Here is a 57,671-nt window from a genome sequence, read left to right on the forward strand (position 1 = left end):
CTTCAAAATCTTGATGATCTGTGTTTCGCTAAACTTACTTTTTTTCATTACCCTAAATTATAAAACTACATTAATAATCGTAGCTGTTTTAAGGGAAGATTACAGGATCACCTTATTATAAGTCCCGAAGGCTTTTCCAGTTTTGCGGAAATGGGATTGATATAACTTATCATTCATTATATTTATTGAAGAAGTGTTAAGTTTGTTTTTTAATAGTGTTTACACTATTTGTTTACACCTTATATGAACAACAGGGTGTAATATATTGTAAATTAGTATATTATATTATTAATAAAGGCAGTAATAGCACTGATGGGGTGCTGGAGGTCGTCGGTTCAAATCCGGCCATCCCGACTAAGAAAAAGCCTTTAACAAAGTGTTAAGGGCTTTTTTGTTTTTGGAGAGAAATGGAAGATAGGTGGTTTTTCCGGGGTTTTTGGTAGATGGTTGACCCCTTGGTTGACCCCCGTTTTACAACCTTAAATGCGTGTCAGTATCGCCATAAATCAAGTTTTACTAAAATAAAAAAATACTTTTACTTCTATTGAGTTGATATATGGATTATTCCATGTCTGGACTAAGGAATATGGAGGAATAGAGGGAAATTGATAGAAGAGTACTTTAAATAAATTCTTTATAAACCGCTATATTAGATTATAGAACTGAGCAATATGAAATTACCATTGTTAATTATATCATTTATCTACTTGTTTTTACAGTCATGCTCTAACGACTTAGATCATAAAGAAAATAGTAAGGTTACCATAGAAGAGGAATTTAATAAAGTTCAGATAGTAGACCAATTCAGTAATCCGTTATCAAAGGATACTGCGTTTTTTATGACTATAGCAGAGTTTTTCCCTTTATATATTGGACAAAAGATTGAACAAATAAATTTGGTTTATAAACCCGATGAGATAAGTAGTAATAGAATAGAAGAATGGGATTTACTTAAACGTCCTAAACAAGATTCAATAATACTTTATATTGATAGCTCTAGATATGTGGGCGTACCAATGAGCATTTGGGAGTACCACGGAACCCCAGAATATAGACCTTCTAAAATAGGGTATCCAGTGTTTATAAAAAACGTATCAAATGAAGCCTTAGAATTAGGTTTTGGTAATATGTTACCTTTATTAATTGAAGCTAAGGATAGACAGGGCAATTGGAACCCCATTCAAAAGCTTTTCCGATATGACTGTGGTACCGGTTTAACTGTTTTTTATCTTAAACCTGAACAAATTGCTATTACAAGTATGAAAGTATTCCAAGGTAATTTCAGGACTCATTTGCGACTTGTCTACGGATATAAAAATGATCTAAAGATTTATTCAAATGAGATAGTCGGAGCTATTAATGAAACCCAATTTAACGAGGACAAGATGGGCTTATAGAGTAGATATGTCCAACATACTTCCTCATTTTTTAACTACTCTTATAAAGATGTGATATATGGAATTTGTTATAAAATAGAAGAAATTAAGATGGATTGATCATAAATAAAACAGTATCCGCATTAAAGAGTTTTAGATAAATAATAAAGATTTGAAAACGAATGAGAATTTGGTCTGTACATCCAAAATATTTAGATACAAAGGGATTGGTGGCTTTGTGGAGAGAAACTCTTCTGGCTAAGCATGTGCTTGAAGGGAAAACAAAAGGTTATCGTAATCACCCCCAATTGGACAGGTTTAAGCAAACAGATTATCCTCAGCAGAGAATAAACCAATATCTGGTAACTGTTTATGAAGAGGCTCTGGAGAGAGGATATAATTTTGATAAAGAAAAGATTAATTGGCATTTTGAAACATCAGTTATGCCGGTAACCTGTGGGCAAGTTAAATATGAAATAACCCATTTGCTTAATAAGCTTAAAGTGCGTGACCCCGAAAAGTTTGCAATGTTACAAGAACAAACTATTGTAGAACCTCACCCTATGTTTGAAATTATTGAGGGGGCTGTAGAAGCCTGGGAGATTATCTGAGTTTTTTCGATTAAATACAGTAACGGTTAACAAAGAGATCAGAATGGAGAATTTTATCAATCTAAACCTAACAAATATAGATCAGGAGCATATTTGTTGTGCTATTTCAGATAAAAAATGCAATGAGGGGTATCAACTCAAAAAAGAATGGTTAAAGAAAGAATTGGATAATGGTTATGTTTTTCGAAAACTGGATGCACGAGCAAAAGTGTTTATAGAATACGGCGATGCAGAAAAGGGCTGGGCACCTGTTTTGGCACCCAATTACCTGTTAATAAATTGTTTTTGGGTTTCGGGGCAATATAAAAATAAGGGATATGGAAAGCAATTATTGCAGTATGCTATAGACGATGCAAAAAGTAATCATAAAAGTGGATTGGTGACTGTGGTAGGTACACGTAAATTTCATTTTATGAGTGATACCAAATGGTTATTAAAACAGGGATTTGTTACTGTTGAAACCACAGATTCGGGTTTTAGTTTATTGGCCTATAAATTTGATAAACAAGCTACAGATCCTGTGTTTAATAAAAGTGTAAAATCAGGGGAGTGTGATGAGAAAAAAGGTATTACGGTTTACTATTCAAACCGTTGTCCTTTTGCAGAGTTTCACGTAAATACTTCGATGGTTGAAACTGCTGCCAAAAGAAAATTACCTCTCACCCTCATTAAACTGGACAATATGGAACAGGCGCAAAATGCACCAAGTCCGGCAACTATTTTTAGCCTATTTTTTAATGGTAAATTTATAACAACAGATCTAAGTGCCTGTATGGATAGCAGGTTTGATAAGATAATTAAAAGTGGGATTTAAGTTATATGGGTAGTTTGAATAACTGCAATCATAAAAAAAGCCCCTTACGGGGCTTCTTGAATAATAGAACGTGTTAATAAATTTAAGCTAATTTAACATTAACGGCGTTTAAGCCTTTTCTGCCATTTTCTATATTATAAACCACTTCGTCATTCTCACGAATTTCAACTTCAAGACCAGATGCGTGAACAAAAATGTCCTCTCCTCCGTTTGAAGGGGTGATAAATCCGAAACCTTTTGTTTCATTAAAGAATTTTACTTTACCTTCTTCCATTTTACTACTTGCTTTTTTTATTATGTTTATTTAAGTTTTTTAACATTAATGGCAATTTGCCCTTTTGGTGATGATTCTTTTTTAAAGACTACTCTGTCATTTTCTCTTATGTTCTCCATCAAGTTATTGTTATGCACAAAGATGCTGGTACCGGTTTCATCTTCTGTAATAAAACCATAACCTTTGTCTTTGAAAAAAAGAGAAATTATTCCAGTACTCTCTGTATTTTCATCTGTTGCCGGTGTCCGGGTATTGTTTATATATGCTTCAGTATTTCTGTTGCTTTCTTTTCTTTGTTGCTTATCAGGTGGTACATTCGTTATATTTCCGTATTCATCTACATAAGCTATCATCTCTTCTAAAGTTTTGCCTTTATTGTTATTGGTTTTGCGCTCTTCCTTTTTCTCGGCTTTTTCCATCTTTTTCTTCGCCCGCTTTTTTTCTTTTTCCTTTTTTGCAAAAGTTTCTGCCATGATATGTATTTAGAGGTTCATCAATAACCAATCTGCTTAAACGTTGTATAGTCTGTGTTTTGTAAAGAACCTAACCTCCAGCGTTTTCTTAAAAAGACTGATCTTTTAAAATTATTTGTTACGAATCTGGTAACGTAAATGAAAGATATAACATTTATAAATTTCAATTATTTAAACCACAAGATCCATAAACTAAGTTTTTATTATAAAATGAGGACTGAAAAGGCGAAGACTGAAAAAGAGAGAATTTATATTCTAAACTAGAACAGAAAAGGCGAAGGCAGAAACCCGTTAATAATATTTACGCAAATATAAGTTAATAATTTTTATTTATCACATTTATAATGATTTATTTTATTGCTGTAGGAATAAAAACCTTATATTGAACAATTGTTTTCTATTTTATTTGCAGGGTTTAAAGCAGATAAAAAAAAATTACTCCTCATTTCCTTAGCCACAAAGGATAGATTAGGTTTGATTTTACCTTGTTTTTTGTTCCTTCTCGTTAATAAAGTCTTGTGCTATCCGCTTAACCTCGCTCTAGATTTCCATTAAGGCTTCCCGTTTAATTCGGGACAAATGAATAGCACTTATATTTAGCAAATCGGCAATATAATTCTGTTTAATAGAAACATCAATTTTGGGATACCTCCTTTTAAGTAATATATAGCGCTGTTTGGCTACATCTTTTCCGGTTATAGCCAGTTGCTGTTTATAGAAGTCTTTTTCGGAAAGCAGTAATCTAAATATCAGTTGTGTAAAATCATTACAATGGTGTTGAAGCGCATTCCAATCATAATAAGACAAGCTGATTACTTCTGCATCTGTGATACATTCAATACCATATTCAGAAGGTTTTTGATTCAAAAAGCTTTCAGAAACGTATACATAATAATCAGGGCCAATGATATCTATTGTTTTAAATTCAGGAGAGCCATTGAAAACTCTGAAATATCCATTATTTACAAAGATTAAATTCCTGCATATTTCTCCCGGATTTAACAAAATGGAATTTTTAGCAATCGATTTTGGTTCAATCCTATGCATTAGAGAATTTTCAATAGCAGGCGGAAGATAACCAAACTTCTTTAGGTAATTTACATAATGTTTATGCATATCTATGTATTTATTAATATACGTAATGAAATGAGTGATGCAAGGGTTTATATCTTGCGGTTAATTGTAAGGAGATATACAATATTAATTATTTGTTTTTATGAAATGAAATTTTTTAATTATTTATTTTTTTAAACAATACAGAAATTTAAGCAATAAGCTGTATGGGCTACCCAAAATTTTGAGTTCTATAAATTACTGACAAATTATTTTTCAAAACTGATGACCGTAACATTTGAAAACCGAAAGATTTATTATCTTTTTTTAGCTTCTTTAAGCAGAATAGAGGAGTTGTTGAACACCATATTATGCGTACAGGTTGAAGCTCGTGGCGATCTGCCACGGAAAAACAGAGTGCTGGATTTTAAAGAAAAATGGCTGGATAAACAGGACGTGTTACAACTTCTGAAAATTTCTGAACGTACCTTATACAACCTTCGGAAAAGCAATAAACTGCCCGAAAAAATGATTGGTGGTAAAATGTATTTCAATATGCAAGATGTAGAGAAATTGATGACATAGGGAGGGACGAGTTGAAAACAGATGGTTTTAAATAAGAAATCTTACTAGCCTTCTATAGAGCTTCTTCGGGAAATAGGGGGTATTTCTCGAAGAAGTCCCGAAGCAGTCTCGAAGAAAAATACTGAAAAGTGGCAAAACATAGCAAAATCAGGCAGGTAGTGGCATACTCCGGCAAGTATGGCTCTCCAGCTTTTTTTTGAGTTTTTGAGCTTCTACATTTGCCTTCAGACAAAAGACAGGTAGCGCTATCACAGAAGCTTTTGCAATGGTTTAACCCTTAAAAAAATTAAAAATTATGGGAAAATACACACAAGGCATTCTCGGTGCCTTTTCAGGAAAAGTAGGAACTGTGGTAGGTGCATCCTGGCGTGGAATAAAGTACATGCGTAGCCTGGCAGCTAAAAGAGGAAATGCCAATGCAACCAGGAAACAACTGGAACAACAAGCCCGTTTCTCTTTAATTACCGGTTTTCTTAAACCCGTAAAGCCTTTGCTGGAAGTGGGTTTTAAAAACTATGCTGTTGGTAAAACAGGTTATAATAGTGCATCCAGTTATAACCTTAAGAATGCATTGGTAGGAGAAACACCAAATCTGGAAATAGATTACAGTATGGTGCTGATTAGCCGGGGCGATTTAGTGGGTTCTAAATCTATGGTTGTACAATCAAGTGCAGCAGCAAAGTTAAATATGAGTTGGGATGATAACTCCGGTAAAGGAAAAGCTAAACCAACAGATCAATTGATGTTTGCCGTTTTTGTACCGGCACTGGCAGATGTTGTTTATGCTATAGGTGAAGCCGAAAGGCAAGACGAATCTTTAGTGTTCGATCTTCCGGCAGAGTATAGCGGCGAAACGGTAGAGGTATATGTGAGTTGGGTATCTGCCGATGGCAAGGAAATAGCAACCAGTCTTTATGCAGGAAGTGTATTGATTGTATAATTTCTTCATTTAAGAGAACAGAGGGATTAATTCCCTCTGTTTACTTTTAGTGAATATTTGAGTACAACTTTATCATGATCTCATAATAATTAGATTACCGAATTTTCTGAAGTAAATTGTAAGAGAGAACCCGAGCTTTAATAGCCAGAAGTTGATAAACAAAAAAAATATAAAAAATTTAGTTTTTGATGTAAGGTTTCCAAAAGGAAATTGTTATATTAATAATGACCATGTTATATGCTTTTAAACTGTTTGTTAACTTTTGTAATAAACGCATCTGAGGGTAACGGTAAAATATAATAATTGATGCTTTGGAGCTTAATGGAATACCTTGTATAGTTCTGGCAATTCAATTTTTAATTTTATTAAGTCCCCGTCTTACAATTGTATAAGTATGATAGATAATTTGCCCATTGGGAATTTTTCGTCTTTAGAAGAAGCCTTCAAACTTTATAACAGACCACTCCTTTTTTTTGCCAGAAAGATGATAAAAGACCCGGAAGCTTCCGAAGAGATTGTTTCGGATAGTTTTGTGAAACTTTGGCAGTATCGTAATAATATACAGACCGATGAAAACCTGAAGGCCTTTCTCTATATAGTTACCAAAAACGCCTGTCGCAATTATTTGAAATCTTCTTATAATCAACAAAATTTCGAATATGATATAGACGAAGGGTTGATTGTTTCTGAACCGGATATTTATGTGAAGATGTTAAATGCAGAGTTAATGAGTGTTATTCATCGCGAAGTATCCAAACTTCCCAAGAAACAACAATTTGTATTTAAAATGAGCTATCTGGAGGGCTTAACTACAGAAGAAATCTGTGACAAACTGAATATCTCCGAATCTGCCGTTTTTGCTAATAAATCAAGAGCATTGGAAACATTACGTAAAACGTTTATAGATAAAGATATGTTGTTGATGCTTATAGTGTTAGAAGCTCTGACCAAATAATTTGAAAATAATTATACATTTTATGTAAGGTTTTTGTCGGCTTCCTGTTTCTATACTTAAAAGGGTATAAAAAAATGAAGAAGACGAATTATTTAGTGTCACTACTTCGCAAATATATTTATAAGCAATTGTCTGACAGTGAGAGTAAGGAGCTTACTGATTGGGCAAATACTAATACTGAATATAAAGAATACCTTAATAATCTAAACCAAAATATAAAAACAGATTATGAAGACTATGAAAGGTTTTATAATGAAGATAAGACCATATCAAAGAGAATGCTTACCTCCATTAAATATAAAACGGGAATAAAAAGTGGGTATTTTAGGTTGAGATATTTTTTGGCTGCAGCTTCGGCTATTATAATTTTAAGTCTTGGAATTTATTTGGGCCTAAACTTTAAAAATCATAATAACCATACGAATAATGAGAAAGTAGCTGTATCTGGAGGGGATAATGTTATCCTTCGTTTGTCTGATGGGAGCTTAATTAATTTAGGCGAATCTTCTAGTGGGATAACCACAAAAGACGGAGAAGTGAGCTATATAGGATCAAAACAATCACTTTTACAGTTAGATAAGGCTCAGAGTTTGGAGATTATAGTTCCTGCCCGCAGTCAATATCAAGTGGTACTGTCTGATGGTACAAAAGTATGGCTTAATGCCGGATCTTCTTTTAAATACCCTGGTTTGTTTAATGGAGATATCAGAAAAGTAGAACTTTTGGGTGAAGCCTATTTTGAGGTAGCTAAAGATAGAAATAAGCCTTTTATAGTTGTATCTGATGGCCAAGAAGTAAAAGTGACTGGCACATCTTTTAATGTCTTGGCTTATCCGGGAGAAAATGAGACCAAAACAACATTGGTTGAGGGCGAAGTATACGTTTATACATCTGCAAATTCAAAAGGAAAGAACAACAACCAACAGCAAATCAGGCTGTCGCCTGGAGAAGAGGCTGTCTATAGCCAGGGAGGATTTAAAAAACATGTAGCAGATATTGTGCTATGGCAACCGCCTGGAAAGAGGGAAATTTCTATTTTAAAAACACCCCTTTTGATGATATGATCAGGCAAATTGCCCGCTGGTATGATCTTGATATAGTTTATCAATCAAAAATACCGGAAGAATTATTTACTGGCGAAATGAATCGAAAGGTAGATACCGATGTAGTTCTGGATTTTCTTAAAGGCTCTGGAATTAAAGCAGAGCTGAGAGGAAAGACTCTTTTAATAGAATAAAAAACTAAACACTAAACTAATCTTAACCTAAAAATGATATGAGACTGAAAGAGAAAACTTAATACACCCGTGAAAAGCAATGGGAAGAAATGTTCGTACCATATCTTCCCATAAAAAAGCTTGGAAAAACTATCGTTAAAATAAGTTGTAAACTTCCAAACCTGCACAATTATACATAAATCCAATGGCAATAACAATCTCTGTAAGGTTGTGTTGTAGCTGTCTTTTTGTGTGGGTTATTAAAGTAATATTAATGACAGAAATTTTTAAAAATCTCATTCCATTTCATCAGGAATGTATTAAAAAAGTAACACTGGTTATGAAAATAACTGCTCTATTTTTATTTATAAGCTGCTTGCATTTAAGTGCAAAATCTTTATCTCAGACAGTTAATTTACAGGCAAAAAACAAATCTTTAACCGAAGTATTATCGGTAATAAAAAAACAAACAGGCTTTCTGGTTATCTATAATAACCGGTATGTAAAAGATGTAGGAAACGTATCTGTAACGGCAAAGAATATGCCCTTGGAGAGTTTTCTGAATGAAGTGCTGAAGAATACAGGGTTGACTTATGTTATTAATCAGAAATCGATATTAATCAAAAAAGTCGCGGAAAATAAGAAGGCACAGAATACTGATAAATCAATAGAAATTTTTAACCAGCAGAAAACGATTACAGGAAAAGTTACTGATGAAAAAGGTGAGCCTTTACCCGGAGTAAGTGTAAAAGTGAAAAACACGCAGACGAATACAGTTTCGGATGTAAATGGTAATTATAAAATCAATGTTCTAAATCGGAATTCGGTGTTGGTTTTTAATTACTTGGGGTTTGCTATGCAGGAAAAAGCTATTGGAGATAATAATGTGCTTAATATTAGTTTGGTACAAGAAGCTTCTAAATTAAATGAAGTAGTTGTAATTGGCTATGGTGAGGTAAAAAGAGGAGATCTTACAGGATCTGTAAGTGAGGTTAAAGTCGAAGATATAAGGAAAGCTCCGGTAGCAACATATGAACAGGCTTTAGCAGGACGAATTGCAGGTGTTCAGGTCTCTAGTGGAGAAGATCAACCTGGAAATACTATGGATGTGGTTATTCGGGGAGGAAATTCTTTGACTCAGAGTAATGCTCCATTATATGTTATCGATGGTTTTCCGATGGAAGATGCTAATGCTGCAGCAATTAACCCTTCAGATATAAAGTCAATTACAGTTTTAAAAGATGCTTCGTCTACGGCTATTTATGGAGCAAGAGGGGCTAATGGGGTAATTGTTATTGAAACAAATAGTGGGAGTGATAGCAGAACACGTATTACCTACAATAACTTTGTGGGGTTTCAGGAAGTGACTAAACGTATGCAATTGATGAATGCATATGAATTTGTTAAGTATCAAAATGAATTTGATCCTCAGTATGCAAATAGAGCATTTTTTGCTAATGGAAAAACATTAGATGATTATAGGAACGAACCGGTGATTGATTGGCAAGGCCTTCTTTTTAGAAGAGGACATGTTCAGAACCATAATATTAGTGTTAGTGGAGGGAATAGGATAACTGATTTTACTGTTTCAGGTTCAACTTTGAGAAATGATGGTTCTGTAATTAATACAGGGTTTAAGAGAAATACAGGAAGAGCTTATTTAAAGCATAATATCAGCCCAAAACTAAATTTTAACATCACAGTTAGTTATACAGAGGATGAATCTTTTGGGGATCAGGCGTCTACGGCAAGTACTTCAACACAATCTTATGCCAGTTATCTTATGTATAGAGTATGGGGATTTAGGCCTGTAGCAACGAAAGGAATGGAACATTTGGTGGATGGGCTAATGGATGAGGATGCGAATGATACTAGAGTTAATCCTTATATAGATTATTCAAATACTTTAAGAGTTAATAAAAATCAAACTGTTTTTGCTAATACAAATATTAGCTATAAAATAACTAAAGAATTAGAACTCAGAATCAGAGGGGGGGTAAATAACAGAACCTTAGAAGAATCATCATTTTATAACAGTGCCACAGCTAGAGGAAGTACTTTAGTCCCTGGTAATACAAAAGGTGTTAACGGAGGGGTAATTTATAGAAAGTGGCGAAGCTGGTTAAATGAAAATACTTTAACCTATAGTAAGAAAATTGCTAATAATAATCTGACGGCACTTGTAGGCTTTACAATGCAGGAGAACTCCCAAAGCCGGTACGGGATGACAGCAGAACAAGTTCCTAATGAAAGTCTGGGATTATCTGGTTTAGATCAGGGAATTCCGGGAGCAGTAAGTGCTTATACGGGTAAAAATGTTTTAATGTCATACTTAGGTAGGTTAAACTATAATATTAAGAGTAAATATTTGTTTACTGCAACGTATAGAACAGATGGTTCTAGTAAGTTTAGAGAGGGGAATAAATGGGCAGGATTCCCTTCTGCGGCATTTGCATGGAAGTTAAGGAATGAAAGATTTATGAGAAATCTATATTTTATTAATGATGCTAAATTAAGAACAAGTTATGGCGTAACGGGAAATAATAGAATTGGAGATTATCAAAGATTTTCAGAAATGAATATGCCTTTTTCTGCATATTATTCTTTTAATAATTCAACTCCATCGCCTGGAACCAGAATTTATTCTTATGGTAACGAGGATTTAAAATGGGAATCTACTAAGCAGCTAGATGTTGGTTTAGATCTTGCCTTATTCAAAAATAAAGTGAGTTTTACCGCTGATTTTTATAGGAAAGTTACAGAAGATCTTCTGCTTATGGCTAATGTTCCGAATAGTAGTGGTTTTACATCTATTTATAAAAATGTCGGCGATCTGTCAAATACTGGGATAGAGTTTAGCCTTGGTTTAAATCTGTTAAAGAAAAAGGACTTTTCATGGGATACTGACTTTAACATAAGTTTTAACAAAAATAAAATATTGTCTCTGGCAGAGGATCAAAGCAGGATTTTAACACCTATAAACTGGGGGAATTATAGTAGTGTAAACTTATATCTGGCGCAAGTAGGTGAACCTTCGGCGCAGTTCTATGGATTAATATGGGACGGAGTGTATGGTTATGATGATTTTAATATTGTGGGAGGGGATTATGTACTTAAAGATGAAGTCTCTACCAATGGTATGGCGAGATCTGTCATTCAGCCGGGAGATATTAAATATGTGGATGTAAACGGTGATGGAATAATAAATAACTACGATAATGTAGTTATAGGCAGGACACTTCCTGTTCATTTTGGCGGGTTAAATAATAACTTTTCATATAAAAATCTTTCGTTAAATGTGTTTTTTCAATGGTCTTATGGTAATGATATCATGAATGCTAACCGCATGTATTTTGAAGGAAATGTGGATGCCAGATCAGCATTAAATCAATACGCGAGTTATGCAGACAGATGGAGCCCTGATAATACTGGAAGTAACTTGTTTAGAACCAAAGGACAGGGGCCTGCCGGGTTTTATAGCAGCAGAACTGTTGAAGACGGATCATATCTGCGTTTAAAAACGGTGAATTTATCGTATAGTTTACCTCAGAAATTAACGAAGAAAATAAGTTCAGACAATATCACAGTTTTTGTGTCTGCACAAAATTTATATACATGGACTAATTATTCAGGTATGGACCCTGAAGTATCAGTTAGAAATTCAGCCTTAACACCCGGGTTTGATTACTCTGCATATCCAAGAGGAAGAACATATACTATGGGGCTTAAAGCAACTTTTTAAAGAATCAAAAAATGAAAGCAATAAAGTACTATCACTATATATTGGCATTGTTACTTATGTCATGTAATAAGTTAGAACTTCAACCAGAAGACTTTGTTAGTCCTGATGAATATTATAACAATAAAAAAGAACTTGAAATGGCTTTAAATGCTGTTTATGCTACATTTCAAACAAATGGTTCTTACGGCTCTTATTTAGCTAGGTTCGGATTTGATGCAGATGAAGGTTATAACGGAGTAGAGTTGAATTCGGTTTCCAACTATGCGGTTTCAGCGGCTGATGTTAAAATTCTAAGTTTTTGGCGAGATTACTATGGTGGTATTAAGTTGGCTAACACACTGCTTAAATATATAGACAAACCTACAGATATATCGGATAAAGAAAGGGATAGAATCAGAGGTGAAGCTTTGTTTTTAAGAGCCTACTTCTATTTTATGCTGGTAACTAATTTTTCAGATGTCCCATTAATTTTAGAACCCATGACTTCAGCTAAAATAGAAGAGCTTCAAATATCAAGGACACCAGCTAAGCTTGTTTATGAGCAGATTATAAAGGATATGACAACTGCCGCAGATTTAGTTTTAGATATTACAGAAACTAAAGGAGGTGGACGAGTGAACAAATCTGCTGTTTATGGAATATTAGCAAGAGTATGCCTGCATATGGCAGGTAATCCGTTAAAAGATTATTCCAAGTACCAGGAAGCGGCAAATTGGTGTAAAAAGGTTATAGACTTAAATATTCATAAATTAAACCCCGACTATAAACAAGTATTTATCAATTATATGCAAGATAAATATGATATAGAAGAAAGTCTGTGGGAGGTTGAGTTTTATGGGAATGGTTTAGGTATTTATGCTTCATCAGCAGGATATGTAGGTTCGAATAATGGTATTAGAAATTATGATGATTTTGAACTCGGATACACATTTACATATCTCAACACCACAGCATATACCTATAACGTATATAGCACTAATAATGACTTACGACGAACATGGAATGTTGCCTCGTTTTATTATGAAGGTAATCCGGCAGTAGAGAAAAACTGGACTACTACACGTATTTTCGATAGGTATCCGGGTAAGTTTAGAAGGGCTTATGAAATTTTGTTGCCTAAGCACAGAAGCAGAACACCTACAAATTATCCTCTGTTAAGATATTCTGACGTACTCCTGATGTATGCGGAAGCATTGAATGAAATTAATCAGATGCCAACTCCGGCAGCTTACGATGCAGTTAATAGGGTGCGCAGAAGAGGGTATGGAAAAGATCAAACTATAGCAGACGGAACCATTGATCTGACAGGATATAACTATTCGAGTTTCCTTAGTGAGATCAAAAAAGAAAGAACCAGGGAATTAGCTTTTGAAAATCTTAGAAAGGGAGATTTGGTCAGATGGGGAGATTTTTTAACAAGAATGAAATCTTGCTTAAACGACGCTTATGCAGCGCCTATTCAGACATGGATGGTAGAGAGAGCTATTACCTATTATAATAATGCTACTGAAAGAGATGTATTGTGGCCAATACCAAGCTCTGAACTTGATGTTAACCAAAAGCTTACCCAAAATTTAGGATGGTAATTTATAAAATTATGAAAAGGATATTTTATTTATTTCTTCTTCCTCTATCCATGTGTTTTTCATGCAAGAAGGAAAAAAAGATCGAAAAGTTAAATTTTGATGTAACAACAGAAAAAGATACATATACTGTTGGGGAAAATATTACATTCTTTTTCTTGGGATCACCAGATATTATTTCAATGTATTCAGGTGAAGCTGGGAAGAATTTCGATAAAGGTGATTATGCAATAGCAGTGAAGGGCGTTTCCGATAAAACACCAAGTTATTCCTATACATTTTCTAAACCGGGAATATATCATGTGGTCTTTAAAGCAAAAAACCAGAATATACATGGTAGTACAGAGGCTGTTAGAGAAATTAAATTGAAAATTGTTGGAGCATCTATCCCTGGAATTGTAGCTGCTGTGGATTATGAAGAAAACAGCGGCGGTGTGGTTAATGAACAATTAGATGCGGATGGAAACCAAACAGTAGACAATCTTTCAACAGGAGATTATCTGCTCTATACTACTACACTAGCTGAAAAAGGAAAAATTTTGCTGGAATTTTTAACAAAGGCTGATGAAAACTCAGTACTGAAAGTTTCATTATTAAGAGATCAGACACAGCTGTATGAAACCAATATAACTGTCAATAAATCTGACCACGATTATATTATGGCTTCGGGTGTACAATCTTCTCCGATTATTGATATTGGTGAAGTTATAATCAAAATAAAAGTAGTCAGTGGTAAGTTATCTTTAAAATACTTAAATGTTTCACTTTTAGAAGGATTTACTCTGCCCGGCCGGATACCTGCGATTGAATATGTTTCTAACCAGGGGGGCAGATTTGAGAATAGTGCGCTTGTTGATGGAGGGGTATTTTTAGGGGGGATAAGTAACAACGACTATTTTATGTATGATGTAAATGTGCTGGAAGAAGGCGAGTATAAAATAGATTACAGGATCACTGCCGCAAGGGTATGCACATTTGAAGTATCCGCTATTGAGCTATCAGGAGCAATCAATATACTTGAAAAAATTAATTTTCCAAGTACTGGAGGATGGAGCAATTGGGCTACTTTGTCTGGAAGTACGTTCTATTTAACCAAAGGCAGAAAAAGAATAAAAATAACCACCATAGCCAATGGGATGAGCTTAAGCTGGTTTCAGTTTTTAAGAGTTCAATAATTTATATATGAAGCACTTCTTTATGTGGCTGGTAGCAGGTATTATACTGCTTGCCAATAGCCAGCTTATTGCGCAAAATAACGGTAATAAAGTAAATATACCGGGAAAAATAGAAGCATCAAATTACAGCGATTCAGAGGGAGGAAGGTTAGAAGATAATACTGACAAGGAAAGTTTTAATAAGCATTTTTTAGGAGGTCTGAGAAAAGGATACCATTTCCTATATAATGTCAATATCAAAAAAGAGGGACAGTATGTGATCGATTATAGAATTACGGGAAGCAGAAAGTCGGCAATAAAGGTCAGCTTAATCGATCGTAGCGGGAAAGAACAGTTGATAGAAAACGCAGAATTCCCATCAACAGGAGGGTGGAGGCATTGGAGCACCTTTTCGGGCAAAGAAATCAATTTGAAAAAAGGCACTTATAAATTAAGGATAAGCATCATCAGTGATGGACTGAATATTAACTGGCTAAATATAAAACCCCTTAAACCTATAAAATCTATATCAATCCCGGGAAGAGTCTATGCGTCAGATTATATTGATGCTAAGGGAGGTAGGCTTGAAGAAGCTACCGACGAGAAAGGAAACCAGTATTTAGGCGGGATAAAAAAAGGCAACTATTTTACCTATGCAATCCATGTTAAAAATGATGGAAAATATGTATTTAACTATCGTACGACAGGTAACAGAAGGGCGGTATTAAATCTTAGCATTATAGGAAAGCAAGGCGCAGAACAGAAACTGGAAACTATGCCGTTGCCTTCAACAGAAGGATGGAAAAATTGGAACACCTTTCAGGGAACTATTATACAGTTGAAAAAGGGTGAATATAAATTAAAAGTATCTGTTGTTGATGATGGATTTAGTTTGAATTGGTTAGATATAAGGCCGCTTGAACCATACATCATTCCGGGGAGAATCAAGTTCACTAATTATTCTGAGGGTGTAGGAGGAAAGTATGAAAACAATTCTGATATCGATGAAGGGCAACAACTTGCAGGACTTAGAGCTAAAAATTACTTCATATACGATGTAAAAGTAATCAATTCAGGTACTTATCAGTTAGATGTTCGTTTAACGTCTCAGGCTGTCGGAAAGATAAAAATATCATTATCAGAAGATAAGCAGAATTTCTATGAAGCAGGTATCATTGAACTGTATTCTCCTCTAGGTTGGAAAAACTGGGATACATTAATCGCAGGCAAAGTAGCATTGAACAAAAAAATAAAGCAGATTAAAATAGAAATGCTCCAGGATGGCTTTATGTTAAACTGGATAGAATTTAAACCCATCAAAAATTAAAATATGAAGATGAATCAGTATTTTTTTTCTTATGTAAGTATTATCCTCATTTTGCTGGCTTGTAAAAAAAGCGATATAACAAAAGCAGAAGAACGGAAAGCCGATACAGTTCCATACAGATCTACAACATTGATTAGCGGAAAGCCTTTGGAAATTGGTACAGCAGATGGAGTAGGCAGGTTCTCGTTACAATCTATTGCTGTTTATAACATGGGTGTAGCGAATGTAGATAACGATAGCTATCCAGATATATTTTTGTGCTCAGACCAATGGCACCCAGGAACTTATTTATATCTCTTTAAGGGTTTTACGTCCAATAATGAACCGGTATTCTCGGAACCTATAAAAATAACTTTACCATTTCAGGATAACGGTAGAAACAAACTAAGGATATATCAAAATAAGAGTGGGAATATTCTTGGTTTTTGGCTTGAGGGAAGAGTCTTGAAATATGCAGAGTTTGATAAGAATAGCTACAGTTTTGGAACTGTTAAGTCAATGAATGTAAATAATCTACCCAGAAATCCATGGTTAGGATATATGGGAGTAAATCAGACAGATGACGGAGAATATGTTTTTTTCTTCTGCATAAAAGAAGATGGTGTGTTTGATGGGCCAATGCGCGGACCAGATGCTACCAAATACACAGCAGAAGGTTTTTGGCCTTACGATTTGCCTATGGTAGGCATTTACGCGGGTATTACAAGAGACCTGAACCAGACAGGAGTTAATGCCAGTCCAATGACCGGCTTAGACCAAACGTACTACGCATTCGAAAGTTTTGATGTATATAATTCAGGTAAAAGAAAATATGTAATTGCCGGAGCTTATTTAGGTAATATTCATGCTTACCCGTATTCAGACAATAATGGAGCTATAAAACTAGAATCAAAAAAATATCTTGTCAGAAGTAATGGAGATATGCATCGGAATCCTGCATTACATGCTTTCGGTTCTTATTTCAAAGCAGGAAATAAAGAAGGGATGATTGTAACCAGTGAAGGTGGAATATTTTATTACGAAAATACAAAGACTATAGATGAGAAAGGCAATCTTGTGTTCAAAGACCCGGTGCATGTCATGCAGACTAACTCAGAACTGTATGGTGGTTCGCTGGTAGTTCCTGAATTGGTAGACTGGGACGGCGATGGCAAACTGGATATTATCTCAGGTACTTCAACCGGAGAAATTTATTTCTTTAAGAACAGGGGAACAAATACCAATCCGGCATTTTTTAATCCGGAACCGTTAAAAGTAGGCGGAGAAATCATTAAAATACAGGGCGGATATAGAGAAAGCATTCAGGGACCCATAGAAACAAGATGGGGATATACATCGCCTACGGTTGTAGACTGGAATCAGGACGGTTTGCCGGATATATTAATGGGAGATGTGAGAGGGAAATTCACGGTGTATCTGAATAATGGAACTAAAACTAATCCTTCTTTAAGTGCCGAAAGGGGGCTTTATATAAAAGGCATGGATATGCATGGATCGTGGAGAGTAAAACCCGGTATAGCAAAAGTTGGAGACAGAATGATGTACGTATGTCTGGATAAAGAAGATGAACTCCACCTTTATTGGAGAATTGATAATTATAATTTGGAAGATGGCGGTAAGCTAAAGTTAACAACCGGTGAAGTCATAGAATCTAATTATGAAGTGGCGGGAGCTGTTGGCAGGTCTAAAATTACTGTTACAGATTGGGATGGAGATGGCATTTTAGATTTATTAATAGGTATTCCAAAATGGGCTTCTATTCCAAATAAAACCAATGGTATCCCTTATTTTCTTCCAAAAAGTGGAGCTACAGTTGTTTTTCTGAAGAATGCGGGAACCAATCAGGCACCTGTTTATGAGTATCCTAAAGTTTTAAAGCATAATGGTGAAAATATATTACTGGGAGGTCATGAATGTGGTCCTGCCATAGGCAATTTAGGGGGTGGACCAGCATTGATAATTGGTGTGGAGCAAGGACAGTATATTTATTATGATAAACAGAAACTAACATGGTAATAATTGAAAATTAGAAAACAAATCTGTCAAATCCGGTCTAATACAAACCGGATTTGTTGCCGGATTTATAATGTATAGACTTAAATAGAATTCATTATGAAAAAAACATTACTTTTTTGGGGCTTAGGTTTATTACTAAGTGACCTTACCTACGGGCAAATTTTTCAACAAAATTTCAGTACATCGCCTATGGTCTCAAGCTATTTTAATGCTACAGCTCCTGGCCAAAATCAATTCAATAGAATTGAAAATTTGACACATCAGCCATCTTCTATTGTTGATGAAAAATTGAGGTTTGAGAAAAAAAGTACAGGGAATTCTTCTGCCAATTTTACCAGATATACCGCGTTTAGTACCAATCCAACTTTTTTGCAAATAAAGTTCAAATATCAGCTTGTGGCAAATGGAAGTACCAGTACCTCTTCCCAATCTAAGTTTTTTGTTGGAGATGATTTTCCAACAAACGGAGCCGACCCAGAACTAAATTACAGCAATTCAATTCATAGTTTTTTTGAATTTTTCTATAGTGGTGTTAATGGAGGTTTTAAAGTGGGAAATGGAACAGCTTTATCTAATCAATATACAGGTCAACAGGAAATTACTTTTGTGATTAACAATACAGGTACTACAATAGGTTATGCCGGACCAAATGGTCAGCAACAAACTATCTTAAACGATACCTGGGATTTATGGGTAGGAACTGACAAAGCATTGGCAGGAGTGGCGGCCAAGAGCCCATCTGCATCAATCAACAAATTCATGTTCTTTGCCCGTTATAATGGTTTAACAGCAACTTATGAATTTGATGATTTTGAAATTCATGATAATACAACATTAACCCTTCCTGTAACATTTAAATCTTTTACAGCTAATAAAACTTCGAATGCTACAGTTGCATTGAAATGGGAAACAATAGAAGAAAAGAATAACTCTCATTTTGAGATTTATAAATCTACTGATGGTGAAAATTTTAGTTTCCTTCAATCCATATCAGCTAAAGGAAATGATTTTAAAGGAATTACTGCCTATGCTATAGAAGATTTGAACCCAGTTACAGGTGATAATTACTATAAATTAGTCCAGATAGACAAAGACGGAACGAAATCCGAATATCCAAATGTTATTTCTGCCAGAATTGCAGTCTTAGAACCTCAAGTTAAAATATTTACAAAAGGAGAAACACTAGAGTTGGACATTGTTCCGCTTAAAGAAGGTTTAAATGAACTTGTAATATCTGATATTTCCGGCAGGGCAGTATACGTGAAAAATGTGTATTTAAGTATGGGGAGCAATAGATTAGAAATTAATAAAGGTTTATCATCAGGCGTTTATATAGTGTCTTTAAAATCCAGTGATAAAAACTTAAGATTTAAGTTTTCTAAATAGTTTATAAGGGGCTGTTCTTCTCTTTAAGGATTATGATAACCTTTGAGACAGCCTCTTTTTTATGTTTTAATATGAGATAATGTTTAAGTTCAATTCAAGCTATTTATGTTCGCTTTCAATAAAAATATTTTTTCAGTTTTTATTAATAAGCTTCATTTCTACGGTTTTTGCAGGAAATAAAAAAAGGAAAATACCTGGTGAAATTATCGCCCATCAGGCGGTAGAAACCAATCAATTTATCGGATCTCCAGGTTTATGTGTTTTACCTAATGGTTCTTTATTAGTAACACATGATTTATTTGGTAAAGGGTCGACAGAATTTATTTCAGCACAAACAAATGTTTATCTATCTGATAACAAAGGAAAAAATTGGCATCAAATAGCTATGATTGACGGACAATTTTGGTCTAAACCATTTTATTATAACGATAAACTTTACCTTATAGGTACAGATAAACATCATGGGAATCTCATTATCAGAGAATCTGTAGACAGTGGTCATACCTGGTCAAATCCGGTTAATTCTCAGTCGGGTCTTATTTCGAAGGGCGAATTTCACTGCGCTCCTACACCGGTAATCGAACATCAGGGATACTTATGGAAAGCAATGGAAAGGGCTGATGGCGAAATTAAGCGTTGGGGTAAAAGGTATAGTACATTTATGCTTTCAATAAAAGTAGGAGATAATCCTTTGGATGCTAAAAATTGGCGAATGACAAATCACTTGCCATATGATTCAACATATTTGAAAGGAAAATTTGGAGCGTGGTTAGAAGGAAATGCTGTGGTTGGCAAGAATGGAGCTATTTATAATATACTTAGGGTTCATACACCTGCCGATATTTATGAGGAACATGCTGCAATTGTTGAAATAGCAGATAATGGAGCAACCTCAGTATTTGATGAAGTTAATGGATTTATAAAATTTCCCGGAGGTAGTAAAAAATTCTCTGTTAAATATGACACAAATTCCAAAAAATACCTGGCCATAGTAAATTATGTACCTAAAGAATTTAGAGGTGAAATACAATTAGACAGGGTACGAAATACACAGGCTTTAATCTCCTCAACTGATTTAAAGAATTGGACCGTTCATAAAATCCTATTGCATCATCCAGATAGAATTAGACATGGATTTAACTACATAGATTGGGAGATTGTAGGAAATGATATTATTTATCTGTCCAGAACAGCTTATGATACAGAATCAGAGCAGGCTCAAAACTATCACGATGCAAATTTTTTGACTTTTCACAGGCTCAAAACCTATCGTAAATCACTAAGAAAAAATATAGAAGAATTCAATAATTACAATACTTCAGATAAGAGATGAGAAAACTGATAATTACAACTTTGCTTTTAAACTTTTTTTTAATTAGTTATGAAACATTTGCAACAGATATTATACCTAAACCATTGTATGCTAAAAATACATCAGGTTTTTTTTCAATAAATGAAAAAACGATAATCTATATTAGCAACGAACCTAAAGATTTTGAAAATATTGCAATCCAGCTATCTGATGAAATCTTTAAAATAAAAGGGTTTAAACCCAATATAAAAATATATGACGGGAAAAATCTGAAAAAGAATCATATTTTATTAGAAAAAGATCAAAAAGCAGATACTTTAGGTGGCGAAGGCTATGGATTAAAAGTTAAACCTGAAGGAGTCGTTATCTCAGCGTCACAAGCGCATGGTGTTTTTTATGGAGTTCAATCGTTAGTTCAGCTTATAAGGAACAGTTCTGAGGGCAAAATATTGGGTGTAGAAATATATGATAAGCCAAGGTTTGCATGGAGAGGGATGATGTTGGATGTTGGACGTTATTTTTATTCTACAGAGTTTATTAAAAAACTGATAGATAATCTGGCAGTATATAAAATAAATACCTTTCACTGGCATTTAACAGAAGATCAGGGGTGGAGGATTGAAATTAAAAAATATCCAGAATTGGTTAAAAAAGCGGCATGGCGATCTGAAACATTGTTTGGTATAGGCCTAGATAAAAACTGGATAGATAAAAATCCTCACGGAGGCTATTATACACAGGAAGAGATAAAAGATGTTGTCAGATATGCACAATCTAAATTTATAGCGATCGTACCTGAAATTGAAATGCCAGGACATTCCAGTGCAGTTTTAGCAGCAATGCCTCAACTTTCATGTATCGGGGGGCCGTTTCAGGTACCCGGTAAATTTGGAGTACTTAAGGAAGTCTATTGCGCAGGAAACGAAGAAACTTTCAGGTTTTTGGAAGATGTACTGACAGAAGTAGCGGAGTTATTTCCCGGAAGCATTATACATATTGGAGGTGATGAATGTCCTAAGGACAGATGGAAAGTTTGTCCAAAATGTCAGGAGAGAATTAAAAAAGAAGGGTTAAAAGATGAACATGAGCTGCAAAGCTATTTTATAAAAAGAATAGAGCAATTTTTGCTTACAAAAAATAAAAACATTATTGGCTGGGATGAAATTCTGGAAGGAGGATTGGCTCCAAATGCGATGGTTATGTCTTGGCGAGGGACAAAAGGGGGAATTGCTGCTGCTAAAATGAAGCATGATGTTGTAATGAGCCCCAATACACATCTGTATTTTGATTATTATCAGGGTGAACCGGATTTAGAACAGCCATATGGTAGAGTTAGGGCCTTACCCTTGCCAATTCAAAAAGTATATGATTATGAGCCTATTCCGTTGGAATTGGACAAGGAAGAAGCAAAATATGTGAAAGGCCTACAGGCTAATGTTTGGACAGAATTACTGCATACGCAAGAGGCCGTGGAATATATGATATTCCCAAGAATCACAGCCGTTGCTGAAGTAGGGTGGACATCCGCGAGTTCTAAAAACTGGAGTGATTTTGCAAGAAGGTTAGAAAATGAATGGTCATTTTATGAAAAAGAAGATGTTAATTATGCCAGAACTATAGACAATGTTTGGTTTAGTTCAAGTATTGATACTTTGAACTCAAAAGCTACGGTTACATTGACTTCTTACAGGCATGGAACAGAAATAAGATATACGCTTGATGGAACCCACCCTACATATGATAATTCAATTTTATATACAAAACCCTTTGTGGTGGATATGCCCTTGTCTGTAAAAGCAGCCATTTTTATAAGTAAAAAAAGGGTCGGTAAGGTAGTCAGAAGAACTATAGCCGTAGTAAAATAGGATATAAGAAACAAATCTATGTACCATAAAACAAATAAAAATGAATAAAATTATTGCATTTGTATTTGTGCTAATTCCGGTAATTGTAAAATCTCAGATTAATTTACCGTCATTTTTCACAGATAATATGATTCTCCAAAGAAACTCAGAAGTTAATTTTTGGGGATGGGGGAACAGAGGAGGAGAAGTTACCGTTATACCTTCCTGGTCTAACGAAGTGATAAAAGTAAAATCTACCGCACATGGTCGTTTTAATGCAAAACTGAAAACTCCAGAAGCAGGAGGTCCTTATGAAATTACCATCACGTTTGGGCAGTATAAAAAAGTGATCAAAAATATTCTTATAGGAGAAGTTTGGTTATGTTCTGGTCAGTCAAATATGCAATTAAATTCAAATGACAAATTGAAAGAGATGATAGATGAATTGCCTGATGCGATGAATCCGCAGATAAGACTATTGCAGGTTAGTCATATAGCTTCTTTAAATCAACAAGATAATATTTTTGATTCTTGGAAAGAATGTAATTCCGAGACCGCAAAGGGATTTAGTGCTATAGCCTATTTTATAGCTAAACAATTAAATGGAGAACTAAATGTACCCGTAGGCGTTATCAATTCAAGTTGGGGAGGTACTACTGCAGAGGTTTGGACACCAGAAAGTATAATTAATGCAGATGAAGAATTATCGAAAAACGCTAAGAAGTATAAACCGGGTATAGCCAGACCGCATGAAGCTGGGGCTCTTTGGAATTCAATGATAAGACCTTTTGTAGGATACAATATTGCCGGAGCATTTTGGTATCAGGGAGAGGCTAATATATCACAGTATAGTTCATACCATAAATTATTTTCAGCACTGATTAAATCCTGGCGAAATGCCTGGGGATATGAATTCCCATTTTATTATGTCCAAATAGCACCTTATGATTACAAATCTAAACCGGAAGAACAAAGAGGAGCATTATTAAGAGAACAACAAACACAAACATTAAGTTTGCCTAAAACAGGGATGGTGGTAGTTACAGATTTGGTGCCAGATATAAAAGATATACACCCTACCCGAAAAAAAGATGTAGCTCAAAGACTTGCCAGTATAGCTTTGACAGAAGTTTATCATAAAGATGCTGTAGATTATAAATCACCTGTCTATAAAATTCATAAGGTAGAGGGAAATAAAATAGTTATAGACTTTGACTATGTACAAGGTAAATTGCAAGTAAAAGGTAAAGAGATTACAGATCTTTTCATTGCAGATGATTCCAAAAACTTTGTACCGGCCAGTTACAAGATTGATAAAAATAAACTGGTAGTGTTTAACAAAGACGTGAAAAAACCTGTAGCAGTAAGATTTGGATTTACTGATATATCTATACCCAATCTTTATAATGATAAGGGACTACCAGTTTCTCCGTTCAGAACAGATCATTGGTAGTTATCATCGTAATACATACATGCATTTAATAAATATTATCTTTATTTTTATATCCCTTCTTTGTTGTTTTATAATAATTAGCAACAGGACTAGTCATTTTGCCATATTATAGGAAATAATCATAATTGAGCCATCTTGGGAGAAAGTAGGTGGTCAATGTAGAACTAAATTGACCACACTATTTTTCTACGTATCTTTATAACAATAAAACTGTGTCAATTTTATAAAATAAGCAGAGAAAGGAGCTATCTATGACTAGCAAAACAGCTGAAAAAGATACCTCATATCTTCCGGTAGCGTGGGAGTACCGTGAAACTATTGAAGAGCAGATTAGTAAAAAAAGCGAGGGAAAGATATTTTATTTTGGAGAGGGAAATCAGATAGAAGAAACGCAGGGACCGGTGGTGGGAATGAGAGAGGAAAAGAATGCCGGTGTATTTATTATTACAGCTAATGGTTGCGCGGTAAGAATAGACCGGATTATTACCTTATTTGGTAAAGTTGGTGCAGCTTATGACGAATATGACGCCTATGCTAATGCTTGTATGGACTGTAACGGCGGTTATACTAAAGAAGAATTGGAAGAGGACTAATTCCGTATTTGTTATTCAATGGATATAGAAAATTCTAAAGCCTATAATTTATATAAGAAAATGGGGTTTGAAGAGTTGGGTGACGTTATAAATGGAACTACTATCTTTATGAAATTACCGGAAATTCATCATTACGGGTAATGGTAAACTTCCGGTTTTTAGATAGTAGACAAGACAGCTTTTTCCGGTTTAATTATATCTTTTTATTTTTAATATGTTTCGGATATCCTCAGGAATATTGGTTAACAGATTATATCCTGTTACATTTTCTATATCCTTAACAGTGACAATATAATTCCTCCAGTCACTGTTGATATTTTGGATGTTGGGTGTATTAACAGCGATAATGATGGTATTAGCATCAATACGGGAAAGATCGTTGTTGCCCTCGGGAATAGCAATTACTATTTTCCATATATTAGAAGGAACGGTTACCCGTCCGTTATCAATAGCATCTGAATATCCCGAACTGCCAGTACCTCCCTTACCATAAGAACCCATAATAATATAACATTCATAGCCTATAGAAGCATATTTATCACGGATAAAATTCTCCATATTTTCCCATGTCCCCTGGTTGTTTTTTGGAGATTGGGGGATAATATTAGTCATCAGGAAAGTAGCGTTATTGGCATTTGGATCTGTTGTTCTGTCACCCGATGGACAATTATGTCCTCTGTCGAAACCAGAATATTGGTAGCTGGTTTGGCTAACCTGATAAAAACCAATAGGGAGTTTACTATCAGCTCTAAAATTATCTTTTCTGCTCCCCGAGCTATAATCACTATAGCTTAGATGCCAGCTAACCCAATTTGGAGTTCCTCGGGTAGCACTATAAGACTCAGCATAATACTTCTGGTCTATAAAGTATTTCTCTTTAAAAAGTATGCAGGGTTGTGCATCATCGGGTATACCCAGAAGAATATTTGAATTATCAGTAAAAGAAGGATTAAAATTACCACACTCGTTGCCGTTATTATTGCCTGGGATTTCAACTTCAATTTCCTGACCGGGCGGTGGTGTAGGTTTTTGGGGTTCCTCATACGATTTTTTACAGGCTACAATCTGTACTGTAAATATTGTGATCCAAAAATATCTAAAAATTAGTTTATGCATCATAGCTGCTTTACTGTTCTATTGGTTTTACAAGAGTGATATAAACAGGAAAGTGATCACTAAAACCACCCACGTATCTATCAAAATCAAAGGTTCTTTTCGGATACCCTTTATATTTTCCCGAATTTTGTATCATTTCTTCTCTTTTATAAATACCAGTCTGATAGAAATAGTATTTATCGGAAGATTTGTTGGTTACGTTTTCAGAAACAATAATCTGATCAAACAAAGCCCAGGCATCTTGATAGGCTATTGTTCCGGTACCTTTTTTATAGATATCTTCCCATGGATTATATAATTTTCCTTTTATGGCACCCGTTGGTGTAGACGAGGTTTTTAAAACTTTTACAACACTGGGATCGGTAGGGTTGTCGTTTAAATCACCCATGACCAGAATGTTTGCTTTAGTATTGACTTTTAAAATAGCATCAATAGCAGTTCTGCACACCAGAGCGGCTGCGGCTCTTCTGTCAGCAGATGCAGAGGACCCACCATATCTGGAAGGCCAATGGTTAACAAATATATGGTACTCTTCGCCAAGTAACTTTCCTTTTACCCAAAGTACATCTCTTGTTTTTCCTTTATATCCATTAGCTGCAGCAGGCAGGTCAACATATAGTGCCGCACTGGTATCTACTTTAAAATATTTGGGATTATATAAAAAACCAACATCAACACCACGTGCATCCGGTGAATCGTAATGTACAATTTGATAATCCCTGTTTTTTAGATTTTCAGATCTGCAAAGATCAATAAGTACATTTTTATTTTCAATTTCAGAAACTCCAAGTATGGCAACGCCATCAGCAGATACGTTTTTGCCAATCTCAGAAATAACGGAAGAGAGTTTTTCAATCTTGTCTGTATAAACTTGTGAATTATATTTTTTCTTGGAAGCAGGCAGATACTCATAATCATTTATACCTGCCTGATGTATGGTGTCGTATAGGTTTTCCAGATTATAGAAGCCAATATTAACAACACTAAATTCTCTTTTTTGTGCATAAGCCTGAAAAAGAGCTAATGAAAACAGAATGGAGAAAAGGAATTTTTTATGCATTTCTTGTATAATAAAATGCAAATATGGAACTGTAATATAAGTTCTGTGTTAAGCCATTTTTAAGATAAATATATTTTTGTTTTTTCTGTTTTTGGATGTTAATGTAATCTTAATGAAGTGGTTATGTTAAGAAAATATAGTGCACTTACTTTTGAATCCGGTAAATACGCTGAAAAATATTTACCGGAATAATAGTAAAAAAGCAGGTTCAATTAACAAATTACACTTTAGAACTGAATGGCCAAACAATTACATCCTTTAATGGTAGCAGCAGTTATGCTGGCCCCATCATTGGTTTTTGCACAGTTGAAGACAGATACAACAGAGGTGCAGCAAATGAAAGAGGAACTCCGGAACAATATCCCTATTGTAGTTTTAGATGAAAACGATTCTGAAAATGCTACAGGAAGCGGGGGACAAAGTATATCTTCTGTTTTATATGGTGGCAGAGATCCCTATTTTTCAGGAGTTTTTAATTTTAATGTAGCTCGTTTTAAGATAAGAGGCTATGATAACTCTTATTCTGAAACTTATATTAATGGCGTATCCATGAAAAATTTAACCAATGGATATATGCCTTGGAATTTGTGGGGAGGACTCAATGATGTCATGAGAGGCAAAGTGGTGAGCTATGGTTTACGTCCCGTTGATTTTGCTTTTGGAGATATAGGTGGTGCTACAGCTATTGATATAAAAGCATCCAGTCAACGTCCGCAATGGAGCGCCAGCTACGCACATGCTAACAGAAATTATAATAGCAGGCTTATGTTGAGCTGGGCTTCTGGAATGAGTAAAAACGGATGGGCGTTTGCTTTCTCTGGTTCTTTTCGCTATGCAAAAGAAGGTTATATTGACGGAACTTATTACAATGGAGCATCTTATTATGCAGCTGTAGATAAGAAAATTAATGATAAGCATTTATTGTCTTTAGTTACTTTCGGGACACCTACGGTATCTGCCGGACAGGCAGCAGCAACTCAGGAAATGTACAGTCTGGCGGGTACAAATTACTATAATCCATCATGGGGATACCAAAATGGAGAGAAAAGAAGTGCTAATTTAACTACAACTTTTCAGCCCTACACCATACTTACACACGAATGGAAAATAAATCAACAGTCTGAACTAAATACCTCGGTAGGTTATTCTTTTGGAGAAAGATACCGAACTGCATTAGATTGGTACAATGCTGCGGATCCACGACCTGATTATTACCGTAATCTACCGAGTTATGCAACCAGTCAGGCAGCCAAAGATATTCTTACAGACTTATACAGCAATAATGAATCTTATAGGCAAATTAATTGGAACCGCTTGTATGATGTAAACAGGTCGAGCTTGATGGAGTTGAATAATAATGGGACGATAGTTTCGGGGCGCAGATCAAGATATATACTGGAAGACAGAGTAACAGCATCTAACAAACTTAACTTCAATTCGGTATATAATAATCAGCTTACCGATAAGATAAAACTTACCGGAGGATTGCTTTACAATACACAAAGAGACAGAAACTTTAAGCGTGTAAATGATCTTTTAGGGGGCGATTTTTATTTGAACATCAATCAATTTGCAGAAAGATCTTATCCTAATGATGATAATGTCAATCAAAACGATCTGGATAATCCAAACAGAGTACTTTATAAAGGTGATGAATTTGGATATGATTATTATTTGAATGTAAGAGAGGCTAAAGTTTTTGCTCAGGCAGAAGCAAAGACAGATTATTTAGACTATTTTTTAGCTGCATCTTTCTCTAATACATCCCTTTGGCGTGATGGGTTGGTGCGTAATGGATTGTACCCTATAAGTTCTTTCGGGAAATCCAGAGAATATACTTTCAATAATTATAATCTGAAAGGTGGTTTAACCTATAAACTGGATGGGCGTAACTATTTCTATGCAAATGCATCGGTGGGGAACAGAGCCCCTTTTGTAGAAAATGTTTTCATTTCGCCACGTAATAGAAATACATCTCAGGCAAATGTAACTTCAGAAGATGTTATAAGTGCAGAAGCGGGGTATATCTTAAACTGGGAAAAACTGAAGCTTAGGGCAAATGCTTATTACGCTTCTTTTAAAAATGGAATGGATGTGTTGAATTATTATGATGACAGCTACCAGAATTTTGTTAACTACGCACTTTCTAATATAGATAAAGAACATTATGGTGGTGAGTTAGGAATAGAAGTGCCTTTTTATAAAGGATTTAAATTTGTAGCGGCGGCCAATATTGGAAGGTACTATTATACATCAAGACAAAGGGCTATAGTTACGGTTGACAATAGTTCGGAAATATTAGCGGATGAAATTGTTTATTCCAAAAATTTTAATGTTGGACAAACACCACAAGAAGCCTATACCGCAGGTATAAATTATCAAGGGAGAAGAAACTGGTTTTTAAACCTGAATGTTAATTATTTTGACAGGTATTACATAGCTATTAATCCCATCAGAAGAACGGAAAGGGCATTAAATGGTGTGCAGGCTGGTTCGGAACTTTGGTATTCTATTCTGAATCAGGAGAAGCTCGAAAACCAATATACCATGGACTTATTTGGAGGTAAGAACTTTACTTTAAAATCCGGAAAAACACGTTTACCATTTTCGTTTATATTGGGTGTAAATAACCTGTTGAACAATAAACAATTAGTTTCTGGCGGATACGAACAATTACGTTTTGATTTTGCACAAAAAGATGCCAATAAATTCCCAGCAAAATACTATTACGCATACGGGATTAACTTTTTTACCAGTCTTACTTTAAGATTTTAATGAATTAACAACTTTTTACAATTAAAGAGATGAATATGAAATTAATGAAATTAGGTAGCATGATAATGCTATTATTTGTAGCCCTAACAGGCTGTAAAAAAACTTACGATGAGCCACCTTATCCAGAAGAACCACAGCTGGAAGCAAATATTACCATAGCTCAGCTATTAGCTAAATATCAGGGATCACCACTTGAAATTACAGAAGACCTGGTACTAAAAGCATTGGTGGTAGGAGACGATAAATCGGGAAATATTTTTAAAAAGATCTTTGTTCAGGATCAGACAGGTGGTTTAGATATAGAGATAGATGCCAATAATATCCACAATAATTACCCAACAGGAAGCTGGGTATACATTAAGGCTAAAGGACTAACTTTAGGAACTTATAATGGATTGTTAGAGTTGGGTTTGGGAATAAATACCAGTAACCAACCTGTGCGTATTCCGGGAGCGGTGATTGATAAATATTTGGTTAAAAGCTATGCTGTAGATGTGATGAAACCGGTTCAGCTTTCTATTAATCAGTTAGATAATCAATATCTAAGCATGCTGGTAGAGCTTAAAGATGTTCAGTTTGATGATAGTGAGTTGAGTAAAACTTATGCGAATGCTACCAATCCGGCATCTACACAAAATAGAATTGTTAAAGATTGTAACGGTAACCAGATTACTTTGCGGATGAGTGACTATGCAAATTTTGCAGGGGAAAAGGTTGCAAGAGGAAAAGGTTCTTTAGTAGGTATTTATACCATATTTGGAACAACTAAACAATTTATGGTAAGGGATCTGGAAGATATGAAAGACCTGACAGGTGACCGTTGTGATGGAAGTTCGGGAGGTGGTGATCAATCTGGGTCTGAAGAGCTGATTTCTATCAGTGAGTTGCGCTCTAAATTGGCGATAACCAGTCCTAATGATACTGAAGTTAAGTTACCTGCCAATACCAAAATAAAAGGGATAGTAGTTTCTTCAATAGCAAACGAAAGTCAATACAATTTAAGAGTACAGGAAAAAGGAGGAGCGGGTATTTTAGTTTATGTATCTAGCGGTGGATCAAATACATTTAATTTAGGTCAGGAAGTAGAAATCAATACCTCAGCTCAATCTTTGATTGTTTATAACGGAGATTTAGAATTAAAAGTGCCTTTGTCTAATATTAAAGCAGTAGGTACAGGAGCAATAACACCAAAAACAACTACTATTACAGAAATTAATTCTAATATTAATAACTGGACATCAACTGTTGTTAAATTGGAAAACCTTACCGTAACAAAAGGGGCTTCCAATTCAAGTGGTTTAAATTACACGCTTACCGCAACAGACGGGTCTATAGTAACTTTTGTAAGAACTACTTCGGGCATTACCATACCCGATAATTTAACATCAATTACAGGATATCTGTCTCTATATAATGGAACAAAGCAACTGACTGTACGTACAGCTGCTGATGTGGTAGCAGGAACAGGAAATCCTAATCCCGGAGGAGGAAATACGGCAACTTCACTTACAGAAGATTTTAGTACGTTAACTGCAGGTGGTAATACGGCCAGTACAGGCGATAATGCGCCTAGTGGAACAAAATGGAGTGGAAATGAAAATTTCCCAACTGTAGAGTCTGCCTATCCTGCAGGTGGAATGGTTAAATTGGGTACAGCTTCTTTAGTGGGGTCTATAACCAGTAAAAAACTAGATTTGAGTGGTAATGGCGGAAACTTTAAAGTAAAATTAGATGTAAAAGGATGGAGTGCAGCTTCGGGACAAATTGTTGTTAAAACAAGTTATGGACAAGAAAAAACGGTTTCTTTTACTGCTAAAATGGGCGATCCTTTAGAAACTTATACGCTTGACTTTACGGGGGGAACAAGTGAAACAACAGTAACTATATCAACTATCAGTACCAGCCTTAGAGCATTTATAGATAATGTGAGTATTGCTAAATAACAATCAACCCAAACATAAATAACCAATACAAAAAGTCTATCGGTAAAATATTGCTTTTCCGGTAGGCTTTTTTCTGTTTTTAATCATGTCCCAGAATTTATAGTTGGCCCACCAGAGAAAATATTACTTTTCTGATGGACTTTTCTTTTGATTCCGTAATTTCTCTATAAAGGCTGTTTGTCTGCTTAATTTTGTTTTTTCCTGTTTGGCAGTTAATAACCATATCAGATACTCCTTTTTACAGGTATAGCTCAACGTATTAAAAAACGATTTTTCTTCCGGAAAAGAATTGAGGAGATTATCCAGGTTTTCGGGCAGGGTAATTATTCTGTTCTTGACATCAATAAATTCACCCAACTCATTTTGAGCAATAGACTCGTTGCTTATGCCAGATTTTTTAACAGTATCAATAGGTTTGATTTGTAGTCCTGTCCAGTTCTTGTCAATAGCTATAGAGGCAACAGGTCGTAATTCATATTTCTCCAAATCTTTCCAGGATGACATCATTTCCAGATCACTTTTTATGTTAGATGTCTTTTTAGGGTAGCATATCCAGCATAAGCTACTGGTTGTGATAGCAATATGTAGCTGATTTAAGGATGAATATAATACGTTACTGTTTTCAACAAATAAAATAATTACGTCCTGATCTTTTGCCGTAGTTACCAGCTCAAAATCTTTATGAAGCCCATTCATGAAATCAATAAACTCAGAAGGGGCATTAGCTAAGTATACTTTTTGTCCCGACTTTATCTTTAGTTTCTTTATTAATGAAAGCTCCATTGTTGTTTTTTTACTGATTTAATTTCGAGAAAAAGTCCCATAAAACAATCCCTGTACTAATCACAATATTAAAAGAATGCTTAGTCCCAAACTGAGGGATTTCTATACAAGAGTCAATCTGTTGCATTACTTCTTCGCTAACACCATTTACTTCGTTGCCAAAGAACAGAGCAAATTTTTCGCCATGTTTCGGTTCAAAATCCAATAAGCTCACGCTATTCTCTGCCTGTTCAATAGCAATAATTTTATAACCTTTTTCCTTCAGATCCGATACCGCATCAGCAACTTTATCAAAATATTTCCAGTCTATAGATTGTGTGGCGCCCAAAGCTGTTTTTTCTATTTCGCGATGTGGCGGAGTAGCAGTAATTCCACACAAATACAAAGAATCTACAGCAAAACCATCAGCAGTTCTAAATGCAGATCCTACATTATGTAAACTTCTAACATTGTCTAAAACAACCACAACAGGCAGCTTATCCTGCTTTTTAAATTCTTCAACACTTGGGCGGTTGAGTTCATCTAATTTGAGCTTTCTCATGTTGCAAAGATAAATAGCTGAATGATGTATATGCTATAATATTTACTGATATTTGCCATTATGATAGAAAAGCTGAACCCTTACTTACAAAAATTAGGTATAGAAAAACTGAATAACATGCAATTGGAGGCATTACAGGTGGCAGAAAAGCATCCTGATATGCTCTTGCTGTCTCCAACAGGATCAGGGAAAACGCTAGCTTTTTTATTGCCACTTTTGTTAAACCTTAAGTTTGACCAGAAAGGAGTTCAGGCTGTGGTGGTGGTTCCGTCCAGAGAGCTGGCACTACAAATAGAACAAGTGTTTAGATCTTTGCAAACGGGACTGAAGGTAACTTGTTGTTACGGGGGACATTCTGTTAAAATAGAAGAAAGCAGTCTTTTGAATGATGCACCAGCATTGATTATAGCAACTCCCGGACGATTATCGCATCATCTTAGGAAAGGTAATTTTGATGTTTCTACTATTAACTATTTAATTTTAGACGAATTTGATAAATCTCTGGAGTTGGGTTTTGATGAGGATATCAGTTTTATTTTTGACGAACTGTTTAAGGTAAAAGGCGTGGTGTTAACATCTGCAACTCATTTTGAAGAATTACCTTCGTATGTTGCTGCACGTGATTTTTTTCAATTAAGCTTTTTACAGGAAGAGGTGCATAAACCTAAATTATCTGTAGAGGTTATACATACGCGGTCAAAAGATAAATTAAAACTGTTGCTTCACACACTTTGTAAATATCCTAATCAATCAACGTTGGTGTTTTGTAATTTTAGGGAAGCTACAGAGCATGTTTATGAATTGTTGAGACATAAGGGGATTTCGGCGGTTATTTATCATGGAGGGTTGGAGCAACAAGATAGAGAAAAGGCCCTGGTAAAATTCAGGAATGGCACAGCTTCCATTATTGTAAATACGGATCTGGCATCGCGGGGTTTAGATATTCCGGATGTGCAACATGTTATTCATTATCAATTGCCTTTAAATGAAGAGTCTTTTATCCACAGAAATGGAAGGACTGCCAGGATGAAAGCCGATGGTATGGTGCATTTGTTGCTCTCGGAAGAGGAGTATAAACCTGAATATATTACTGATTATACGGAAACAGATTTTATAAATGAAGATTTGCCTTTGCCTGAACCTACAGAATGGGTAACTTTTTATATTGCTGCCGGTAAAAAGGATAAAATTTCTAAGATGGATGTGGCAGGCTTATTCTATAAAAAAGCTTTTCTGGAGAAAGAGGATCTGGGAATGATTACCCTACAGGATAAAATGGCTTATGTGGCTGTTAAACGTAAAAAAGCAAGGGCAGCTTTAGATTTGTTGAAAAACGAAAAAATAAAAGGAAAGAAATATAGGATAGGTATAGATAATTAAAGCTATATCAAAAGGACCTTGCTATTGCGCAAGAAGCCGCATCATCGTCAATTTAAACGAGAATTGACGATGATGTGGTATTCAGGTAAGGAGATTGCTAAAATGGGGTGTTTACCCCCTTTCACTAGGTCAGAAGGGGGTGTGTCAAAAGAACTTTGTCCATCCCGAGCGCAGGCAGGCGATGGATCTCTTTCAGAATTACTTAGATAAGAAATTTCTCTTCATTATACTCATCGAAATGACAACGTTTTTATTTTTGATACAGCTATGATCCTCTTTTATTAAATGTCAGTCATCATCTATTTAACCTGAAAAGAATTTCTTTGTATAGTATGTGCACTGAAATAACCTAAGGCATCTCCACTGATATTTGAAACAGGATTACCCGCAGATACAGGTGGACCGCCACCTCCGGTTATCTGCACTAAAGAATAGAAGTATTTATAAACTTCCGGACTGATGCAAAGAAACTCTACGTCAATATTGTCGTCTACTTCAATTTTGGGGTCATCTGTATAAACCGTTCTGTTGACATAGCGGCCATTGTCAAATTTATCATTACTCACAAAAAAGCCTTTATAAGGTACTCCATTATTTTTGATAATATAACGGTAAGCGTTACCTTCTTCCGGTGGATCCTGATAGTGCAGTTTTAAGAAGTTTCTTTTCTCGTCAAACATAGAAACCTGGGTTACCGAAATAGAATCCAACACTACCTTTTCGGGCATTACACAACTAGCCTGATATGTTTTGTCGTTTATAGTTACGGCTAAATAGTACTTCTTGCCTGATAACCCTTTGAAAGAAGCAGAGTACAATCCGTTGCTTTCTTCTGTAAGATGATAAAGCTGACCGTTTTCTTCCTGGATCATAACTGTTGCCCCACTAATTTCTTTAATGGCAGATTCATTTTTAAACGGAACGGTTTCGCTTATTTTTACAAACTGTTTGCCCAGTTCATCCGTTACATTCCCTTCAATAACCAGTTTGGGTTGGTTTTGGTTAACATCAATATCAATTACCTCTTCGCATGATGACAGGAGGAGGGTAAGTACGGCTATAAAGCCTATATTTTTTACAGCATAAATTAGTTTCATGATTACTAAAATTTAAAGTTCCACGTTACAGAAGGTATAATACCAAAAAGAGTAGTTTTTACAGCTTCTGTTTTGGTAGGATCGTTTTCGTTTTCTCTGAAATCAATAGAATAGGCATTTTTTCTATTATAAACATTATAAAGTCCAAAAGACCAACTGGATTGGTATTTCCTGTTTGGATCGCCTTCCAGTGTAGCCGAAAGGTCCAGTCGGTGATAAGCTGGGGTACGGTAACCATTCCGTTGCGAATAATAGAACAGGGTGTTTCCGTCTATCTGGTACTTACCCTCGGGGTAAGATATAGCATTACCCGTATTGTACACAAATGCAGAAGAGAATACCCACCTTGCATTTGCTTTGTATATACCTACTACAGAGATGTCGTGTGTACGGTCTTGCTTGGCATTAAACCATTTTCCGTTGTCTATTCCGTCAAAACTTCTTTCTGTTTTAGAAAGCGTATACCCAACCCATCCGTTAAAATTGCCAAATTTCTTTTTGAAGAGAAGTTCTATACCGTAAGCTCTGCCATCGCCGTATAATAAATCGGCTTCAACATTTGAATTACCTCTTAAATCAGATCCGGTTTTATAATCAATCTGGTTTTGCATCCATTTGTAATAGACTTCGGCAGAGAATTCATAATTATCATTTTTAAAGTTATTGAAATATCCTAAAGCTACCTGATCTGCAATTTCAGGCTTGGTATTGTTACTGCTCATGATGTAAATATCTGTAGGCGACGTGGTAGTCGAATTAGACATCAGGTGCAGGTTTTGGGTGTTTCTGGTGTAAGAGGTCTTTAAAGATTTATTGTCTGCAAGTTGCAGGCTGGCAGATAATCTGGGTTCCAGATTGAGATAGGATTTTACTACTTGCCAATCTTTGTAATATTTGCTTTCTGTAATATCTCCATCCACATCATAGGTATTAAAAGTACCTGCTCCAATCATCGAAAAAGAGTTTAACCTTAATCCGTAGGCCACGTTGAAGATGTCCGAAACTTTCCAGTCATCGGTTACATAAACAGCTCCTTCAAAACCTTTTCTGTTCTCAATTTTAGATTCGTTGACGCTGGATAAACTGCTTGCGGTTATTTTTCCGGGGTCAATAGTGTGGTGAATAAGGTTTATGCCAAATTTAATATTGTGCTCGTTGGCAGCATATTGGAAATCTTGTTTCAGGTTGAAGTCTTTAATGGCAGAACTTACTTTAAAGTCGTTAGATTCCATTAAGCTTTCTATCCGGTAATCGTAGTTAGAATAGATTAATGAAGTATTTCCAAATAATCTGTTAGAAAATATTCTGTTCCATCTTACGGTAGCAGTAGTGTTTCCCCAATCAAAACCAAAGGCATTTTTTAGGTAAAGGCGGTCGCGTCCAAAATAACCGGATACAAAAATGGTGTTTTTATCGTCCAGAATAAAGTTGGTTTTAGCGTTAAAGTCATAAAAGTACAGCTTGTTACCTCTGATGCTGGAGTCGGGAGAAAAAGCCAGAAACATATCGGCGTAGGTTCTGCGTCCACTAAGCATGAAAGAGCTTTTTCCTTTAGAGATAGGTCCTTCTACCTTTAGTTTGGACGATATCAGACCAATACCACCTTCAATACCAAAATCGTTTTTGTTACCGTCGTTCATCCTGATATCCAGGACCGAAGCAAGCTTGCCACCATATTGTGCCGGCATACCGCCTTTAAATACGGTTACATCTTTTATGGCGTCTGAATTAAAGGTAGAGAAAAAACCTAGCAGATGCGAGGCATTGTAAACCGGAGCTTCGTCCAATAATACAAGATTATGGTCTACTGAACCTCCTCTGACATGGAACCCTGAGCTTCCCTCGCCAGAAGAACTAATACCTGGTAGTAGTTGGATGGTTTTTAAAACATCTCTTTCACCAAAAAGAACGGGTATGTTTTTAATGTCCCTGACGTTCAGTTTTTCTACACCCATTTGTGGGCTGGTTACATTTTCGTTTCGTCTTTCTGCATGTACTACAACCTCTTGTAAAGTAGTAGAGGTTTGCATCTGATAGTCCTTTTTAAGGTTTGTAGCCAGTTTTATTTCTTCATTGATAGTTTGATAACCTACATAACTTATACTTACCCTATAATTTCCTTTGGGTAAGGTAATGGAATAGAATCCATAAGCATTGGTGACGGTCCCTAATTGTTTATCTCCTGATATTTTTACTGTGGCCCCTATCAGGGTTTCACCTGTTTCTTTATCGCTAATTACTCCATTAATGGTTGATGAAGCTTGCGAATGTGCAGATAGATAGGTGGTTATGATGAGTAAAGGAATGAGCAGTAATTTTAGATTGCGGTATAGTGACATAAAATAAGGCGTAGATAACTTTAATAGTTGCTAGGATGTGTTTTTAGATTAAGTTGTTTGTTATGAGTGTATTGAATGTTTTTTTTGTAAAGCTATATTTTTTGATTTAAATGTGTATTGTTCATTATCAGATTGTTGCGTGTTAAATTTGAATATATCATAACGGATGATAATAATATCCATCTGTTTTTTATGATTTAAGACGAACCGTTTCTTTAAAAGTTACACTATATATACCGTTTTTTATTTTTTTTCTGTTTGTTTGGTTTCCAGATCCATCAATTCTATTTCAAGAGCCGTTGCTGATATTTGTATTTCCCTGAAAGAGAGGAATAACGAAATCATCAACAAAAAAAGGCTTGCTCCAAATACATATTCGGCGATGTCGTTTTGATTGTAATAAAGTAAAAACATACACAGTACACAACAAAAAAAGCTGAGTATACCAAAACCCTGCATATTCCTGATCAGAAATATACGTCTTTTTAGATTTTGGATCTGTGCCAGTAAGCGTTCTTCTTTATTTTGAAGATAAATAGGTTTTATGCTTCTGATTAAGTTTGCTAAAGCCAAAAATCTATTGGTATAAGCCAGCAGTAATAAGGATATTGCTGAGAATAATAGGGCAGGGGTCGTAAGTTCCATAGTCTGCATTTTATTTGACGTCTAAGATTTGATGTTGTTTACCGTTAATCACAAAACTATCGCCTGCCTTTTTTCTGGCTATTTCTTTAGCTAAAGGTGATAGGGGAGAAATGTTCATGATTTTTATACCGTTTACCTGCAACTCGCCAATACCTGCCGCAATAAACAGATTGCCAATAGATGTTTTTACAAGTGCCCCTAGGTTAACCTCTTTGGTGTCTTCGGCCCGTATTTTAAAAAACTGTTCCTTTTGTGCAAGCAGTTCAGTAAGTTGTTTTTCAAGCATATTTATTTCCTGTTGGAGCATTTCACGAGATGTTTCGTATTTGTCGCCCATACTACTTTTGGTATCGTTATTAGATTCACGTGTTTGGGCAATCAGGCTGCGGAGATTATATTCTTTCTCTTCCAGTTTAAGGATAGCACTTTGTATAATATCTGTTTTGTTCAAGCTCATGATATTCTGAATATGTACAAAACTACAGCTTTAGTTTCTTTAAAACCCTTTTTGTTCTGGATAATAGTGCAGGAGATTCGGAAAGCAGGTTGAGCTCCAGAATATTTAACAGTTCGTCTATTATCCATTTTTCATTAGCAAGTACCAGAGAAAGGTTGTACAATATATCTATGCAGTTGCATTTAATGGCAACGGGAGTATCTTCAAAAATTAGCCAATCAAAACTTCCTTCCGTCAAAGGTTTTAACTGAGCTGCTGATAATTGATACCTTTTGATGTAGGCAACATTAGAAATGCGCATGGCAATTTTAGAATAATGCCGTTGAGCACTCTGGTTTTGCTGCAGAGGATAATGGAGAAGAAAATCTTTCAATATAATAGTAAAAGAATCTTCTATGTTCATGAAAATTTCTTCCAGTAACCAAGCCGCTCTGAATACAACTTGCTGTTCTTTTTCGTTTTTACAGATACTGTAGACATCCTTTGTAGCTATGTTTTCTGTTTTAACCAGCTCCGTTAAATTTAAGATATCAGCTTTGCCGTGATTTTCTTTTAAAAAATTAATAATGTCTTGTTTACCCCATTTCATCTTTTTACAATAAACAGGAGAAAGATAGTTTTTTTCATCCATAGTCTATAGTCCATCGTCAATGGTCCATCGTCCATTGTCTATAGTCCATGGTTCTCTTTCTTGCTGTTAAAATTTACAAAGATAAAACGTACATTTGCCGCATGATTACAGTATCTAATTTATCTCTACGTTTCGGAAAGCGTACGTTGTTTGAAGATGTTAATTTAAAATTTACTCATGGCAATTGCTATGGAATAATAGGGGCTAACGGAGCGGGAAAATCTACTTTTTTGAAGATATTAACTGGCGAAGTAGACCCAAGCACCGGAAGTGTTAGCTATACTCCTGGCGAAAGAAGGGCAGTACTTAACCAGAACCATGCGGCTTTTGATGAATTTGCAGTGATTGATACCGTATTACAAGGTCATGAAGAGCTGTATAAAATCATGAAAGAGAAAGATGCTATCTATATGAAAGAGGATTTTTCTGAAGAGGATGGGATTAGAGCCGGAGAGCTGGAAAACCTTTTTGCTGAAATGGATGGGTGGAATGCTGAAAACGATGCCGCTACTTTATTGAGTAACCTGGGCATTACAGAAGATAAGCATTATAAATTGGTGAATGAGCTGGATGGTAATGAGAAAGTAAGGGTATTATTAGCACAAGCTTTATTTGGTAATCCGGATATCCTGATTCTGGATGAGCCTACCAACGACCTTGATATAGATACTATCGCCTGGTTAGAAAACTTTTTAGCAGATTATCAGAACATTGTATTGGTAGTTTCACACGACAGGCACTTTCTGGATACGGTTTGTACACATATCGTAGATATTGATTTTGGTAAAATGAACATCTACACCGGTAACTATACTTTCTGGTACGAGTCTTCTCAATTGGCTTTAAAACAAAAAGCCGATCAGAATAAGAAAATGGAAGATAAAATTAAAGAGTTACAGGAATTTATTCGTCGTTTCTCTGCCAATGCTTCCAAGTCTAAACAAGCAACCAGCCGTAAAAAAGCTTTGGATAAGATTAGTGTAGATGAGATTAAGGCTTCCAGCAGAAAATACCCGGGAATTATGTTTAACCAAATGGTACGTGATGTTGGCGATCAGGTATTGCAGGTAGAAAAACTGACTAAGATAGTAAATGGGGAAGTGCTTTTTAAAGACCTTACTTTCACAATTAATAAAGGAGATAAAGCCACTTTTCTTTCCAATAACTCTTTAGCAACCACAGCACTTTACGAAATACTTTCTGGTAAGGACACAGACTTTACAGGAGAGTTTAAATGGGGAGTTACCATAGTACCGGGATATATCCCTAATGATAATTATGAGTATTTTAATGGGGTTGAAGATAATCTTGTAGATTGGTTAAGACCTTATTCTAAGACAGATAAAGATGAAACCTTTATTCGTGGTTTTTTAGGCAGGATGTTGTTTTCTGGTGAAGAAGTTCTGAAAAAATGTTCTGTACTTTCCGGAGGGGAGAAAATGCGTTGTATGTTCTCTAAAATTATGTTGGAAGGACCTAACTTAATTTTATTAGACGAGCCTACCAACCACCTGGATTTGGAATCTATTACAGCATTAAACAACGGACTTAAAGACTTTAAAGGTGTATTACTGTTTACATCACGTGACCACGAGTTAACAGAAACAGTGGCTAACAGAGTAATAGAAATTACACCTAAGGGAGTGTTGGATAAACTAATGTCTTATGACGAATATATTTCCAACGATGTGGTTAAGGCACAAAAAGCAGAACTATATTCTTAGGATCTTAAATTCTTTGAAATAAATAGCGGGGGGATTGTTTCTAGTAAAAGAGACAGTCCCCCTTTTCTTTTTAATGTTTTCTAAAAAAACATTGTGCTGTTGTATTGCTTAGCAATATCTAGTTTTAGTCCTAAAGTGAATACACTAGGTTCTTTTTTGCCAAGAGCCGTTCTCCCAAAAGATACCCTCTGTTCAGCATAAATTTGCACAGGTCTAACCGGTTGGTAGATAATACCAGAAATTAAGTCGCTGGTTCTGAATTTTGAATTAATAGGCAGATCGTTTCCTACAGGGATACTGGTAATATTTGTTTCGGGCACATAAAGGTTGTAGCCCAATAATAGCGCATATTTTTGAAACTTATATTTACCAAATACTTCAGCTCCATTAGCATCGTATACTACTGTAGGTTTTAGCGTCCCTAATGTTGGATGAACAAGTTCGCCCTGAGTAAAATCCCCGTTTTTTTGATGTACAAGAATAAAACCAAAATCTATTTTATCGCTATTGTATTTGGTGCCAAAAGAAAAATAAACAGGGTTGCCGGTAAGGCCAATTACCTGATGGTTATTAATAAGTGGCTCATTCAAAAAAGCCCTGTTGTAGGCAAGCCCAATAAGAAACTCTTTGGTAACCTGTATTTGGGATGATAAGCCATAGCCATCTATAAACCTGCTTTTATTACTATTTCTGGCCTGCATTTGTGCACCTAAAGAAACCGGTCCAAAATGGTTTCTGTAAATAATAGCCTGGTCTGCCCGTCCTGTCCCGCCTTCACCACCATCAGTCCCGCCAATAAATGTAGCAGATGCCCTTCTGCCAAAAACACTAAATTGATCAGTATAAGAAGTTATATCACGATATACACCCCATTGTTTTCCAAATGTAACCGTACCATATTTATGCAGATCTATACCTAGGTAACCTAGCCTGTTACCAAAAACCTGCTGTGTTTGCGAAGGTTGTACAACTAAAAAACCTCCGGCCAGATCTCCATCAACGTTAAAAGAAGAACTACCTTTAAACATGTTGAGCTGCACCTCAGTTCCTGCAATAAAGCTCACTCTGTTGTTACCAGCCGATAAACGCATCCCAATTTTTGAAGCATTTTCCTGAAGCTCCATTTGTTCGTCATATACAGCCAAATGTCCACGTAAACTAACATAAGGTTCCAAAGAAACTTCAACAGAGTCTTTGGGGCTTTGTGCATAACTTAGGGATAAGGTAAAACCCAGGCAAGAAAGTAAAATAAAGTATGTTTTTCGCATCATAATATCCAAGCCCTTTTAAAAATACCAAACAAAAAAGTTTCTGCATTTTATAAAGAGATGGATAAAATTAATAAAATAGTTGAAAGTAAAATGAAGTATAATAGATAGGAGAGGGCTAGATAGGATTGTATAATTATTTAGAAATAGAGAGAGGGTAAATAAAATCAGGTAAATTTATACTATAGTAGCTGAAAATTGTTTACTGATGATTTTCCGCTACCATAGTATAAAACAGATAATGAGCCTTATTAAACAGCCGTATATCCGCCATCAACAAGGTAATAACCCCCTGTCATAAAAGAAGATTGCTCTGTACTTAAAAACAAAACAAGCTCGGCTACTTCTTCCGCCTTACCCAATCTTCCTATCGGATGTTTAGCTATTAATGCTTTTTTATGGTTTTCATCAAGCTGAGCAAGTAAAGGGGTATCAATATAACCAGGTCCTACAGCATTACACCTGATGTTTTTTTGCCCATATTCTGCACCAATATTTTTAGTCAATCCCACTACGGCATGTTTGGCAGCCGTATAAGCCGAAGACATAGGCGCAGCAACAGTACCATGTATAGAAGCCATATTTACTATAACACCGCCACCATTTTTTTCCATAGCCAATAGTTGGTACTTACAACCATAAAAAACACCATTAAAGTTAATATCTATAACTTTTTTCCAGCCATCCAAACTATATTCTCCAGTTAAATTAAGTTCTCCGGCTATCCCTGCATTGTTGCAGGCAATATCCAATTGCCCAAATTTTTTAAGCGTAGCTTCCACCAAAGCCTCATTATCCTGAGGTAGCGAGCTATCTGCTTTAAAGAATGCGGCGGTTCCACCAATTTTTTCAATTTCTTTTACGGCTGCCTGTCCGGCATTTTCATTAATGTCAGACACCATAACTTTAGCACCTTGTTTAGCATACGCTAAAGCAACAGCAAGACCTATTCCAGAACCTGCTCCGGTTACCAGAGCCACTTTGTTAGCTAATTTTTTCATTTTATTTATATTTTTCATGTGATAATGGTAAGTTACAGATTATCGCAAGGTAATTTGTCAGATTAATTTCATTTGGTTTAAACACAGGTTGTTGTATGGAAATTGTTACCCGGAAACCCCTTAGCTACAAAATTAATATAGCATCAGCTAGAGATAACAGCTGTTAATTTTGAGCTAGATTTACTTATCGAATTTGTCCTCAATTTTTCAAGACGAATTTAAATATATCCAAATAAAATTGTGTAGTTCATTCAGAATAAGTATACTTGAATGTATAGCGATTTCAACGAATCAACAGATTATACAGTCTAAAACCCCTGATTTATAACTCCACCTATTCTCCACCTCTAGTCCACGTATAGTCCGCCTATTCTCCACTGTATCTGGTCTATACCCGGTCTATATCTGGTGTTATCCCTGTGTCAGCCCGATGTTATACAAACAAGCCATTTGCTTTAGGTAAAACTCCTGTATTTAATACCATAAATCTAGCTTTATTACAATTCCAAACGCCAATAGATAGTGCACTCATTTTAATGTTATTAGAAGATCATAGCTGTTATCTTTTAGACTGAAAATTACTATGGCATAATCATTATGAGTGATATACCAACCGTTGTGGTATGTTGTAGATCGAAAAAACAAACTGCAATCTGAGTGGTTTATTTGACTTTTTCTAAATTTTTTTTCTGCTTTAGAACAATTTTTTGTGTTAGGTGTTTAAGCTGTATCTACTATTGAAAAAACACTTATGAAACTTAAACACTTACCTTTTTGGGGTTTGCTGGTGCTACTTTGTTTAAAACTTAGCGCTTCAGCCCAACAACCTATAGTACCAGGAAGTACAGATAATTTTGTTACTACCTGGAAAGTAACAGCAGAAGATACCAAAATTACCATTCCTACTGTTGGATTAAGCTATAATTATGATGTTTATTGGGTATCTATCGCAGATCCAAATGTGTTTGGCTTATTAGCAGGACTAAACTCTTCTGAGGTAATCGACTTCGGTGCTGAAGGTACTTACAGGGTAGAAATTAGTGGCGATTTCCCTCGCTTTTACCTGGGTAATAATGATGATAGGCTGAAACTGTATAGCATAGTCCAATGGGGAAATATTGAGTGGGAATCTATGGAAAGTGCTTTTAGAGGGGCTGAAAATATGGTTTATGAAGCAACGGATAAACCCAATCTGAGCCAGGTGACCGATATGAGCTTCATGTTCGACAATGCCAGAGCTTTTAATGGTACAATTGGAGACTGGGATGTATCTAACGTAAAGAAAATGAAACAAACATTTACTAATGCTATTTCCTTTAATCAGGATTTGGGCTGGACTGTTTCCAATGTAACAGATATGGGGCTCATGTTCTGGGGAGCTACTGCATTTAACGGAAATATCAGCAATTGGACTGTCTCTGGGGTAACAGATATGATTTCTATGTTTTTTGGTGCTACTAACTTTAATCAAGATCTGAATTGGGATGTGTCCAACGTAAAAAATATGTCGATGATGTTTTCCGGTGCTGTTAAATTTAATGGAAATATTGCCAGCTGGGTGGTGTCTTCTGTTGAGAGTATGGAATCTATGTTTTATGAAGCGAGAGCGTTTAATGGAAATATAGGTAGCTGGGATGTATCTAAGGTGACAGATATGAGTAGCATGTTTCGTGAAGCTGTTAATTTTAACCAAAACCTCAATTGGACTGTTTCTAATGTGAAAAAGATGCATTATATGTTCCATGATGCTTCTTCTTTTAATGGTGATATTACCGGATGGGACGTGTCTGCTGTAGATAATATGGAAGCTATGTTTTGGGGGGCTAAGGCATTTAACGGCAATATAGGAAATTGGACAGTATCCAATGTAATCAATATGAAACATATGTTTCATGATGCAGAGGTTTTTAACCATGATCTTCATTGGAATGTTTCTAAGGTAGAAGATATGAGTTGGATGTTTGCCAATGCTAAAGTTTTTAATGGCAATATAAATAATTGGATAGCTCCCAATGTAAATAATATGAGCTATATGTTTAGGGGGGCTGAGATGTTTGAGGGAGATATAAGTGATTGGGAAGTTCTGAATGTAACTGATATGCAGAATATGTTTTTTAAAGCTTCCAGGTTTAACGGAAATATAGGTGATTGGATTGTGTCTAAGGTAGAAAACATGGCGTATATGTTTAGGGAAGCAGCTGCATTTAATCGTGATTTAAGATGGGACGTATCTAAAGTAACCAGAATGGCATACATGTTCTATAGCGCTTCTGCTTTCAATGGGAATATAAGTGGATGGGTACCTTCCAGTTTAGAGAGTATGGAGAATATGTTTAAATATGCTTCTTCTTTTAACAGCGATATAGGTGGTTGGGATGTTTCTAAGGTAGGAAATATGAATAGTGCGTTTAATGAAGCTACTGCATTCAATCAGTCTTTAAGAAACTGGAAGATAGCGTCTGTTACCAATATGGCTAATATGCTGGATAATTCTGGTTTATCCAGAGAAAACTATGACGCTACTTTAACCGGATGGAATACCTATAACGAATCTCTTTCAAGTCCAATTACCGGAATTACGTTGGGAGCAAAAGGTTTAAAGTATTGTAAGTCTGCATCAGCCAGAGAAAATTTGATGACTAATAGGCAATGGAATATACAGGAAGATCTAGAAGAGTGTCCACGTCGCTTTATTACCACCTGGACAGTGCAGGCAGGAGATACTGAAATAACCATTCCTACTAGTAGTACTTATGCCTATAATTATGATGTTTATTGGGAGTCTACCTCTGACCCTAATGTGAAAGGATCATTTGAGGGGGTGACAGCAAATCAGGTCATTGACTTTGGTGTTGCCGGTACTTATCGGGTAGAAATTGGTGGCGATTTCCCTCATTTTTACTTAAATAATCATTCTGACTACGGGTCTAAATTACAAAGTATAGATCAGTGGGGAGATATTCAGTGGAAATCTATGAATAGTGCTTTTAAAGGAGCGAATGAGATGGAATATAATGCAACAGATCTGCCTGATCTCAGTCAGGTTACAGATCTGAGCTATATGTTTTTTGGTGCTAAAAGTTTTAATGGAGAAATAGGGAGCTGGGATGTGTCCAATGTGAAAGATATGAGCTATATGTTTTCCTGGTGCGATTATTTTAATCAGGATATCAATAACTGGAATGTATCTAAGGTAGAAAATATGAGCTATATGTTCGATCGTGCTGCCAGGTTCACAAAGGATTTAAATAAATGGAATGTCTCTAAGGTGAAAAATATGAGCTTTATGTTCTATAGAGCATTTCTATTTAATGGAGAAATAGGGAGCTGGGATGTGTCCAATGTAGAGAATATGAATGGTATGTTTAGTAATGCTCCTCTGTTTAATAAAGATATAGGAGGTTGGGTTGTCTCCAATGTACAGAACATGAAAGAAATGTTTGATCATGCCGCTTTATTTAATAAAAACGTAGGAAATTGGAAGGTGTCTAATGTGGAGGATATGAGCGGCATGTTCCATTATGCTACTGTTTTTAATCAGAATCTTAACAAGTGGGATGTAGCTAAAGTGAAGGACATGAGAGATATGTTTGCTTTTGCCAGAGCCTTTAATGGGGATATTGAAGATTGGGAAGTGTCTGGTGTGAAAAATATGGGCAGTATGTTTTCCAGTGCCAGATCTTTTAATGGAGATTTGAGTAAATGGGCTTCCAAAGTAAGTAATGTTACCGAAATGGGATCTATGTTTTTTGGTGCTTCTATTTTTAATGGAGATGTTAGCAGATGGGAGGTAGGGAACGTAACAGATATGAGTTTTATGTTTTCGGGAACGCAGCTTTTTAATAGAGATCTTAGCTACTGGAATGTTTCGAAAGTAGTTCTTATGCAGGCAATGTTCTCTGATACTCGTGTTTTTAATGGAAATATAGATAACTGGGATGTGTCTAAGGTAGTTGATATGAGATGGATGTTCTCTTATGCAGAGTCTTTTAATAGGAATATAGGGCAATGGACAGTATCCAATGTAGTGTCTATGTTAGAGATGTTCAAAGAAGCTGCTTCTTTTAATTATTCTTTAGGCAACTGGAAAATAGAATCAGTTAACAACATGTTTAGAATGTTGGATGGCTCTGGTTTGTCTAAGGAAAATTATGATGCTACTTTAATCGGGTGGAATACCTATAACGAATCTCTTTCAAGTCCAATTACCGGAATTACGTTGGGAGCAAAAGGTTTAAAATATTGTATGTCTGCGTCAGCCCGAGAAAATTTGAAAATTAATAGGCAATGGAATATACAGGAAGATCTAGAAGAGTGTCCACGTCGCTTTATTACCACCTGGACAGTGCAGGCAGGAGATACTGAAATAACCATTCCTACTAGTAGTACTTATGCCTATAATTATGATGTTTATTGGGAGTCTACCTCTGACCCTAATGTGAAAGGGGAGCTTAAAGGGGTGACTGGTAATCAGGTTATTGATTTTGGTGCTGTCGGTACTTATCGGGTAGAAATTGGTGGCGATTTCCCTCATTTTTATATGGATAATAATGCCATCAATGCTCCTAAATTACATAGTATAGACCAATGGGGGGATATTGAATGGAAATCTATGTCAGATGCTTTTGCTGGTGCGGTTAATATGGAATATAATGCAACAGATGTACCAGATCTTAGTCAGGTTACAGCTATGGATGGTATGTTTCAAGCTGCACTTAAATTCAATGGAGATATAGGAGCTTGGGATGTATCTCATGTCAAGAATATGAGACACACTTTCTCTTATGCTGCTGTCTTTAATGCAGATATTAATGATTGGGATGTTTCTAATGTAGAAGATATGAGGTATCTGTTTTATGGTACTGCCTTTAATCGGAATCTAACCAATTGGAAAGTATTCAATGTAAATAATATGGAAAGGATGTTTGCAGCGACTTCTGATTTTAATGGAAATATAAGTAACTGGGATGTATCTAACGTAAAGGATATGAGGGCTATGTTTGATGGGGCTGTTAAATTTAATGGAAATATCAGCAACTGGAAAGTCTTCAATGTTACTGATATGACACTTATGTTTGCTAATGCAGCTTTATTTAACCAGGATATAGGTAATTGGAATGTGTCTGGTGTAAAAAATATGCAAAATATGTTTTCTAGTGCTTCAAGTTTTAATAAAGACCTGAGGTGGGATGTATCTAAGGTAGAAAACATGAGTGGTATGTTTTCCATGGCTTCTCAATTTAACGGAGATATAAGCAGTTGGGATGTATCCAATGTAAAGGATATGAGTTATATGTTTTCCTGGTGCGATTATTTTAATCAGGATATTGGCGGGTGGGCGGTTTCGGCTGTGAAGAATATGTCCCGTATGTTTCAGAATACCACCTCTTTTAATAAGAATATTGGAAATTGGGATGTGGCGGCTGTAAACGATATGAATGGTATGTTCTGGGGAGCTACAGCCTTTAATCATACTTTAGGTAATTGGAAAATAACCTCTATAGTCAAGATGGAAAATATGCTCGATGATTCTGGTTTGTCTAAGGAAAATTATGATGCTACTTTAACTGGGTGGAATACCTATAACGAATCTCTTTCAAGTCCAATTACCGGAATTACGTTGGGAGCAAAAGGTTTAAAATATTGTATGTCTGCATCAGCCCGAGAAAATTTGAAAACTAATAGGCAATGGAATATACAGGAAGATCTAGAAGAGTGTCCACGTCGCTTTATTACCACTTGGACAGTACCAGCAAATGATACTGAAATTACTATTTCTACAAATAATGTTCCTCATCTGGATCCTAATATCAGCAGTTACACCTATAATTATAATGTTTACTGGGAGTCTACGACAGACCCGAATGTGAACGGCTTATTAGGAGGGCTAACCTCTTCTCAAACCATTGATTTTGGCTCTGCCGGTACTTATCGGGTAGAAATTGGTGGCGATTTTCCTCATTTTTATTTAAATAATAATCAGAATAGCAGATCTAAATTAAAAAGTATTGACCAATGGGGAGATATTCAATGGGAATCTATGAAAAGCGCTTTCCATGGAGCAGAGAATATGGTTTATGCGGCAACGGATAAGCCAGACCTGAGTAAGGTGAAGGAGATGGATAGTATGTTTGAGGGGGCAATTGAGTTTAATGGAAATATCGGTAATTGGGATGTTTCGAATGTAACCAGTATGTCCTCTGTTTTTCAGCGGGCTACTAAGTTTAATCAAAATCTAAACGATTGGAAAGTGCATAATGTCCAGAATATGCGTATGATGTTCTCTTCTGCTACAGCCTTTAATGGGGATATAAGTAGTTGGAATGTGTCCAGTGTAATGCGTATGGATAATATGTTCTCGGAAGCTACTCAATTCAATCAAAATTTAAACGATTGGAAAGTACATAATGTATCGTTAATGTCTATGATGTTTTATAAAGCCAAAGCTTTTAATGGAAATATAAGCAGTTGGGATGTGTCCGGTGTAACTAATATGAGTGGTATGTTTATGGATGCTACCAAATTTAATCAGGATATTGGCGGATGGACGGTTTCGGCAGTGGAGGACATGTCTCTTATGCTTTACGGCGCTGCCTCTTTTAATAAGAATATTGGAAACTGGGATGTGGCGGCTGTAAATGATATGAATGCCATGTTCTGGGGAGCTACAGCCTTTAATCATACTTTAGGTAATTGGAAAATAGCCTCTAGGGTCAATATGGACAATATGCTCAATAATTCTGGTTTGTCTAAGGGGAATTATGATGCTACCCTTATAGGTTGGAATACCTATAACGAGAGCCTGCCCACACCAGTTACCGGAATTATTTTAGGGGCCAGAGGTTTGAAATATTGTCGTTCGGGTGCGGATAGGGATAACTTGATGACGAAACGGTCCTGGAATATTCAGGGAGATCAAGAGGAATGTTCGGTGCTTACGGTTGTGGCTGATCCCGGGCAGGGGAAAGTGTATGGAAATGACGAGCCTTCCGTGTATACTTATACCGTTACAGGTTTTGATACGGGAGACGATGAGCAGATTATGCAGGGAGCATTAACACGTGTACAGGGAGAACAGGTGGGGGCATACAATATTCTACAGGGAACTTTAAGTGCTCCGTATTATACTATTAATTTTCAGAGTTCGCAATTTAATATCACCAAGGCTCAACTGACTGTAACAGCAAATGCAGGTCAACAGAAAGTCTATGGGCAACCCAATCCATCAGTTTATACCTATGCAGTTAGCGGATTGACCCATAGTGACACCGAGGGAGGAGTGCTTACCGGTAGTCTGTCTCGTGTACAGGGAGAGTCCGTAGGAGATTACACCATTACGGAGGGGAGTTTGCAACTGACAACATTGGGTAGCCAGAATTATACATTATCCTTCCTGTCTGATAAGTTCAAAATTACTCAGGCTCAACTGACTGTAACAGCAGATGCAGGTCAACAGAAAGTATATGGACAACCCAATCCATTACCTTATACTTATACGGTTAGTGGTTTGGTCTATGGAGATACAGAAGCATCAGTGCTTACTGGTAGTTTGTCTCGTGATGCTGGAGAAGTTGTGGGAAATTATAATATTATCCAAAATACTTTAAAACTGACCACTCAAGGTAATTCCAATTATACATTGGACTTTAAAACTGACCAATTTAAGATTACTCCGGCGAAGTTGACGGTGATTGTAAATGCGGGTCAACAGAAAGTATATGGAAAACCAGATCCATTAGTCTATACCTATATGGTTTACGGTTTGACTAATGATGATATCCAGGGAGGAGTGCTTACCGGTAGTCTGTCCCGTAATGTCGGAGAAGCGGTAGGAGATTATGATATCATCCAAAATACTTTAAAACTGACCACTCAAGATGGTTCCAATTATACGTTGGATTTTATATCAGATAAATTTAAGATTACTCAGGCTCTGTTGATAGTAACTGCAAATGCAGGCCAACAAAAGGTATATGGGGAGTCTAATCCTTCAGTTTATACCTATACCGTTAACGGTTTGACCCATGGTGATACAGAAGAGATAATACTTACCGGTACACTCTCTCGGACCTCTGGAGAAGCAGTAGGAGAGTATGATATTACTCAAAACACGCTGAAGTTAACATCTCAGGGTGCTAAAAATTATATGTTGTCTTTTAGGTCCGATCAATTTAAGATTACCCCGGCAACATTAACCGTTACGGCAAATGCAGGACAGCAGAAAGTGTATGGACAGTCCAATCCATCGGTTTATACTTACACAGTCAACGGTTTAGCTAATGGTGATACCGAAGCATCTGTACTTACAGGTAGTTTATCTCGTGTTTCGGGAGAATTGGTAGGAGAGTATCCGATTACGCAAGGTAGTTTGTCTCTGATTTCATCAAGTAATCGTAATTATATATTGTCCTTCCAGTCAGATAAATTTAAAATTACTCAGGCACAATTAACAGTAACCGCAAATGTAGGTCAGTATAAAGTCTACGGTGAAGCCAATCCGCCAGCTTATACCTATACCGTTAACGGATTGACCAATGATGATATCCAGGGAGGAGTGCTTACGGGTAGTTTGTCTCGTGTTTCAGGAGAAGTAGTAGGGGATTATCCTATTACTCAGGGAAGCTTGTTGTTAACGGTACAAGGAAGTCAGAATTATATATTAGCTTTTAAATCCAATGATTTTACGATCAAACCGATTATACTGGTGGTTACACCTACAGCTAATCAGGGTAAGGTTTATGGAGGAATAGACCCTGTGACTCTGACTTATACAGTGACCGATCTCAATGGAAATGATAAAGGAAATCTTGTTTCTGGAAAATTAGACAGGAAACCAGGAGAAAATGCAGGACGATATGAAATAACGATAGGTTCTCTAACTCCAAATGCCAATCATACCATTCAGTTAGAAAAAGAGTATTATACTATAGCAAAAGCAATGCTTAGGGTAAAAGCTAAGGATGTTACAGTATGTCAGGGTGAAGAATTGATACTTGGATATGAAATAGAGAGTACCGATTGGGTAAATGGAGAAAATGAAAGTGTGCTTACAAGCAAACCAAAAGTGAGTGGGCCTTCTACAGGTAGTAAAGTACCAGGTGTATTTGATCTGGAGGTACATTCTGCTTCGGCAATTAACTATGATTTTATATACACAAAAGGAAGGCTGGAAGTATATAGATTGCCGGAACCTACTATTGTGAAAGTAAGTGAGGGAGACCCTTTAATAGGATCTATTGTGAAGTTAGAAGCAAATGGTGATGCTTCATCTACTTACGAATGGACCTGGGAAGGAGGATCAGGTGTGGTTACAGGAACAGAAGTTTCTATTCCTGTAAGTCAAGGGAAGACCAGGGTTTCTTTAACAGAAACCAATACCAACGGATGTAGCGCGACCACAACTTATTTGATAAAAACTCAAGGTGGAGTGAAAATACTGATACCTAATAATTTTATTACCCCTAATGGAGACGGTAAAAATGATGTTTGGGTAGTAAGTAATCTGGATCATTTTACCAGTCATCATCTGGTGATTGTAGATCGATCGGGTAGAAAGGTATATGAATCAAATAATTATCAGAGCGACTGGGGAGGTATCTCATTATCCGGAGAAACTCTTGGAGAAGGAACCTATTATTATATGTTAAATGTAGACGGTGAGATGTATAAAAGCTTCGTAACAATTATTCGTTAGAGTGAAATTTATGCATATGAAAAAGATACTGATTACTGTTGTGTTGGTTATGGCAGCATTGGCTGCCATGCCTCAACAGTTTGGGCAAATGGGACGTTTGTATCAGAACCCTTATCAGGTTAATCCTGCTATGGCTGGTAATGATGAAGCAACCAGTATTTACCTCAACGGTTCTAACCAATGGTATAAGATCACAGGAGCGCCTACCATAGTTTCGTTTTCAGGAAGTACCCCTTTAAATGATCGGGCGTATGTAGGGATAAATGTTTTTACAGATCAATCAGGGTTGGTGCGTAAAACACAAGGGATGGGAACCTTTGCTTATCATTTACCACTATCTGATGAACAAAAGTTGAAGTTCGGGGTCTCTTTAAGCTGGACGGGAGATTATCTGGATATGGGTAAAGCTGTAGGGGAGTTAGATGATGATCTTTTGGTTAATTTTAATGAAAGACAAAATTATGTAGACGGTAATTTTGGAATGGCTTATTATCTGGATAGGTTTGAAGTACAATTTAGTTGGTTAAGTATCAATAATAAACGTTACCATCGCATTTCTACTATAGATCGCAGTCTTTATTATGGATCTCTGTCTTATAAAATGAAATTTGATGATGATCTTTTTGGACTCACACCAAAAGTAAGTTATCGTCATCTGGAATCAGGCTTTAATTACTGGGATTTTGCTATAGCCTGTGATATAGAAAATATAGATTTTTATGCAGTTTATCATAGCACAAAAGCATTTACAGGAGGATTTGGAGTCCGTATGAATGAAGGAGCGCGTTTAGGTTTTTACTTTACAAACTCACCCAAAGAGCTTAGAGGCTTTAGCGGTGGCGTATTTGATATTGTACTGGGGTATGTCTTTGAAAAAAGGAGATAGGTAAAGGTGTTTATAATTAGGGACTGTATGAAAAGGATTTTGATATTACGTTCGCTGTATAGTGGTTTGGTTCAGAGTTGTTTATCAGGAGGGTTACTCTTCGCTCTACTCATCGAAATAACAATATTTTTACTTTTAATACAGCCCCTTTTAAATATGTTGAGCTTAGCAAATATTATACTTTAACAGCCTTCCATTTGCCTTTCCTGAAAATATAAAAAGCTACCAGAGAAATCCCTACTTCGGTTACCGGGATAGCTATAAAAACTCCTGTGGGTCCCAGGTTAAAGTATTTAGCCAGCAAATAGGCAAAAGGAATCTGAAATAGCCAAAAAGCCACAATGTTAATTTTAGTAGGGGTAAGTGTATCGCCGGCGCCATTGAAAGCACTGGTTAGCACCATTCCAATTCCATAAATAACAAAACCGTAACTCAGGATACGAAGTGCCTGACTAGCTATGTTAATTACTTCTTGGTCATTGGTAAAAACAGAAGCAAATAAAGAACCACATGTTAAGAACAATACAGTTACCGTACCCATAAATATTACCGTATATTTTGCAGTTACTTTAACAGAATTCTCTGCTCTTTCAAAAAGACGGGCTCCCATATTTTGCCCTACTAATGTAGCTGCGGCATTGCTTAAGCCCCAGGCCGGAAGCATAAAAAACATCATGAGCCTTAATGCGGTCTGATATCCGGCGGAGCCGCTGTCGCCTCCGGTTGTCGCCACCAGTTCGGCAAGGAAAATCCAGCTGCATGAAGCTATTACAAACTGAAAAACACCTGGTGCGGCTACTTTAACAATAGATTTTATTTGTTGCCATTGCGGTTGAAAGTATTTCAATTTTACCTGCAGATTGCCGCTGCCTTTACTTAAATGGTAAATCTGGTAGATGACGCCAATGCCACGTCCAATAGAAGTGGCTAGCGCTGCTCCGGTTAAACCTAAAGCCGGTACCGGACCTAATCCTCTTATTAATATTGGGCAAAGAATAATGTTAATTAAATTTGCTAACCATAAACTTCGCATAGCAATAGCTGCATTACCTGCGCCTCTGAAAATACCATTTATAAGGAAAAGTAGCATAATTACTATACTGCTGCCCATCATAATCTGGGTGAAAAGTTTACCCTCTTTTGCCGTACTTTCGCTGGCTCCCATTAACAGTAGAATATCTTTTGCGAAGATTAACCCACCGATGCTGATGAATATGGTGATTAATAGAGCAATTAATATAGTCTGCATTCCGGTTTTAGCTGCAGCCACAGGGTCTTTTTCTCCGATTCGTCTGGCTACCAGTGCAGTAGCCGCCATACCTATACCCATTGCCAGAGAATATATAATGGTTAAAACAGATTCTGTTAAACCTACGATCTGAATGGCAATACTGCTATTAGGCAGGTGACCTATAAAATATAAATCAACCAGGACAAAGACAGACTCCATCATCATTTCTAGCATCATAGGAATAGCCAATAAGACTATGGCCCGTTTTATATTTATCGAAGTGTAATCAATTTCCTGTCCTTTGAGCGATTGTTTTAAAACAGTAAAGAAGCCCAATATACCGCTTTTGGTATCGTTTATAGTTGTCATGAAAATAATGTAAGAATAACCAATTACGCTCTTTATAAGCGTATGAATTTATGAGAGATGATTAAAGAGTCCTTGCTGTTAAGCTAAAAGGTACGGACTACGGACAACTTCATGGTTTGTGGTGTTTAATGTCACAAAAGTAATAAAATAATTTAAGTCATCATCTATTTTATGAATTCTTTAGAAGAATAGAACTTCTTTATATTCAGGTTTCTAAAATGAAAAAAGACCAGTCAACATATTATGAATAGTTATGATGACATAATTACCCACATTGCTTTATGTCTAAGCGTTAATTTTATATCTTAGCCAATCGAAAAATTTAGAACAATTGGCAGTTAAAGGAACAAAAGAAACACCTTTAATGACACAATACAACCAGATAAAAGCTAAATATCCGGGGGCATTGCTGTTGTTTAGGGTAGGCGATTTTTACGAGACTTTTGGTGAAGACGCAGTTAAGGCATCGCAGATTTTAGGGATTGTATTAACAAAAAGGGCAAATGGAGCTGCTTCTCATATAGAACTGGCGGGATTTCCGCACCATTCTATAGAAACCTATTTGCCTAAATTGGTGAGGGCAGGACAAAGGGTTGCTATTTGCGACCAGCTGGAAGATCCTAAAACTGTAAAAGGAATTGTAAAACGTGGGGTAACCGAGTTGGTAACGCCAGGAGTAGCCTATAACGAAAACATTGTTCAGCAAAAATCTAATAATTATCTGGCAACCCTGCATTTTGATAAAAATACTATAGGGGTAGCTTTTTTAGATATATCTACCGGTGAATTTCTGACGGCACAAGGTAATGCAGAATATATAGATAAACTTTTACAGAGCTTTAAACCTAGCGAGGTAATCTATGCCAAAAGCAAAGCCAAAGAGTTTTCTGAGCTGTTTGGCGATCGGTTTTATACCTTTACTATAGACGACTGGGCGTTTACCAATGATTATGCACAGGAATTATTGTATAAACACTTTGAGGTAAAGTCATTAAAAGGTTTTGGTATTGATAAACTGAATCTGGGAATTGTATCTGCCGGAGTCTGTTTACACTACCTGAATGAAACCGAACATAGGCAATTGCAACATATTACCAATATCTCAAGAATAGAAGAAGACCGGTATATGTGGCTGGATCGTTTTACGGTTAGGAATCTGGAATTAGTAGGGTCTTCCAATGAAGATGCTAAAACGTTGATAGATGTACTGGACCATACGTCTTCTGCGATGGGTGCCAGAATGTTGCGTAAATGGATACTGATGCCTTTAAAAAACCGAAAGCCTATTGAAGAAAGATTGGATGTAGTATCCTTCTTTTTTAAACAGGATGAACTGAGAGGTGATTTAGAGCAATATATACGTCAGATTGGAGATCTGGAAAGATTGGTTTCTAAAATTGGATTACAAAAAGCAAATCCGAGAGAAATATCCCAATTGAAAAAGGCTTTGGTAGCCATAGAGAAAATTAAGTCGCTTTGTGAAAAGGTTAATCAAGATTCCGTTAAGCGTATAGCAGAGCAAATTAATCCGTGTCTATCTATTCGAGAAAAGATAGATAGGGAGCTTCATCAAGATCCACCGGTTGCCGTTGCCAAAGGAAAGGTAATTGCCGATGGTTTTAATGAAGAGCTGGATAAACTAAGGAAGATTTCTTATGGTGGTAAGGATTATTTGCTTGAACTGCAAAAAAAGGAAGCCGAAGCGACAGGCATAACCTCCTTAAAAATAGCTTTCAATAATGTATTTGGATATTATCTGGAAGTCAGCAATACGCATAAAGACAAGGTTCCTGCCGAGTGGATCAGGAAGCAAACGTTGGTAAATGCAGAGCGTTATATTACACCGGAGCTTAAAGAATATGAAGACCAGATTTTAGGTGCCGAAGAAAAAATTCATGCTTTGGAAACCCGTCTGTTTAATGATTTGCTGGCCTCTATTGCCGAATTTATTCGTCCTATACAGTTAAACGCCACATTAATAGCACAGTTAGATGTTTTGCTTTGCTTTGCATCGGTTGCACAGA

Annotated in this window: 40 protein-coding genes (1 of these 40 running past the window's edge); 25 read left to right on the plus strand and 15 right to left on the minus strand. The window is 36.0% G+C overall.

Annotated features, from left to right (window positions below):
• Nucleotides 1–671 precede the first annotated feature (671 nt).
• From ACFSAH_RS00005 to ACFSAH_RS00015, 3 genes are all read left to right on the plus strand, one after another.
• A complete protein-coding gene (locus ACFSAH_RS00005; RefSeq protein ID WP_379660621.1) occupies nt 672–1,397 on the plus strand; it encodes a hypothetical protein in 726 nt (241 codons plus the stop codon).
• 161 nt (nt 1,398–1,558) lie between these two features.
• Nucleotides 1,559–1,987, plus strand: coding sequence for a pyrimidine dimer DNA glycosylase/endonuclease V (locus ACFSAH_RS00010; RefSeq protein WP_379660622.1), 429 nt, complete (start codon nt 1,559–1,561; stop codon nt 1,985–1,987).
• A 43-nt stretch (nt 1,988–2,030) separates the two neighbouring features.
• Nucleotides 2,031–2,801: an N-acetyltransferase gene (locus tag ACFSAH_RS00015; RefSeq protein WP_379660623.1), complete on the plus strand. Its 771-nt coding sequence runs from the start codon at nt 2,031–2,033 to the stop codon at nt 2,799–2,801.
• 82 nt (nt 2,802–2,883) lie between these two features.
• Here ACFSAH_RS00015 and ACFSAH_RS00020 read toward each other — a convergent pair whose 3' ends face one another.
• From ACFSAH_RS00020 to ACFSAH_RS00030, 3 genes are all read right to left on the minus strand, one after another.
• On the minus strand, nt 2,884–3,075 hold the full coding sequence (locus tag ACFSAH_RS00020) for a cold-shock protein (RefSeq protein ID WP_379660624.1): 192 nt from the start codon (nt 3,073–3,075) through the stop codon (nt 2,884–2,886).
• 26 nt (nt 3,076–3,101) lie between these two features.
• Nucleotides 3,102–3,548, minus strand: coding sequence for a cold-shock protein (locus tag ACFSAH_RS00025; protein WP_379660625.1), 447 nt, complete (start codon nt 3,546–3,548; stop codon nt 3,102–3,104).
• Between the two features lie 540 nt (nt 3,549–4,088).
• Nucleotides 4,089–4,664: a Crp/Fnr family transcriptional regulator gene (locus tag ACFSAH_RS00030; protein ID WP_379660626.1), complete on the minus strand. Its 576-nt coding sequence runs from the start codon at nt 4,662–4,664 to the stop codon at nt 4,089–4,091.
• 222 nt (nt 4,665–4,886) lie between these two features.
• Between ACFSAH_RS00030 and ACFSAH_RS00035 the strand changes: the two genes are divergently transcribed.
• The 15 genes from ACFSAH_RS00035 (at nt 4,887) to ACFSAH_RS00105 (ending at nt 24,707) form a co-directional block, all read left to right on the plus strand.
• On the plus strand, nt 4,887–5,186 hold the full coding sequence (locus ACFSAH_RS00035) for a helix-turn-helix domain-containing protein (RefSeq protein ID WP_379660627.1): 300 nt from the start codon (nt 4,887–4,889) through the stop codon (nt 5,184–5,186).
• Nucleotides 5,187–5,481: 295 nt separating this feature from the next.
• Complete coding sequence (locus ACFSAH_RS00040; RefSeq protein ID WP_379660628.1) at nt 5,482–6,126, plus strand: DUF6266 family protein; 645 nt, start codon at nt 5,482–5,484, stop codon at nt 6,124–6,126.
• 394 nt (nt 6,127–6,520) lie between these two features.
• A complete protein-coding gene (locus tag ACFSAH_RS00045) occupies nt 6,521–7,081 on the plus strand; it encodes an RNA polymerase sigma factor (RefSeq protein WP_379660629.1) in 561 nt (186 codons plus the stop codon).
• A 74-nt stretch (nt 7,082–7,155) separates the two neighbouring features.
• Entirely contained in the window at nt 7,156–8,145 is a 990-nt protein-coding gene (locus ACFSAH_RS00050) for a FecR family protein (protein ID WP_379660630.1), read from the plus strand.
• Nucleotides 8,142–8,318, plus strand: coding sequence for a DUF4974 domain-containing protein (locus ACFSAH_RS00055; protein WP_379660631.1), 177 nt, complete (start codon nt 8,142–8,144; stop codon nt 8,316–8,318). Before ACFSAH_RS00050 ends, ACFSAH_RS00055 begins: the two co-directional genes overlap by 4 nt.
• 253 nt (nt 8,319–8,571) lie before the next feature.
• Complete coding sequence (locus ACFSAH_RS00060) at nt 8,572–12,039, plus strand: TonB-dependent receptor (RefSeq protein ID WP_379660632.1); 3,468 nt, start codon at nt 8,572–8,574, stop codon at nt 12,037–12,039.
• Nucleotides 12,040–12,050: 11 nt separating this feature from the next.
• Nucleotides 12,051–13,625, plus strand: a complete 1,575-nt coding sequence (locus ACFSAH_RS00065; RefSeq protein ID WP_379660633.1) for a RagB/SusD family nutrient uptake outer membrane protein — start codon at nt 12,051–12,053, stop codon at nt 13,623–13,625.
• Between the two features lie 11 nt (nt 13,626–13,636).
• A complete protein-coding gene (locus tag ACFSAH_RS00070) occupies nt 13,637–14,797 on the plus strand; it encodes a carbohydrate-binding protein (RefSeq protein WP_379660634.1) in 1,161 nt (386 codons plus the stop codon).
• 7 nt (nt 14,798–14,804) lie between these two features.
• On the plus strand, nt 14,805–16,103 hold the full coding sequence (locus ACFSAH_RS00075) for a carbohydrate-binding protein (RefSeq protein WP_379660635.1): 1,299 nt from the start codon (nt 14,805–14,807) through the stop codon (nt 16,101–16,103).
• Nucleotides 16,104–16,112: 9 nt separating this feature from the next.
• Entirely contained in the window at nt 16,113–18,119 is a 2,007-nt protein-coding gene (locus ACFSAH_RS00080) for an FG-GAP repeat domain-containing protein (protein WP_379660636.1), read from the plus strand.
• 96 nt (nt 18,120–18,215) lie between these two features.
• Entirely contained in the window at nt 18,216–19,505 is a 1,290-nt protein-coding gene (locus tag ACFSAH_RS00085) for a T9SS type A sorting domain-containing protein (protein WP_379660637.1), read from the plus strand.
• Nucleotides 19,506–19,584: 79 nt separating this feature from the next.
• Nucleotides 19,585–20,838: a sialidase family protein gene (locus ACFSAH_RS00090; RefSeq protein ID WP_379660638.1), complete on the plus strand. Its 1,254-nt coding sequence runs from the start codon at nt 19,585–19,587 to the stop codon at nt 20,836–20,838.
• A complete protein-coding gene (locus tag ACFSAH_RS00095; RefSeq protein WP_379660639.1) occupies nt 20,835–22,682 on the plus strand; it encodes a beta-N-acetylhexosaminidase in 1,848 nt (615 codons plus the stop codon). Before ACFSAH_RS00090 ends, ACFSAH_RS00095 begins: the two co-directional genes overlap by 4 nt.
• Before the next feature lie 40 nt (nt 22,683–22,722).
• Nucleotides 22,723–24,114, plus strand: coding sequence for a sialate O-acetylesterase (locus ACFSAH_RS00100; protein WP_379660640.1), 1,392 nt, complete (start codon nt 22,723–22,725; stop codon nt 24,112–24,114).
• 251 nt (nt 24,115–24,365) lie between these two features.
• Nucleotides 24,366–24,707 carry a hypothetical protein gene (locus ACFSAH_RS00105; RefSeq protein WP_379660641.1) on the plus strand — a complete coding sequence of 114 codons (342 nt, stop codon included), beginning with the start codon at nt 24,366–24,368 and terminating at the stop codon, nt 24,705–24,707.
• 189 nt (nt 24,708–24,896) lie between these two features.
• On the opposite strand, the gene ACFSAH_RS00110 is transcribed toward ACFSAH_RS00105, so the two are convergent.
• Nucleotides 24,897–25,826: a DNA/RNA non-specific endonuclease gene (locus ACFSAH_RS00110; protein ID WP_379660642.1), complete on the minus strand. Its 930-nt coding sequence runs from the start codon at nt 25,824–25,826 to the stop codon at nt 24,897–24,899.
• Nucleotides 25,827–25,833: 7 nt separating this feature from the next.
• Nucleotides 25,834–26,883: an endonuclease/exonuclease/phosphatase family protein gene (locus ACFSAH_RS00115; RefSeq protein WP_379660643.1), complete on the minus strand. Its 1,050-nt coding sequence runs from the start codon at nt 26,881–26,883 to the stop codon at nt 25,834–25,836.
• A gap of 237 nt (nt 26,884–27,120) precedes the next feature.
• Between ACFSAH_RS00115 and ACFSAH_RS00120 the strand changes: the two genes are divergently transcribed.
• Together ACFSAH_RS00120 and ACFSAH_RS00125 are read left to right on the plus strand one after the other, a co-directional pair.
• Complete coding sequence (locus tag ACFSAH_RS00120; protein ID WP_379660644.1) at nt 27,121–29,658, plus strand: TonB-dependent receptor; 2,538 nt, start codon at nt 27,121–27,123, stop codon at nt 29,656–29,658.
• 35 nt (nt 29,659–29,693) lie between these two features.
• Nucleotides 29,694–31,601 carry a DUF5689 domain-containing protein gene (locus tag ACFSAH_RS00125; protein ID WP_379660645.1) on the plus strand — a complete coding sequence of 636 codons (1,908 nt, stop codon included), beginning with the start codon at nt 29,694–29,696 and terminating at the stop codon, nt 31,599–31,601.
• A gap of 123 nt (nt 31,602–31,724) precedes the next feature.
• On the opposite strand, the gene ACFSAH_RS00130 is transcribed toward ACFSAH_RS00125, so the two are convergent.
• The gene (locus ACFSAH_RS00130) at nt 31,725–32,384 is read right to left on the minus strand and encodes a YdeI/OmpD-associated family protein (protein WP_379660646.1); all 660 of its coding nucleotides are present in this window, start codon (nt 32,382–32,384) and stop codon (nt 31,725–31,727) included.
• A 10-nt stretch (nt 32,385–32,394) separates the two neighbouring features.
• Nucleotides 32,395–32,925 carry an RNA methyltransferase gene (locus tag ACFSAH_RS00135; RefSeq protein WP_379660647.1) on the minus strand — a complete coding sequence of 177 codons (531 nt, stop codon included), beginning with the start codon at nt 32,923–32,925 and terminating at the stop codon, nt 32,395–32,397.
• Nucleotides 32,926–32,985: 60 nt separating this feature from the next.
• On the opposite strand from ACFSAH_RS00135, the gene ACFSAH_RS00140 reads away from it, so the two are divergent.
• Nucleotides 32,986–34,305, plus strand: coding sequence for a DEAD/DEAH box helicase (locus ACFSAH_RS00140; protein ID WP_379660648.1), 1,320 nt, complete (start codon nt 32,986–32,988; stop codon nt 34,303–34,305).
• Nucleotides 34,306–34,604: 299 nt separating this feature from the next.
• Here ACFSAH_RS00140 and ACFSAH_RS00145 read toward each other — a convergent pair whose 3' ends face one another.
• The 5 genes from ACFSAH_RS00145 to ACFSAH_RS00165 form a co-directional block, all read right to left on the minus strand.
• Nucleotides 34,605–35,402, minus strand: coding sequence for a DUF4249 domain-containing protein (locus tag ACFSAH_RS00145; RefSeq protein WP_379660649.1), 798 nt, complete (start codon nt 35,400–35,402; stop codon nt 34,605–34,607).
• Nucleotides 35,403–35,407: 5 nt separating this feature from the next.
• Nucleotides 35,408–37,741 (minus strand): TonB-dependent receptor, encoded by a 2,334-nt coding sequence (locus ACFSAH_RS00150; RefSeq protein ID WP_379660650.1) that lies wholly within the window; start codon nt 37,739–37,741, stop codon nt 35,408–35,410.
• Nucleotides 37,742–37,984: 243 nt separating this feature from the next.
• The gene (locus tag ACFSAH_RS00155; protein ID WP_379660651.1) at nt 37,985–38,386 is read right to left on the minus strand and encodes a DUF2721 domain-containing protein; all 402 of its coding nucleotides are present in this window, start codon (nt 38,384–38,386) and stop codon (nt 37,985–37,987) included.
• 10 nt (nt 38,387–38,396) lie between these two features.
• Nucleotides 38,397–38,843 (minus strand): hypothetical protein, encoded by a 447-nt coding sequence (locus ACFSAH_RS00160; RefSeq protein WP_379660652.1) that lies wholly within the window; start codon nt 38,841–38,843, stop codon nt 38,397–38,399.
• Nucleotides 38,844–38,865: 22 nt separating this feature from the next.
• Entirely contained in the window at nt 38,866–39,474 is a 609-nt protein-coding gene (locus tag ACFSAH_RS00165) for a hypothetical protein (RefSeq protein ID WP_379660653.1), read from the minus strand.
• Nucleotides 39,475–39,575: 101 nt separating this feature from the next.
• Between ACFSAH_RS00165 and ACFSAH_RS00170 the strand changes: the two genes are divergently transcribed.
• On the plus strand, nt 39,576–41,198 hold the full coding sequence (locus ACFSAH_RS00170) for an ABC-F family ATP-binding cassette domain-containing protein (protein WP_379660654.1): 1,623 nt from the start codon (nt 39,576–39,578) through the stop codon (nt 41,196–41,198).
• Between the two features lie 80 nt (nt 41,199–41,278).
• Here ACFSAH_RS00170 and ACFSAH_RS00175 read toward each other — a convergent pair whose 3' ends face one another.
• Both ACFSAH_RS00175 and ACFSAH_RS00180 read right to left on the minus strand, forming a co-directional pair.
• Nucleotides 41,279–42,469, minus strand: a complete 1,191-nt coding sequence (locus ACFSAH_RS00175) for a porin (protein ID WP_379660655.1) — start codon at nt 42,467–42,469, stop codon at nt 41,279–41,281.
• A 248-nt stretch (nt 42,470–42,717) separates the two neighbouring features.
• The gene (locus ACFSAH_RS00180; protein WP_379660656.1) at nt 42,718–43,467 is read right to left on the minus strand and encodes an SDR family NAD(P)-dependent oxidoreductase; all 750 of its coding nucleotides are present in this window, start codon (nt 43,465–43,467) and stop codon (nt 42,718–42,720) included.
• 751 nt (nt 43,468–44,218) lie between these two features.
• On the opposite strand from ACFSAH_RS00180, the gene ACFSAH_RS00185 reads away from it, so the two are divergent.
• Both ACFSAH_RS00185 and ACFSAH_RS00190 read left to right on the plus strand, forming a co-directional pair.
• Nucleotides 44,219–53,161: a BspA family leucine-rich repeat surface protein gene (locus ACFSAH_RS00185; RefSeq protein ID WP_379660657.1), complete on the plus strand. Its 8,943-nt coding sequence runs from the start codon at nt 44,219–44,221 to the stop codon at nt 53,159–53,161.
• A gap of 16 nt (nt 53,162–53,177) precedes the next feature.
• Nucleotides 53,178–54,047, plus strand: a complete 870-nt coding sequence (locus ACFSAH_RS00190) for a PorP/SprF family type IX secretion system membrane protein (RefSeq protein WP_379660658.1) — start codon at nt 53,178–53,180, stop codon at nt 54,045–54,047.
• Between the two features lie 175 nt (nt 54,048–54,222).
• Here the strand turns inward: ACFSAH_RS00190 and ACFSAH_RS00195 are convergent, their stop codons facing one another.
• On the minus strand, nt 54,223–55,647 hold the full coding sequence (locus tag ACFSAH_RS00195; RefSeq protein WP_379660659.1) for an MATE family efflux transporter: 1,425 nt from the start codon (nt 55,645–55,647) through the stop codon (nt 54,223–54,225).
• A gap of 364 nt (nt 55,648–56,011) precedes the next feature.
• Between ACFSAH_RS00195 and mutS the strand changes: the two genes are divergently transcribed.
• A protein-coding gene (mutS, locus tag ACFSAH_RS00200; protein WP_379660821.1) for a DNA mismatch repair protein MutS crosses the window boundary here: on the plus strand, nt 56,012–57,671 show its 5' portion. Its footprint extends 914 nt past the window's final position; 1,660 of the gene's 2,574 nt are visible here — the first part of the coding sequence; the start codon lies at nt 56,012–56,014; the stop codon falls past the right edge of the window.

The sequence above is a fragment of the Pseudopedobacter beijingensis genome (assembly GCF_042678145.1).
GTDB classification, from domain to species: domain Bacteria; phylum Bacteroidota; class Bacteroidia; order Sphingobacteriales; family Sphingobacteriaceae; genus Pseudopedobacter; species Pseudopedobacter beijingensis.

Coding starts and splice junctions, on each gene's coding strand:
- ACFSAH_RS00050 (WP_379660630.1), top strand. CDS start 7,156: ATGAAGAAGACGAATTATTTAGTGTCACTACTTCGCAAATATATTTAT.
- ACFSAH_RS00010 (WP_379660622.1), top strand. CDS start 1,559: ATGAGAATTTGGTCTGTACATCCAAAATATTTAGATACAAAGGGATTG.
- ACFSAH_RS00075 (WP_379660635.1), top strand. CDS start 14,805: ATGAAGCACTTCTTTATGTGGCTGGTAGCAGGTATTATACTGCTTGCC.
- ACFSAH_RS00190 (WP_379660658.1), top strand. CDS start 53,178: ATGAAAAAGATACTGATTACTGTTGTGTTGGTTATGGCAGCATTGGCT.
- ACFSAH_RS00145 (WP_379660649.1), bottom strand. CDS start 35,402: ATGAAACTAATTTATGCTGTAAAAAATATAGGCTTTATAGCCGTACTT.
- ACFSAH_RS00085 (WP_379660637.1), top strand. CDS start 18,216: ATGAAAAAAACATTACTTTTTTGGGGCTTAGGTTTATTACTAAGTGAC.
- ACFSAH_RS00115 (WP_379660643.1), bottom strand. CDS start 26,883: ATGCATAAAAAATTCCTTTTCTCCATTCTGTTTTCATTAGCTCTTTTT.
- ACFSAH_RS00100 (WP_379660640.1), top strand. CDS start 22,723: ATGAATAAAATTATTGCATTTGTATTTGTGCTAATTCCGGTAATTGTA.
- ACFSAH_RS00195 (WP_379660659.1), bottom strand. CDS start 55,647: ATGACAACTATAAACGATACCAAAAGCGGTATATTGGGCTTCTTTACT.
- ACFSAH_RS00135 (WP_379660647.1), bottom strand. CDS start 32,925: ATGAGAAAGCTCAAATTAGATGAACTCAACCGCCCAAGTGTTGAAGAA.
- ACFSAH_RS00110 (WP_379660642.1), bottom strand. CDS start 25,826: ATGATGCATAAACTAATTTTTAGATATTTTTGGATCACAATATTTACA.
- ACFSAH_RS00070 (WP_379660634.1), top strand. CDS start 13,637: ATGAAAAGGATATTTTATTTATTTCTTCTTCCTCTATCCATGTGTTTT.
- ACFSAH_RS00155 (WP_379660651.1), bottom strand. CDS start 38,386: ATGGAACTTACGACCCCTGCCCTATTATTCTCAGCAATATCCTTATTA.
- ACFSAH_RS00150 (WP_379660650.1), bottom strand. CDS start 37,741: ATGTCACTATACCGCAATCTAAAATTACTGCTCATTCCTTTACTCATC.
- ACFSAH_RS00185 (WP_379660657.1), top strand. CDS start 44,219: ATGAAACTTAAACACTTACCTTTTTGGGGTTTGCTGGTGCTACTTTGT.
- ACFSAH_RS00065 (WP_379660633.1), top strand. CDS start 12,051: ATGAAAGCAATAAAGTACTATCACTATATATTGGCATTGTTACTTATG.
- ACFSAH_RS00080 (WP_379660636.1), top strand. CDS start 16,113: ATGAATCAGTATTTTTTTTCTTATGTAAGTATTATCCTCATTTTGCTG.
- ACFSAH_RS00015 (WP_379660623.1), top strand. CDS start 2,031: ATGGAGAATTTTATCAATCTAAACCTAACAAATATAGATCAGGAGCAT.
- ACFSAH_RS00005 (WP_379660621.1), top strand. CDS start 672: ATGAAATTACCATTGTTAATTATATCATTTATCTACTTGTTTTTACAG.
- ACFSAH_RS00095 (WP_379660639.1), top strand. CDS start 20,835: ATGAGAAAACTGATAATTACAACTTTGCTTTTAAACTTTTTTTTAATT.
- ACFSAH_RS00030 (WP_379660626.1), bottom strand. CDS start 4,664: ATGCATAAACATTATGTAAATTACCTAAAGAAGTTTGGTTATCTTCCG.
- ACFSAH_RS00020 (WP_379660624.1), bottom strand. CDS start 3,075: ATGGAAGAAGGTAAAGTAAAATTCTTTAATGAAACAAAAGGTTTCGGA.
- ACFSAH_RS00180 (WP_379660656.1), bottom strand. CDS start 43,467: ATGAAAAAATTAGCTAACAAAGTGGCTCTGGTAACCGGAGCAGGTTCT.
- ACFSAH_RS00175 (WP_379660655.1), bottom strand. CDS start 42,469: ATGATGCGAAAAACATACTTTATTTTACTTTCTTGCCTGGGTTTTACC.
- ACFSAH_RS00035 (WP_379660627.1), top strand. CDS start 4,887: ATGACCGTAACATTTGAAAACCGAAAGATTTATTATCTTTTTTTAGCT.
- ACFSAH_RS00140 (WP_379660648.1), top strand. CDS start 32,986: ATGATAGAAAAGCTGAACCCTTACTTACAAAAATTAGGTATAGAAAAA.
- ACFSAH_RS00160 (WP_379660652.1), bottom strand. CDS start 38,843: ATGAGCTTGAACAAAACAGATATTATACAAAGTGCTATCCTTAAACTG.
- ACFSAH_RS00170 (WP_379660654.1), top strand. CDS start 39,576: ATGATTACAGTATCTAATTTATCTCTACGTTTCGGAAAGCGTACGTTG.
- ACFSAH_RS00055 (WP_379660631.1), top strand. CDS start 8,142: ATGATCAGGCAAATTGCCCGCTGGTATGATCTTGATATAGTTTATCAA.
- ACFSAH_RS00165 (WP_379660653.1), bottom strand. CDS start 39,474: ATGGATGAAAAAAACTATCTTTCTCCTGTTTATTGTAAAAAGATGAAA.
- ACFSAH_RS00105 (WP_379660641.1), top strand. CDS start 24,366: ATGACTAGCAAAACAGCTGAAAAAGATACCTCATATCTTCCGGTAGCG.
- ACFSAH_RS00045 (WP_379660629.1), top strand. CDS start 6,521: ATGATAGATAATTTGCCCATTGGGAATTTTTCGTCTTTAGAAGAAGCC.
- ACFSAH_RS00025 (WP_379660625.1), bottom strand. CDS start 3,548: ATGGCAGAAACTTTTGCAAAAAAGGAAAAAGAAAAAAAGCGGGCGAAG.
- ACFSAH_RS00120 (WP_379660644.1), top strand. CDS start 27,121: ATGGCCAAACAATTACATCCTTTAATGGTAGCAGCAGTTATGCTGGCC.
- ACFSAH_RS00090 (WP_379660638.1), top strand. CDS start 19,585: ATGTTTAAGTTCAATTCAAGCTATTTATGTTCGCTTTCAATAAAAATA.
- ACFSAH_RS00125 (WP_379660645.1), top strand. CDS start 29,694: ATGAAATTAATGAAATTAGGTAGCATGATAATGCTATTATTTGTAGCC.
- ACFSAH_RS00040 (WP_379660628.1), top strand. CDS start 5,482: ATGGGAAAATACACACAAGGCATTCTCGGTGCCTTTTCAGGAAAAGTA.
- ACFSAH_RS00130 (WP_379660646.1), bottom strand. CDS start 32,384: ATGGAGCTTTCATTAATAAAGAAACTAAAGATAAAGTCGGGACAAAAA.
- ACFSAH_RS00060 (WP_379660632.1), top strand. CDS start 8,572: ATGACAGAAATTTTTAAAAATCTCATTCCATTTCATCAGGAATGTATT.